This is a genomic window from Sorangium sp. So ce426 (assembly GCF_051475585.1).
Taxonomy (GTDB): Bacteria; Myxococcota_A; Polyangia; order Polyangiales; family Polyangiaceae; genus Sorangium; species Sorangium cellulosum_B.
Genome location: NZ_CP150341.1, coordinates 1441787 through 1499457, shown reverse-complemented (window position 1 = coordinate 1499457; position 57671 = coordinate 1441787). Strand labels below are relative to the sequence as shown.

Here is a 57671-nt window from a genome sequence, read left to right as displayed (position 1 = left end):
CGAGCGCTGGTCATGCGGCGGCCGTGGCCTGGGACGGCGCGAGCTACCAGGTGGTGTGGGAAGAGGCGGAGACGCACCGGCTCTGGATCCGCGCCGTGGCCCCCGATGGAACGCCGGGTGTGGAGGCGCTGCTCGTGGATGACGCGTGCAATGCGCCGACGCTGGCCCGGGGCGACGATGGCCGCTTCCTCCTGAGCTATGACAAGCTCGGCCCTGCCGCGCGCACGCGGCGCGTCGTCTCGCGGCTGCTCAACTGGGAGCCCTCGCCCGGGCCCGGCGCAGGCGGCGGCGCGGGTGGAACCGGCGGCGCAGGGCTCGGTACGGGCGGAGGCGGCAGTGTGGAGCCCGGCGCGGGCGGGAGCGGCGGTGCAGTGCCGGGGTTGGGCGGAAACGGCGAGGCGGAGCCGGCCGCGGGCGGCCGTGCAGGGAACGGCGGGGGCGATGGCACCTCCGGCGTTGCCGCCGGCAGCAGCAAAAATGACGGGACGGACGACACCAGCAACGACGCACAATGCAGCGCTCACGGCGCTGGCAGCAGGTCCGCGTACCTCGGGCTCACCGTCGCCCTGTTCGGCATCACCCTCGTCGCGCGACGCCGCGGCGCCAGGAGTGGCGCTATCACGTCAGGTTCGTGAGCGGCCCGGTGCAATGCTCCGGGGTGCCGAACGTTGTCCGGGTGTCGCCGAACAGGTTCAAGATCGACACGAGCAGGTTGTTGTGCGGGAGGTTCTTGTACCGGAGCCAGCGCCCGGTGCGCAGCCCTCCGCCGCCGCCGGCCAGGAGGAACGGCATGTTCGTCTTCTTGTGGCTCGGCGGATCCGAGATCTCGGAGCCGAAGAAGACGACGCTCTCGTCGAGCAGCGAGTGTCCGCCCATGTCGACCTTCTCCATCTCCTGCAGGAGATAGAGGTGTTGCTTCGAGTACCAGTTGCAGATGAGCTCGCACTCGGCCGCCCTGAAGCCGCCGTCGTGCTGGTAGTAATGGTGGTGCTCGCTCAGGTTCAGCCAGGGGAAGGTGTGCTTCGCCTCGGTGTCGCTCCACTGGAGGGTGCCGACCGCGGTGATGTCGCAGGCGAGCGCCATCACCAGCATGTCCGTCATGAGCTTGCCGACCTTGGGGATCGCTGCGTCGGTCGACGTGTCCTTGATCGAGCCGTTGTCGGCGGAGTTGCGCCCCGTGCGCGGGTTGTAATCGGACGTGTCGACCTTCGCCGGCGCCTGGCAGGCGCCCGCAGCGGTCGGCGCCTTGCTGAGGCTCTCCTCGATCTCGCGGATCTTCGTCAGGTGCTGATCGATCTTCTGCCTGTCAGCGGCGCCGAGCCGCGAGGACAGGGCAGAGTAGCGCCGGTCGAGGAAGTCGAGGATCGACTGCTTCCGCGCGAGGCGACGGGCGGCGTCATTGTCGGCGCCGGGGTTCAACGTGCCAAAGAGATCGGTGAAGATCTCCACCGGATCGATGCGCGGCGGGATCGGGCTGTAGGGCGCGTCGTTCTCGAAATTCGCGATGTTCATCGGAGACAGCAGACCGTGCGATTTTCCCGTCGCCCAGCGCACCGCGATCTCGAGGCTCGCCTTCGCCTTTTGCCCGCCGGAGATCCGGGAGGCGATCACCTGATCGATCGACGGCCCGCTCCCGTAGGCGCGGCCCGCGGCGCCGTCCTGCGGCGTGCCCGTGAGCCAGGCGATGATCCCCGCCTGGTGCTGCTCGCCGAGCCCGCTCTTCATGTCGAGGCCGTCGACGACGAGCAGCCGGCTCTGCACTGGCGCGAGTGGCGAGAGGATGGGGCTCAGCGTGAAGCTCGTCTCGGAGCCCGTCGGCCGCCAGCGGTCCATCACGGTCCCGCCGGGCGTGTAGACGGCGAGGAAGCGCTTCGCGGGGGCGGCTTGCGCGCGCGCCGTGGGCTCGGCGCCCATGATCTCCAGCCACGGGAGCGCGATGGCGATGCCGCCAGCACCTCGCAGCAAGGCACGCCGGTTCAAGCGAAATGTCGACATCGCCGTCACTCCTCCCGGGGAGCCATGGTGTGGAAGGCGTCCGTCTGCGTGAGCTCGATGAGGAGCTGCTTCACGTTGTATCCGGACGTCTTGAAGGCGGCCGTGACGGCCTCTCGTGTGCACTTGTCCTCGGCGCGCAGCGTGAGGCCGTAGGCGTATTCGATCCAGTGCGTCGCGAAGCAGCTCTGCACGTCCTCCGCCTCGGCGAGCTTGCGCACCAGCTCGATCGGCCCGCTCACGGTCCCCTCCGTGCCCGGCACCGAGCCGCTCGCGTCGATCGCGACGTCGTTCTCGGTCGTGCGGAACAGCCCGACAGCGTCGTAGTTCTCGAACGAGAAGCCGACCGGATCCATGAACTGGTGGCACGTCGCGCAGACCTTGTCCTCGCTGTGCTGACTGAAGCGCTCCCGCGCCGTCTTGCCGGTGTACGGGTCCGGCGGCTTCACCTTCTCCAGGATGTCGCCCGTGGGGAGCGGGATCACGTGGCACATCAGCTTCTGGACCACGAAGGAGCCGCGGACAACGGGGTTCGTCATGTTCGAGTGCGTCGTCCCGGCCATCACCCCCGCCTGGGTGAGGAGCCCGAGGCGCTGGGTCGTATCGAGCTCCACGCGCCGGAACGCGTCACCCGTCACGCCGGGGACGCCGTAGAACGCCGCGAGCGGGCCGTTCATGTACGTGTACGGGGCAGTCAGGATGGACGGCCAGGAGCCGCCTTCCTCGAAGATCTCGTGCTCGAGGAACCGCTGCGTCTCCTCACGCATCAGCGCGCCGAGCGAGCGAGAGAAGGTCGGAAAGGCCTCCGCGTCCCGCTCGAGATCCGCGAGGCTGCTGATGGGGAGCAGGCTGTCGAAGAAGAACCGCACGACGGGCCGGGCCTGAGGGTCGTCGAGCATGCGCTCGGCGTGCGAGCGCACGCCTTCCTTCGTCGCGAGCTCCCCCGCCCGCGCGGCCGAGCGCAGCTGCTCGTCGGGCATCGTGCCCCAGAACAGGTACGAGAGCCGCGTCGCCATCTCGTCGCCCGTCGGCCGGCGGAGCGCCGGGCGCGCGGGATCGGGCGCGCCCCACTCGACGCGGTAGAGGAAATCGGGCGACTGGAGCACCGCCTCGATCACCGTCGCGATGCCGGCGGCGAACGTCGCGTCCTCTCGCCCGACGCTGTACAGCGCGAGGAGCTCGTCCGCCTCGCCGACCTGGAGCGGCCGGCGATAGGCGCGCGCCGCGAGGTCCTCGACGATCGTGCGCGCGCACGCTTCCTCGCTCGCCGCCGTCACGTCGCCCGCGCACGGGGCGAGCCTCCCGAGCGCCTCCGGCGTCGCTGTCGCGCGCCGGGCGATGCCCTCCGCGATGGTGCCCAGCTGCTCGGCGAGCAGGCTCGAGACAGACAGCGTGTCCGCGTCGTTGCCGAAGCCGTTCCCGATATCCTCGCTCGGCAGCGAGAAGGCGGGCTCCGTCGTGTCCCCCAGGAGATCGCGAACCGTGTTGTTGTACTCGAAGCGCGTCAACCGCCGGAGCGGCGCTCGCCCGGGGTACACCGTGTCGTCCCGGCAAACACCGATGGGATCGTCGGTACCAGGTTTGCCGGAGCCCGAGCTGGAGCCGGAATCCGCGCCCGGCTCGCCCACGGATCCCGTACAGCCGCCGGCGAGGGCCAGCGCGATCGGCGCGGCCCACCGAGCGCCTCCGCGACGGCGCGCAGGCTGGTGACGCGAGGGTCTGGACATCGTTGTCGCTCCTCACCAGCGCTGGGAGCGCTGAAGTCTCGCGATTAGACAACGAGCGCTCTTCAATCGCCAGGAAATTGAGAGCGGATCCCTCCCCTTCGACCGCACAGGAGCCGTCGGGACCGTCCCGGCGGCCCCGTGATTCCAGTGACGGCGACATGATTTGATTCTTCAGGACGTGTTGCCGCCCGGCGCGCACACGTTCCGTTCGTTCCGCTCGTTCCGTTGAGCAGCAAAAATCACACGAACAAGGCGCTTCTCGCTGGCTGCAATTTTCCCGCGATGGGCGTTCGCGCCGGACCGGATGGGTACATTCGCGAAGCCCCGCCCCGGTCACGAAGAGGAATTGGGCTCCTGAACCGCGATGCGCGTCGCCGCGTTTACCGGGCGAGCGCGATGGCGAAGGGCGCGAGCCCTCGCCTTCGCAGCACGGAGGGGACGAGCAAGGCGACCGCCTCGGGGCCGCGAGCGGTCTCGATGTCTCCGAGATCTTCGATCCAGTCGGCCGGCCAGCCCAGATCGCCGAGCAACCGCCCGACGATCGCCTTCGCGCCCTCGTCGTTGCCGGAGAGGAACGCGGTCGGGGCGGCGCGCAGGCTCGTTGGATCGGCCATGACGGTGAACAGCATGGTGTTCAGCGTCTTGACAACGGCCGTCTCGGGCAGCGCGGCCTGCAGGCGCTCGGCGACGCTGCCGTTCGGGTAAAGCAGGCTGCCGGGGAGGCCGTCGCGGCCGCGCAGCGTCGCGTTGGAGACGTCGACGAGGATCTTTCCCTTCAGCGCGTCGCGCAGGGCGCCGAGCCGCTCCACGCTCGTGTCCCCGGGGGTGGCGTTGATGACGATCGCGGAAAGGCGCGCTGTCTCCGCGTGATCCCTGAGCTCGACGCGCGCTCCCGACCATTTCAGCGCCGCTTGCGCCGGGTCCCTGGTGCCGATCGTGACGGCGTGCCCGGCGCCCGCGAGCTTGTTGGCGAGGACCGTGGCGACGCGGCCCGACCCGAGGATTCCAATGTTTCCCATGCGTTGATCCATGTTCAGCCTCCTCCTCTCATCGGATGGTCGACAGGACGCCGATCGCGCCGGCGTGGAGCCCGGGCGCTGCGGCCAGGAAGTCCTCGCTGGCGAGGCTCCAGCGCTCCCCGCGTGTGTCCGTGACCGTGCCCCCGGCCTCCGCGACGAGCAGCGCCCCCGCGACGAGCCCGGAGCGGATCTGGCTGTACTGCCAGAAGACGTCCATCCGGCCGGCCGCGACCTGAACGAGCTGGAGGGTGGCCGGGACCGAGACGCGCAGGACGAGCGCGCTTCCGAGCATCGCGGTGACGGACATGCCAATCCGCCGGTACGTCTCGTCGTCCTCGTCCGGCTTCGCCTGGCCGGTCCCGACGAAGGCAGCGCCGAGCGCCGTCTTCGGCGACGCGCGGATCCTCCTGGTCCCGAGGTACGCGCCCGCGCCCTTCCGGGCGGTGTACGTGTCGCCGGTCAAGGGCAGGTGCACCGCTGTAAGGACCGGCTCGTTGTCGCGGACGAGGGTCGCCGTGACGCACCAGTCCGCCATCCCGTGCACGTGGTTGATGTTCCCCTCGACCGTGTCGGTGACCCACCACTCCCCCGGCGGGAGGGGCCCGCACTCGAGCTCGTCCTCGACCCACCGGGCCTCCGGGCGAGCGCGCGACAAGGGCTCGCGGAGCGCCTCGAGGGAGACAGCATCGTTTTCGCCGAGCGCGGCGAAGATGTCCTCTCGGCTCCTCGGGCGCGGCTCTGTCGAGAAGCGACCGACGAGCCGCTCGCCCGCCGCGGAGAGCGCCGCGACGACCGCGGGCAGCAGGGGCTCGTCCTCCGCGCGGCCCGCGCTCCGGTCTCGCCACATCGCATCGTTGTTCATCTGCTCGGAATGAATCGACATGAATCCTCCTCGGACGAGCGGCCCGCGCGTGCGCGTGCGCGTGCGCGTGCGCGTGCGCGTGCGCGTGCGCGTGCGCGTGCGCGTGCGCGTGTTCGTGTTCGTGCGCGTGTTCGTGCGCGTGCGCGTGCGCGTGCTCGTGAACCGTTGGCCCACCGCGCGGATGAATAAACCCTGGACGACTCATACCGTCCAATGCATAGTTGATATGAGGAAGAATTACCGCCATGCATGTGGACCTGAACCTGTTGCCGGCCCTGGACGCGTTGCTCGAGGAGCGGAGCGTCAGCGCCGCGGCGGCCCGCTTGCACCTGTCCCAGCCCGCGATGAGCCGAACGCTGGCGCGCATCCGGGACGCCACGGGCGACCCGATCCTCGTGCGCGCCGGCCGGACGATGGCGCTCACGCCCCGCGCGCTGGCCCTGCGGCAGGAGGTCCAGGCCATCGTCCAGCGAGCGCGCGCGGTGTTCGCGCCCGAGCGGGAGCTCGACCTGGCGAGGCTCGATCGGACCTTCACCGTCCGCTGCCACGACGCCCTGACGACGGCGCTCGGCACGCGGCTCTTGCGAGCGGTGCAGGAGCAGGCGCCTCTCGTGAAGGTCCGGCTCCTGGCCGAGCCCGCGGGAGATACGGACGACCTGCGCCACGGGCGCGTGGATCTCGAGATCGGCTCGACGGAGCCCGCGCTCCCCGAGATCCGTGGGGAGCAGGTCGGCGAAGATCGCGTCGTCGTCGCCCTCCGCCGGGCCCACCCGCTCGCGCGCGGCCGGCTCACCGCCAGGCGCTACGCCGAGGCGCTCCACGTCATCGTCTCGCGCCGTGGCCGCCTGCGCGATCCGATCGACGAGGCGCTCGAGGCGCTGGGGCTGCGGCGGCGCGTCGTCGCGGCGGCTCCCACGTGCGCGGCGGCCATCCATTTCGCCCGCGAGAGCGACCTCCTCGTCGCGCTGCCGGCGCGCGTCTGCGGTCCCATCGTGCGGGCGCTGGGCCTCAGCAGCCGTCCGCTGCCGCTCGACGCGCCGGAGATCAGGATCATCCAGCTGTGGCACCAGCGCTGCGAGGGCGACAAGGCGCACGCATGGCTGCGCGGACACACGCGCGAGATCATCCGAGCGATCTGCCGTGGAGAGGCGTGACCCGGCGGCAGCGTGCCAGTCGGCTCGGCCGGCGCTGACGGACATGGCGTCGACCCGCCTGGCGAGCGCGCTCCGCCGCCGGAGGTCCGGCCGGCGCGGCCCTCAACCGCTCTCAACCCCTCTTCCGGCGGCGCGGGGCCTTCCCGGCCGCCGCGGGCGCCTCGGCGCCGTGACCGCAGCGCCCGAGCGCCTCCCAGAGCGCCTGCGCGACGACGCCGTGCGGGCGATCGCGGCGGCGGATCACGAACAGCTCCATGGTGTCGGCCTCGAACTCGGGGACCTGCAGCGCCACGAGCTCGCCCGCCGCCAGCGCGCCCGCGGCCACGTGCTCGGGCAGCCCGCCCCAGCCCATGCCCGCGAGGAGGACCTCCTTCTTCGCCGCGACGTCGGTGACCGTCCAGCGCAGGCCGCCCTCCAGCACGTTCAGGGACGGCGAGGCGCTCGCCCTCGCGCTGTCGCGCAGGATGATCTGCGCGTGCGCCCGCAGCAGCGCGGGCGGGATCGGCGCGCCGCAGGTCGCGAGGGGGTGATCGAAGCGCGCCACCGGGATCACCCGCACATCGCAGAAGCGCGCCGCCTCCACGGCTGAGCCGTCGATCCCGAGCTTCGTGGCGACGGCGAGATCGGCGCGGTCCTCGCGGAGCGCGTCGGCGGTGCCCGCGAGCCGCTCGGTGCCGAGCTCGATGCGCACCAGGGGATGACGCGCCTGCAGCCCCCGGAAGATGTCCATGATGGGGCCGAGCGGCGTCACCGCGTCGACGGCGAGCCGCACGATCGGCTCCGCCTTCCCCGAGAGGCGCATGCCGAAGCTGCGCAGCGCCTCGGTGCCCTCGATGACGGCCGCGGCGCGCTCGTGGAACAGGCGGCCGGCGTCGGTGAGCGTGGCGCGGTACTCCCGGCGATCGAACAGCTCGATCCCCAGCTCGCGCTCGAGGTTGCGCACCAGCTTGCTCACGGCCGGCTGGGACTTGTGCAGCCGCGCGGACGCGGCGCTGAACGTGCCCTCGCCCGCGACGGCGAGGAAGGCGACGAGCTGATCGTAGGTCATGGCGGGGCCCGCGGGATCAGAACCTGTAGTTATGGTGTCGATAGAAACATACCACTTTCTTGGTTCGAGGGGCGGTCCTAGGTTGTCTGCGCGAAAGGAACGACACTCCATGTCCACCAGGATCGATCGTGTCATCATCACAGGCGCCAGCAGCGGTATCGGCCTCGACCTCGCCAGGAGCTTCCTTGCCGAGGGATCGAGCGTCGTCATGAACGGCCGCGACCCGGAGAAGCTCGAGCAGGCGCGGCGGAGCCTCGACGGCGGGGCGCGCGTCGTCGCCGTGCCGGGCCACGTGGGGGATCGGGCCACGGCGCGGGCCGTCGCCGCGGCCGCGCGCGAGCGCTTCGGCGGCGTCGACGTGCTGATCAACAACGCCGGGATCTTCGGCGTGAAGCCGTTCCTCGAGAGCACCGAGGAGGACCTGGAGCGGTTCTTCACCACCAACGTGAAGGGGACGTTCCTGATGACGCAGGCGGCGGTTCCGCTGATGATCGAGGGCGGCGGGGGCTCGATCATCAATATCGGCACGGTGCTCGTCCAGCAGGCCATGGCGCGGATGCCGGCCTCGGCCGCCATGGCCAGCAAGGGCGGCGTCCACGCGCTCACCGTCTCGCTGGCCGCCGAGCTCGCCGCCCACAACATCCGCGTGAACACGCTGGCGCCCGGCATCATCCGCACGCCGCTCATCGGCGAAGGCGCCGATTCGCTGGCCTCGATCCACCCGCTGCAGCGCGTCGGCGAGGTGCGGGACACGACGGAAGCGGCGCTGTTCCTGGCCAGGGCCGGCTTCGTGACGGGCACGACGCTCGACGTGGATGGAGGTTATTCCCATGGGCGCTGAGGGCCGGCAGCACGTGCTCCTGGTGGGGCTCCAGCTGGCGGACGAGACGTCCTACGCCCGCTACCGCGCCGGGATGATGCCGATCCTGTTGTCCCATGGCGGCGCGTTCGGCCACGATTTCGTCGTGGCGCGCGTGCTGAAGGGGGATGAGCGGATCAACCGCGTCTTCACCCTGCTGTTCCCCGACCGCGCGGCGCAGGAGCGGTTCTTCGCCGACCCGCAGTACCGCGCCGTGCGCGCCGAGCTCTTCGAGCCCGCCGTCGCGGCGACCTTCATCCTCGGCGAGTTCGAGGCGACGGCGGTGTGAGCCGCGTGCCGCGCGGCGAGGGAGCAGAGCGTCGCGCCGCCGGCGCGGCGCTCGGGATGATACCGATCGCGCGACCGACACAGCGGCGCGAGCGCCGGCGCGGCGTGACACGCCCGCTGGATTGCGGATGGCATCAAGGGGTATAGACGATGTCGCCGTCATCGAAGAAGCCGCCGGGGATCGCGACGCCGACCGCGCCGTAGTAGTTCACGTCGACGGCGTCGACGCCCGCGCCTGGGCTGCCCAGGTCGGAGAAGGTGAAGCGGTTCGCCGCGGCGAACGAGCCGCCCGAGGTCCAGCACGTGCCATGGCCATCGAAGCTCCAGCTTCCGCCGCTCACGGTATGAGGACGGAAGCGCAGGTAGCGGCAGGTGACGGGGGCTTCGCCGGGATTGTGGATGATGATCGTGAAATGCCCCCTGAGCGAGCCATCGACCTGCTGGCTCACCGAGCCCATGAAGCTGGCATGGCCGCGCACGCCCCATCCGGAGAGCGTCGGCAGCAGCGGCCCGGCCGCGGCAGGGGACGAGAACGCGGCGACGGCCAGGCCGGCGGCCATCGTGAGGGACAGGACGAGGGAGCGGGTCTTGTGGGTCGTGTTCGTGGGCAGCATCGTATCTCCTTGGTCGTTGCAGCGAGCGTCGCGCGGCTTCTTTCGTGCCGGTACCAGGCGGACACTCGCATGAGCCGTACCAGGGCCGACGAGGGGAGCGGGGCGGGCGGGAAAGGCTGCTTCAGCCGAGATCCTGGCCGCGGCGCGGCGCGAGGGACGCGGGGCTGGAGGGGCGCGCCTCCATGTCTGGTGGTGGCTCGCGGCACCACCGGGGGCGCGCGAGCCGCCGTGCCTCGTTGAGAGGACGTCACAAGCAGGCTTCGCTTGGACAAGCAGGCTTCGTTATGTTCTCGCTGCACGACACGTGCGGTGCTCCTCGCGACCTCAATGACGAAGGATCCCAGGAGACCGTGCGCCTCGTCGCCACCGCCCCCTCAAGCTCATGGGGCGCGAGGGGCTCCAGGCCGACTACGTGGCGTGGCGCGCGCTCAGGGCCTCGCGCTGCGCCGCGGTGAGCCGGTCGAGCCTGGCGTTGATGGTGAAGCTGCCAGGCTCGACGCGCTGGAGGGCGACCGGATCGGTCACGTCCGGGTGTTGTTCGGCGTCGCGCAGGGCGCTCGCGACGCGGTCCGTGGACCAGCCCAGCGCGGTGGCCAGTTGCTGGACGGTGAGCGGCGCGCTCGCGTGCACGAGCGCGGCCAGCACCGTCAGCGCGTCACCGACGGCGGCTCCCGTAGGGCCGCCGGCCATGTCGTCGCTGAGGCGCGCGAAGAATCGGCCCATCTGGCCCAACCGGGCGCCGGCGGGGGTGGCGGCCCCGAAGATCTCGACTCCCTCACGGGCGGCATCCGCCCACATCGCGTTCGCGCGAGCGCTCGACATCCACGACCGGACCCAGACATCGTCGTCGAAGACGTAGCGCTCGCCCCGCCGCGCGCCGCGCTCGCGCCGGACCAGCTCGATCCCTTCCAGATAACCGATGGCCTTGGACACCGACGCGGGGCTGACCCGCAATCGCGCGACCAGCTCGACGGCGGTCAGGGCGCCCGCGTCGGTGGTGAACAGGGAGGCGAGCACCCGGGCCGCCATCCGTGGAAGCCCTGTCTGGACCATCAGCGTCGAGAAGCGCTCGATATAGCCGCGCACCGCCTCGGGGTCCCGCCCGTCGGCGCCGGCGGCGCCCCGCTGCTCCGGGGGCGGGGCCGGCCTGCGCCGGCGGGCGCGCCGCCCGGTGGCCTCATGGGCGTGCTCCGCCCGGTAGCCGGCGGGCCCGCCGTTGCGGGCCACCTCCCGGCTGATGGTCGACGTCGGCCTGCCCAGCCGCCTGGCGATCTCGGCGTACCCGAGCCCCTCGGCCAGCCCTGACGCGATGTCCCGGCGGTCCTGGTCGCTCAACCTGCCTCCCGGCATCCTCGCCCGCCCTCCTGTGGGTCGCTGGTCCAGCCCAGTGTGCGTTCACCCTCAGCACATTGCAACGCCGATTGCCCGATCGTTGCATTCATCGACAAGACCATTGCAATATTCACCATAAATTCGCCGCACAGCGCACCAAATCCATGGATCGTCCATTGACGATCCATGAGACGCAACGTAGCGTTCGCGACTGTTCAAAGGGCCACGGCGAGGGGCCGGCGTGCTCCGCCCGCTTCCCGAGGCGGCGCAGCCGGGCTCCGGCCTGTGGGTGACGTTCATGGACCTTGCCATCAACACCCAAGCTCCCACGGACGTGACCAGTCGGTCGCTGGCGCCGGACATCGCCCGTGGCTTCATGCTGCTGCTGGTCGCCGTGTCCCACGCGCCGGCGTTCGTCAGCCGCTGGGATCTCGGGCCGGAAGCGCTCAACACGATCGCCGTGTTCATCCGATCCCTCGTCGCCGAGAACCAGGCGCGCGTCATGTTCGTGTTCCTCTTCGGCTACGCGCTGGGACAGCTGACCGAGCGGCAGCGCGCGCGGGGCAGCGACTGGGCCTCGATCCGCAAGCTGCTGCGGCGCCGGAGTCTCTGGCTGATCGTCGTCGGCTTCGCGCACTCGACCCTGCTCGTGCCGTTCGACATCATTGCGGTCTACGGCCTGACGCTGCTCCTGCTCGCGCCGCTGGTCCGGACCCGGGACTCGGTCCTGTGGTGGACCAGCGCCCTCATGCTCGTCCCCGCGACACTGCTGCTCTCGTGGCAGAGCGTGACAGCGCAGACCGCCGCAGCCATGGGCGCGCCCATGACCATGGCGCACCTCATGGCCCCCGATTACGGTGCTCACGTCCTCGCCGGCCTCCCGCTCTGGCCGCTGAAGACGGCTGTCTCCCCCATCGTGGTGGTGCCGGACATGCTGCTGGGCATCTGGGCCGCCAGGCGCCGGATGCTCGACGAACCGGAGCGCCATGCGAGGTTCCTGCTGCGTGTCACCGCGATCTTGATGGCCGTGTCCGTCATCGGCAGGTCTCCCATGGCCCTGCAGCTGGCGGGTGTGTGGACGACATCGAACCGCTGGACGGTCGCCGGCGCGCACGCCCTGACCGGATACGCCGGCGGTCTCGGCATGGCCGCCGCCTCAGGGCTCGTCGCGATCAGGCTCGGACGCGACCATGGACGCCTCACCGCGGCCCTCGCCGCGCTGGGCCAGCGGTCGATGACGTTCTACCTGTTCCAGTCGGTGGTGTGGGTGGCGCTGTTCTACCCGTTCACGCTCGACCTGAGGGACGACATGGGCTTCGCCGCGAGCTGCGTGGTCGCCGTCGCCCTGTGGATCGCCTCGATCCTGCTGGCCGACTGGATGCGCCGCACAGGCTACCGCGGCCCGGCGGAGGCGCTGCTGCGAAGGCTGTCCCATGGCCGCACCGGGCCTGTCAGCGCGTGATCGAGCCCACGACGGCGCATGCCGTCTCTTCCTCTTGTTCGTCGGCTTCACCAGGACGAAATCGTCCGCGTACCGGATGAGAAACGCGCGGCCTTGCAGTCGCGGCTTCACCTCCTGCTCGAACCACACGTCCAGTACCCCGTGCAGGTAGACGTTCGACAGCAGTGGCGAGACCACGCCGCCTTGAGGCGAGCCAGACTCCGGGAAGGACACGGCCCCGGATTCCAGCACGCCCGCATGCAACCACTTGCCGATGAGCCGCATCTGCGTCCCGTCGCCCTTCGGGATGAGGACCCGCCTCACGGGCGGCGCGCGGTACGTGTCGGACTTCGCGCGTTCAAGCAGCGACCGGAGGTCGTCCTCCAGATGCGCCGCGTACTCGTCCGCGGTCTGCCCGTCCACGCCCACGGCGCCGTCCTTGCGCGTGCGACGGTACGCCTCGCGCAGCCACTCGACGTCGATGTGGTGCGCGAGCGTCGTGAACGCCACGCCAGGCGCTTCCCTCGCCAGCTTCGCTATCCGCTCGAGTTTCGTGGAGATGTTTTGGGAGCCCGGTGTCTCCTTCATCTTTCCCTCCAGCAGCTCCATGTCCCGGCACCCCCTTCGCTCCACGGGGTCCCTCGGGACGGTTCCCCCGCTTCATCCGCTACTACGAGGTGCTCGGACGCCTCGTCACCCTTCCCGCCTCGCTTCGTTCCCTTCGCTCGGCGGTACCGCACCCGCCGCTGCGGCGGGCTTTTCTTGGCGGAGGCGACGGGGCCTCCCGGGTTCCTGGGGAACCCTTGCGTGCACGCCCTGGTCTCCGACCCCGGGGGGTCCAGCGCGCCGAGCCCTTCGCCGCACGCGGCGTTCCAGCGCGTCGGTGTTGCCTTCCGCTTCTTGGACAGCTTGGGCACCCACCAGACATGGCATTTCGAGGCTCAATACAAGGCTTTCACGCTCGCTGTCTACGCTTCGCAGCCCGGGGTCTACCCTCCGAGCCACGCAAGACTCGCTTCCGGCTGGGGGCTAGCCTTGGCCGGAGAGGTCCGCAGGACCTCCATGGGTTCCATCGCAAGGTTTCAGCTTTCTACATGAGCATCCTCCTCGCCCAGGCTTTGCCTGGCGCACCCAAGACGCCAAGAAGAAAAAAAATTAAACATAAAAACTTTGGCGTCTTATGGTGTCTTATGGCGTCTTGACAGTTCGAAGTTCTGCACTTTCAGGCGATTTCAACCCGTTTGTCGCTCCAAGGCGGCGATCCGCCGTCGCCGGAGCGCTGTTGGCTGTAGAGGGGGTTGACCACGGAACCGCCGGAACGGCCCTGGTGGTCGAGGCGAGCCCAAAGAGAGGGGGAGGGGCCAGCGCAGGTCGCGCTTGAGGTGGTTCGCTCGGGGCGGGCGCTGGCCTCGGGGAGCTCTCGTCGTGCCGGCCGATCACCGGTTATCGGTCGAGCATCGGTCAGCCACGGTGCGGCGCGCAGAGGAGGCCGTTGTTGTACGCGTCGAGCGTCTCGGCCAGGGGCTTGCCGGTCGCCCAGGGCGAGTTCTTGCCCCCCTCCTTCACGTTGCTGCCGAGCGGGTTCTTCTTGAGCCACGCGTCGGCCGCGGCGATGGTGTCCTCGATGCAGCTCGACTGGTTGCCGATACCGACGTTGAGCTTGGCGACGATGAGGTGCTTCGCGATGATGTACGTGACGTCACCCTTGGTGGGACGGCTGATGATGTCGAGGAGCTGAGCCTTCGTGTAGGTCTTGCCGCCGATGGTCAGCTGCGAGACCTTCCAGGCGCTCTCGTGGTTCTTCCAGTAGCCGGGGGTGCCGGTGCCGGGGGAGGCGCACTGGCAGGCGCCGCAGTCGGCCGCGCAGCTCGAGCAGTCCTCGGAGCCGGCCTTGCAGACGCCATCGCCGCAGACCGGCGGGCACTCGCCGCAGTCGGCCGCGCAGCTCGAGCAGGTCTCACCGGCCTCGCAGACGCCGCTGCCGCAGACCGGCGGGCAGATGCCGCAGTCGCTCGGCACCTCGAAGCAGTTCTCGCCGGCCTCGCAGACGCCGTTGCCGGGGACCGCGGGGCAAGCACCGCAGTCGCCGGTGCAGGTCGAGCAGTCCTCGCCGTTCTCGCAGACGTTGTTGCCGCAGACCGCGGGGCAGGCGCCGCAGTCGTCCGAGCAGCTGCCGCAGTCCTCGCCAGCCTCGCAGGTGCCGTTACCGCAGACCGGCGGGCAGGCGCCGCAGTCGTCCGCGCAGGTGCCGCAGCTCTCGCTGCCGTTGCAGGTGCCGTCGCCGCAGGCGGGCGGGCAGACGTCGCAGTCGGCGCTGCAGCTCCCGCAGTCCTCGCCGGCCTCGCAGGTGCCGTTGCCGCACTGGGGCGGGCAGACGCCGCAGTCGACGGCGCAGGTGGAACAGCTCTCGTCGCCGCCGCAGACGCCATTGCCGCAGGAGAGCTGGTAGCCGAAGTCCGCGTCGAGCAGGTCCTGCGCCCAGCCGAGCGAGACGACGCCCACGTTGTCGAGCCCGCCGTCGGGGTCGGCCGTCGGCTCCTGTCCAGCGAGCGGGCCGCTCGCCATGAAGTTGTCGGGCGTGATGACCACCGAGTAGGTGCCCGCCGGGAGCGTGTCGAAGAGGTAGAAGCCGGGCTGGCCGGTGTAGGGGCTCGTGCCGGTGATCGTGAAGTCGATGAGCTGGGCGCCCTGGAACAGCTCGACACGGACGCCGTTGACGCCGAGCTCGCCCGTCTCCGGCTCGTAGAGCCCGTCGGCGTCGCTGTCGAGCCACACCGTGTCGCCGATCGACGAGTACGTCACGTAGCCGAAGTCGGCGTCGGCCACGTTCTCACCCGCGTCGAGGGACACGCCGAGCGGCTCGTCGTCGCTGGTCAGGATATGGCCGAGCGGGAGCGTCGCGTCGTCGACGTCGACGACGTAACAGCCCGCCTCGAGCTCGGTGAAGCGGTAGACGCCGTTCGCGCCGGTCACGGCCGTCTGGAGCAGGGCGCCGTCGGCGACGCCGTCGCAGTTCGCGTCGCCGAAGAGGTCGACGACGACGCCGGAGATGCCGAGCTCGGAGGCGTCCTCGATGCCGTCAGCGTTCGCGTCGAACCACACCTTGTCGCCGATCGAGCCCTTCGGCGCCGTGTAACAGACCTCGAGGAGAGGGCGGTAACCCATGTCGGTGTGGGCGCTGCCCTTGTACGACGTCTTGCCGCTGGCGCCCTCCTCGAGGAGGATCCCGTGGCTCGGCGCCGTCCCGTTCACCCAGCTCTGCACGATCCCGGTGAGGTCGACCGAGCTCCACCCGGTGACGTTGGGCACGAACGAGGTGAACGCGGCGGGGTCCATGCCGCCGAAGTTGTTCCACGTGACGAGCTCCTCGCTCCAGGGGGCGAGCACCTGGTGGACGTACACGGTCTTCGCGGTGCTCGTGTACGTCAGGGCGTAGAACGTGGCCGACGTGACGAGAGAGCCGGCGGGGATGGGGCTGAGATCGAAGCGGAACAGGGCGCGCTTCTCTCCGACCGAGCTGGAGTACCCGGTGTTGACCTCGAAGGGGGACGGGACATGGTAGCTCGGGGCGAGGCTCCAGATCTCCGCGTTGTAGATGTCGCCCAGGACACCCCGCTTGATCACGGTGCAGGTGGGAGACGGAGCGGACGTGTTGGCGAGGCTGGTGGCGGCGATGAACAGCGTGGCGAGCGCGGCAGAAGATGCGATTGCGATCTGCTTCATTGGTAGCTCCTCGAGGTCCTCACGGGTGAACCATTGCTGGAGCGTCATCCGAATAGCAGGCGCCATGACTCACGGGTCAGGCGAGGTCGGTTTCGCGGGCTCCGGTCGGAATGAGCCCCCGCGGGCTGATCAGGATCGGATCAAATACGCGGGTGCTCTGGCTTCGATCAGAGGGCGGATGCGCGAGGTGACAGTGTTCAAGATAGCAACTCGACGACGAAGGTGTCCAGATCTTTTTGAAGACAAACCAGAAAAATACATCGAGTTGCGCAGTGACAATTCTGGGTCGTGCGGTGACGTTTTTGGGCTTCTCACGTCGTCTCGCGTCGTCTCACGATCTGTGGGGAGGAACGCAGAGACGAGCTTGGTCTGTCGCATCGATGTCTCATCGATATCGCTGGCCAGCGCGCAGCTCGCGGTCCGCGGGTTGCGGCGTGCCCCGCGCGGCGCGCGCGGCGGCGGCGCGCCGCGACGCTCAGCCGGATCAGCAGCCCTCGCCGACCCTTCGCGGAGGCCGAGGGACGAACACGATCGGATCAGGTACGCGGGAGTGTCTGACGAGATTTGATGCAGAGTGCGCACGGGACCATTTTTCAAGATAACGAGTCTTCGCTTCGCCTGTCTAGATCCTTTTTTGCCGCGTGAGCTTTTTATGTGGCTCTTGGTCTCGCGTGCAGCCTCGCGTGCAGCCTCGCGTGCGGGCTCGCGTGCGGGTGGGTGTCAGGCGCCCGGCGCAGCTCATCGCGCACCGCTCATCACATCCTGTTCATCGCTCGCCCCCGGCGCGGCGCCGGAGGTCCGCCGCCGCTGGTACGCCGCACACCAAAGCCGGCTCACCAAGGCGCCCGGCCCAGGATGGTGAGCCCGGCCACGCGCTTCCCGCTGCTCGAGACGCTGAGCGGGACCGCGGCCGAGCGAGCGCTGCTGGCGGCCGATTGGCGCGACGCCGGGCGGCCATCGAGTGTGGCTGGAGCGGCTGGAGCGGCTGGACAGGGACGGGCTCCCGGCGTAACCGCGTCCGCCGGGCCCGGCGAGCGCCGAATAATCGGCATGGGCTTGACGACCATCCCCCCGGCGGAACGACAATACGCCACAATGATAACGGTCCGTCCTCCTCCGATGACGGCCGAGCTACTCGAGCGCACGGACAGGTACGTGGTGGCGGTGTGGCGGCGGCTCATGCTGCTGGTCTGGCGGGGCGAGGCCACCGCGACCGGCATCGATCGCTCGCGAGAGCTCTTCGCTCGCTGGTCGGCGGACCAGCCGTACGGCGCGGTCTTCGTCGTCGTCCTCCCCCTTGAGCACACCCTGCCGCCGGACGAGGCGAGCCGGGCCGCGATGCGGCGGGCGGCGAGCTCCCCTTCCCGGAACCTCAGGGGCACGGCCACGCTCGTCGAGTCGGAGGGGTTCATCGCCGCCTCGGTCCGCTCCATCATGATGCTGCTGCAGACGGGGCGGGCGCCGAACGTCTTCCGGACGACCGGCGAGCTCGCGACCTGGGCGGCGACGCTCCTGAAGGACCCCGAGCTCACCTCCGCCGGCATCGCGGAGGCGATCCGCGTGGCGCGCGAGGGGTGACACAGCCCCGAAGCCCCAGCGAGGCGCTCACCCCGCGGGCCCTGCCTCGGGGATCGGCACGCGGCCAATCGCGTAAGGCAGGATACGTGCGATGTTGCGCGCGTCGTCGATCCCGCGGTGGTGTGTCCCGTGGAGCGGGAGCCCGAGCCGCTCGAGCGCGCTCGCCATGCCGTAGCGCTGGGTCACCCCGAGCGCCGCGGAGAAGCGCTTCTTGAGGTTCATGTGCCCCTGCAGCGGCAGGGGCACGCCCCAGCGGGCCGCGTCGATCTCGAACTGCTTGCGGTCGTAATCGCCCCACGAGCAGAAGAGCGCCTCCCGCTGGCCGACGAAGCGCCCGAGCGCCGCGATGGCCTCGGGGAACGTGGGCGCGGCGTCGACGTCTGCTTGCGTGATCGTGGTGAGCTTCGTGCAGAACTCCGTGAGCCTCGGCCGGATGACCGGGCGCACGAAGGTGGCGAGCTCGCTCACGGGCTCGAGCGTCGCGCCGTCCACGAGGACCGCGCCGATCTCGATGATCTCCATGATGCGCTCGGGGATGCGGCCCTCCTCGTCGCACGTCGCCTCCAGATCGATCACCAGGAAAAACGCGGGGTCCTTTCCCATGTCCGTCCTCCTCTCTGCTGGACCTTGATAGGATCCGTGCGAAGAAAATGCCCGGACACGAAACCGGACAGGCCGCTCCCGCGGGCTTTTCCTGGGAGGATTACGTCGCCTGGCTCGTCGCGCAGCACGGCTCCTTGACGGCGGTCGCCGAGCGGCTCTCCTCCCTGCGTGGCTACGAGGACGACGTGACCTCGATCGAGCGCGCCCTGCGCCGGCTGCGGGCGCGCGGCCAGCGGGACGGCGGGACGTGGGGGGCGCGCGCGCTCGCGGCCTTCGGCTTGCCGGACGCGCTCACCGAGCGCGCCCGCTGGATGGGCGCCTATCACTCGCGGTTCACCGACTTGCCCCTGCCCCTCGCCCAGGACCTCTTGCGCCTCTGGGATCGACCGCCGGTGAGCGAGGATCCGACCTCCCGCGTCTTCCTCGCCCTCGCCCACGCCACCTGCGTGCTGCGCGGCGACGACCGCGAGGCCGGAAAGACGCACCTCGCCCGCATCCGGCCGCTGCTCGGAAAGGCCCCGCCCGAGGCGCGGGTCGAGGCCCTGCTCACGGAGGCCTTCGTGGCGAGCCGCGATGACGTCGCGCGTGTGCCTGGCCTGCTCGACGAGATCGAGCCGCTCTTCGAGCTGCCGATGCCCGCCAGCGACCGAGCCTGCCTGTTCGCCCGGTGGATCGATCAACGCGCCTTCGAGCGGAACCGCGCCTGGGGCGGCAAGCAGCCGGATCCGGCGGCCGCGGAGGCGCTTTACCGGCGCATCCCGGAGGACGGTCCGGCCTTCGCCCGGGCGCGGCGCGCGAACGGCCTGGCGTATGCGCGGTGGAAGCAGGGTTTCCCCGAGGAAGGCGCCGCGCTCGCGCGCGAGGCGTGCCGGCACGCGGGGGACGGCGGGCACCTGCGGATGCGCGCGATGGCGCTGAACATGCTGGCGCGCATCGTGGGCGGCGACGAGGGCGCGGAGGCGAGGCGGCGGGCGATGGCGATCGCGAACGAGCTCGAGGACGAGGTGCTCAGGCTGCGGTTCGAGCGGCGAGCGGAAGCGGGAAACAAGCGCTGAGGCCGGTCAAGCCGCCTGCAAGGCCTCCTCCTTTTCCTTCCGGGAGACGGGCCGCACCCCGGCGAGAGCAGCGTCGGAATCGTGCCAGATGGCCCGTGACGCCCGGACGGCGCGCTCGTGCTCTCCGAGAGGCCTTTACGCAGGGCGCGACTTCGCCGATCCTGGTGGAATGAATTTACGTCTTGTTTCAGCTTGGGCTTTTGCTGTCGCGCTTCATGCATCCGGGTGTTCGGACGTCGGCACCGATCCTGGCGATTCCGGCGCCGGCGGCGGCGGCGGTAACGGGGGCGCGGGCGGGGAGGACGAGAACGGTCTCGGTGAGATCGCCGGCGTCGGCGGAGGGACCGGGCTCTCGACCGCGGTGAGCGTGATCATCACGGCCGACAATGCGTACGGCTTCGGCTATGGAACCGGCGACGGGCTCCTGAGCTATTTCGGGGGCATCGAGAACAACCTCGCCGAGAGGATATTCAACTGTCCCATCGGCAACGGGCCCGAGTCGTACACCGTGCCGGCCGCGTCCGCGAACGCCGGGCATTATCTCTACATCATCACGTACGCCGACAAGTCCACGACACAGGGCGTGATCGGCCAGTTCTTCCGCGAGGGGGCCGCCCCCGTCTTCACCGGCCACGGCGCGTGGGAGGTCTGCGCGACGGGCGAGGACTACGACCTCGGCTCGAACGGGCCGACGCTGGAGACCATCAACCAGCATATCGCGCGCTGCAACAGCGGTGATCTCGACCCGCAGACGACCAGCGCCGGCTGGGTGACCACCGAGGCGTCCGCGCACGGCCACGTCGCATTCGGAGAACGGAACGACACGGCGCGCTCGGTCCCGGAGCCTGGCAATGAGTTCTCCATCGTCTGCGACATCGACGAGGAGGCCCGGTGGATGTGGTACGAGTGGGATCCGGACCGCAGCGCCGGCAGCCCCTTCATGTGGCCCGGCGGCAGCGGCGGCAACGTCACCAAGGACTTCCTGATCTTCCGCCTGGGCGCCGAGTTCATCCCCGAGGTCCCGCTCTAGAACAACGGCGTGAGTCAGCGAATCGTCCGCGCCGTCGCGCGATTGGAACTCATGACGCGGTGAACGCGTCCTCGCCGAGGTGCCTCGCGCGCGCGTCAGCACCGCGAGGAGGTCACGCCGGGTACGCGGGGAGCACGAGGTCGCTGGCGGCGCTCGTGACCATCTTCTCGAACCAGCGGGAGAGCGGGCGCGAGGTGAGCGCCCGGTACATCGTGTTGCGCAGCGCGAGCTGCACGCGGGTCGGCGGCGCGAAGAACGAGCCGACGCGCTTCGCCCCCTGCTGGCAGCGCCGGGCATATCGACGGATCCGCGCTTCGTAGCGCTGGAACGCGGCGCGATGGTCTCCCTGCGCGACGGCGAGCTCGCCCGCGAGCACGTACGCGCAGACCACGGCGAGGCCGGTCCCCTGTCCGCCGAGGGTGCCGCCGTAACCGGCGTCGCCCAGGAGCACGACGCGACCCCGCGAAGTGCGATCCATGTCGATGCGCCCCACCGCGTCGAAATACAGGTTCGGACTCTGCCTCATCGCCTCGAGCAGACGCGGCACCTCCCACCCCATCCCCGCAAACCGCTCGGCGAGGATCGCCTTGTGCTGCGCGACGTCGCGTGGATCGTGGTCGAGCGGCCTGGAGGCGAACATCAGGAGCGCCGTCGCCTCCTCGGGGCGGCGGGCGCTCGCGACGCTGGCGGCCCGCCCCGGCTCGCTGAAGATGAGGCCCTGGTGATCGAGGCCGAGGTGGTTCGGCGCGGCGAACGTCGCCACGTAGTAGCCGTGGAAGCGCAGGAACCTCGACTCGTCGCCGAACGCGAGCGCGCGCACGCGGGAGTGCAGCCCGTCGGCGCCCACGACAAGGTCGAAGCGCCTCGGCCGGCCGCGCTCGAACGTGACGTCGACGCCGCCGGGCGTGTCGGTGAGCGAGGCGATGCTGTCGCCGAACACGAACTCGGCCGCGTCCTTCGCGGCCTCGTGGAGGATGCGGCTGAGATCGCCGCGCTCGATCTCCACGTCGCCGCTCGCGAACGCCGCGGGGAGCGTGACGAGGCGCCGGCCGGTCTCGTCCACCATCGCGAGATCCCGCATGTGGGTCTGATGCTGTCGAATCGCGTCGAGCACCCCCATCTCGCCGAGGACGCGCAGGTGCGTCGGCCCGCGGAAGTCCACGGCGTTGCCGCCTGCCCGCAGGGCGGGGGCGCGCTCGACCACGGTGGGGGTGAACCCGCGGCGCGAGAGCCAGTAGGCGAGCGCGGGGCCTGCGATGCCTGCGCCGGAGACGAGGACGGTGCCGTTCGACATGGGGACCTCGGGAGGAAGGTTGCGTACGCCGTACGCAACCGAGCGCGTACGACGTACGCACGAGCCTGGCGACGACGGCGGCGTCCGTCACCCCACGAACGGCGCCATGGCCGAATATTCTAGGCTATAACAGCCGCGGTCGCGCGCCGCGCCCCGGCAGGATTGCGCGCTCTTTCAACCGGCCATCTGTGCTAGTACAGTCACCATGCCTCCGGTGAAGCGCGGCGCGCCGGCGAACCGCCGCAAGTCGGCCGACGGACCGCCCTACCTGCAGATCGCGAGCGACCTGCGCGCGCGCATCGCCTCCGGGCGCCTCCGCGCGGGCGATCGCGTCCCTTCGACGCGCCAGATCGTTCGCTCCTTCGGCGTCGCGCTCGCCACCGCCACCAAGGCGCTGTCGACCCTGCGCCACGAGGGGCTCATCCGATCGGTCCCGCGCTCGGGCCACGTGGTGGCCGAGGGCGATCGCGCGGAATGTGAGCCGTCAGAGCGAGGCGGCGCGTTGACGCGCGAGCGGATCGTGCAGGTCGCCATCCGGCTCGCCGACGACGAGGGGCTCGACGCGCTCTCCATGCGCGGCGTCGCCGCGAAGCTCGGCGTGCCGACGATGTCGCTCTACCGGTACGTGGAGGGCAAAGACGCGCTCGTGCTCCTCATGATCGACGCGGTGTTCGGCGAGGACCCGCTGCCGAGGCCGCCTCCTTGCGATCTACGCGAGGCGCTGATCCGCGCGGCCGGCGCGCAGTGGGCGCTGTACCGGCGGCACGGGTGGCTCGCGCACGTGCTGCCGCTCGCGCGGCCGGTCGCGCTGCGCAACGTGATCGCGCACGCCGAGTGGATCCTGCGCGCCATGGAGGCCCCCGGGATCGACGCGGCGACCCGGCTCGAGGCGCACATGACGCTCTACAGCTACGTTCGCGGCGTCGCCGTGAACCTCGAGTCGGAGCGCGAGGCCGAGGCCACCACGGGGATGACCGAGGCGCAGTGGAACGAATCGCAGGGGGCCGCGTTCCTGGCGATCGCGACGTCGGGGCCGTATCCGAGCTTCGCCAGGCTGCTGGACGAGCTCTCGGGCGGGTACGATTTCAACCTCGATCGCGTGTTCGAGTTCGGCCTCCAGCCGATGATCGACGGCCTCATGAAGACGTTGCGGCCGCGCGAATGAGCGGGCCCGCAGCGCAAAGCCGAGCTCACGCGCGCGTCAGCACCTCGAGGATGTGCCCGTCGAGATCGCGGAAGTAGAAGCCGCGGCCGCCCTTCCGGTGGTTGATCCGGCCCACCTCCTTCGCGTGCGGATCGGCGCTGAAGGGGATGCCGGCGCTCTGGATGCGCTCGAAGATCCGGTCGAACTCCGCGTCGTCCACGAAGAACGCGTAGTGGTGCGGCTCGAACGTCTCGCGGTCGGCGAAGTCGAGCGTGAGCCCGCCGTTGACGCGCACGGGGGAGAACGGCCCGAACGGCGCGTCCACCGCGAGTCCGAACATGTGCGCGAAGAACCGCGCGGCAGCCTCCTTGTCGTGCGCCGGGACGATGGTGTGGTTGAGCTCGATCGACATCGGTGATCCCCTCCCCTTTTGCCATTCGATCCGAGCGCGGATCGTCAAGGGCGCGCGCGTCCTCTTCCAGGGTCGCTCCGGTTTCGCGGAGTTCTTCCCGTCGCACCTTCCAGGGTTGATGTGCTCCGCGAGCCCGTGCAAAGGGCGCCTGACAGCGGATGAGCTGATGCGGGCAGGAGGCGCCACGCAGGCGGAGGAGCGAACCGGCATTTCTGGCGGGACTGTTCCGCGGGGGCGAACCGTCGCGATCCCTCGCATCCCTGGGGATCTGGGGAGGGCGTGACGACGTATCGCCCCCCGCGGGAGGCCTGGGCCCAACCCGGGCCCAGTTGTCGAGCGACGGGCCTGGGGAGCTTGCGGCGCAGAGCCGATCCGTGAGACCTTTCGTGCGGGAGGTCACAAGAGGCGACGAGCTAGCAGTGCCTTCCGTGTCCCGCTAGCAAATCGGTGTTTGTACTTAGTACTCGATGGATTCATAGCCGATGGACAAGCAAGTAGATGTCGTGGTCGTAGGCGCCGGGCCGGTCGGGCTCCTGCTCGCGATCGAGCTCAAGCTGGGCGGCGCCGGTGTGATGGTGCTCGAGCGGCTCACTGAGCCAAGCGTCGCCCTGAAGGGGACTGCAGTCGGACCGCTCGGCGTGGAGGCGCTCCAGCGCCGGAGCATGGGCCCTGCGCTCGCCGAGGCGGAGGATCGCCACTTCGCGGCCATGGGACGGGTGGGCGTGGAGAGGCGGGCGCAGGCACACAGGTCCAGGGGGCATTTCGCCCTTCTCCCTCTCCGATCAGAAGCAGTGGGCGAACCGGAACGGCGCATGCTCTGGGTGAACCAGCAGGGCGTGGAGGCGATCCTGGGCGCGCGGGCGGCCGCGCTCGACATAGAGGTACGGCGCGGGTGCGAGGTCACGGGCTTGGACCAGCATGACGATGGCGTCGCGCTCCACTGGGCTTCCCCGAACGGGCCGGAGCATGCGCGCTGCGGCTGGCTGGTCGGATGTGACGGAGGGCGCAGCTCGATCCGCAAGATGGCCGGGTTTGCCTTCCCCGGTACGCCGCCGAGCCAATTCATGTACCAGGCCGTGCTCGACCTCGACCACCCCGAGCGCCTGCCGCGCGGGTCGACCCGCACGCCGGAGGGCGTCGTCATGAACGGACCTCGGCCTCGCTGGCTTGTGATGCACGACTTCAGCGGTCCCCCGGCCGATCGCAATGCGCCCGTCACGCGCGAGGAGATCGAAGGCGTGCTGCGCCGAATCAGCGGCGCGGATGTCCGCGTGACGGCGATGGAGCAGGCGAATCGCTTCACGGACAGCGCACGTCTGGTCGACACGTACCGCCGGGATCGCGTCCTGCTCGCGGGCGACGCGGCACACATCCATTCGCCTTTGGGCGGCCAGGGGCTGAGCCTTGGGCTGGTCGATGCGGCCAACCTCGGCTGGAAGCTCGCCGCCGTCGTTCGCGGCGACAAGCCGGACATCCTGCTCGACAGCTACACGTCCGAGCGGCGGCCCGTGGCCGAGGCCGTGCTGGCCAACACGCTCGCCCAGGTCGCGCTCACGCGGTCCGACCCGCAGTCGAGCGCAATGCGGCAGATCTTCGCGAAGCTGATGGAGATCGACGCCGTGAATGGCCATCTCGACGGGCTGACGAGCGGTCTGGCCACGCGCTACGACCTCGGCGCGGAGCGAGACCTGGTCGGACGCCTCACCGGCGATCGCGCGGTCGGCCGCCCCGATGCTCGAACATCGCTGTTCGCGGAGATGGCGGAGGGCGAAGGCCTATTGCTCGACGCGTCTCCTGACGGGCACGCCGCCGGTCTCGCCGCCGGGTTCACGCGGGTGCGCTGCTTACCGGCCGACGCAGGCCCGTCGATGCTGATCCGGCCCGACGGATGCATTGCTTGGGCCGGCGACGTGGGAGACGTCGAGGGGTTGGTGGACGCGCTTGAGCGCTGGTTCGCGTCCGCCGCTCCCCGGCCAGGCGGCTTCCAGGAACGGTCATGGTCGGCCGGGCCATCGTCCTCCGCGCCGTCGCGATCGGAGCAGCGAACGTAACCGTTGGGCCACACCGGAGCCGCCCTCGGCGGCGAGACAGGCGGAAGCTATCACAATTGCTACTGTTTCCGGCGACGGCTCGTCATCGACCGGTGTTTCTGGCGGGACGATTTCGCGGGGGCGAACCGTCGCGATCCGTCGCCTGCCCCGGGGATCTGGGGAGGGCGTGACGACGGATCGCACCCGCTCGGGAGGCGTGGGCCCAACCCGGGCCCAGTGAATAGGCGTTTGCGGGACGGCGCCCGAGCAGCAGCGGCGGCGAGGTCCCGGCGCAGTCCCGTAAACGCCTATCATTGGCCCAACCCGGGCCCAAGGGTCAAGCCCCAGGCCTGGGAGCTCGCCGTGATCGATCCGTCGCCTCGGGCGGCCGTGGTCGCCTCACTCGCCAGCACCCTGAGCGGCGCCATCGCCCTCGGGGACGAGGTGGCGGCGCGGGCCGTTCACGAGGCGATCGGTCGGCTACTCGGGCTGCCGGTGGCACCGGAGGGGTGAGTAAGCTTGGACCGAACGTCGAGCTCGCCGCTCGCGTCGACTCGCTGTCGGAGCCTTGCCGCTCGCCAGTGCCCGCAGGCTCTACTGGGATCGCCCGGGCGCGGCGGTTGCGTGCCGAGCGCGATGAAGTCGGCGCACATCGCGAGGATCATGCCGCCCGCGATCGCGTGGCCGCGCACGGCGGCGGCGAACGGATTCGGTAAGCGGAACGCCGCGCCGAAGGCGGAGTCGAAATCGTCGAGGAAGCTTGAGAGCCTCTCCCGATCGAGCGATGCGAGCTCGTGCAAATCGAGCCCCGCGGACAGGCACTGTCCGGTGCCGCGGACGAGAACGCCGCTCACGGCGTCGTCCTGCGCGAGCCGCCCGAAGACGTCGGTCATCTCACGGAGCAACGCCTGGTTCATGGCGTTGACCTTGGGTCGGTTCAGCGTGATCTCGGCCATGCCGTCACGGGTGAGCACCTCGACGCATTGCATCGCGAGATGCATCGCGCAGCGCCGCTCATGGCGCAAGATCGCGTGTCAGGCGGCTCCGCGGAGGCGGCCGGACGTGCTAGACACTCGCCTCATGGTACGGAAACACACAAACATCCTCGTTCGTGCACGCAGCATGCTCTCGGTGATGGCGTTGGCGCTGGCCCTCGGCGCGTCCGCGTGCGGCTCCGACCCGCCGCAGACGCCCGGCGAAACCCCCGACGCCTCCTCCGGCGGTGGCCCCCCCGGCGACGGCGGCGGCCCCTCCGGCGGCGGCGGCCCGCCCGGCGAGGGCGGCGGCCCCGACACACCCGATCCTGACCCGAGCGACGCCATGTTCGATCCCGACCACGTCATCGAGGTGGGAATCACCCTGGCGCCCGAGGACTGGGAGACGCTCCGCCGCCAGTCCCGCGACGTCTCGGAGGTGATCGGCGAGGGCTGTATGGAGGGCCCCAAGAGGAGCCCTTACACCCAGTTCCCCGCGACCGTCACCGTCGACGGCGCCACGCTCGAGATGTCGTCCGTCCGCAAGAAGGGCCTCCTCGGTTCCGCCAGCGTGTCGAAGCCGTCGCTCAAGGTGAGCTTCGACGAATACGTGGACGGGCGCGAGTACGCCGGCCTCAAAGGGATGACCCTCAACAACGCCCGTCAGGATCCCTCGCTGATCAAGACGTGCCTCGCGTTCAAGGTCTTCCGCGACGCCGGCCTGCCCGCCTCGCGCTGCAACTTCGCCCACGTGACCGTCAACGGGCAGGACCTCGGCATCTACGCGCACGTGGAGCCGGTCGGGAAGCGCCTCCTCAAGCGCCATTTCACGGACGCGAGCGGCGACCTCTACGAGGGCCAGCTCAGCGACTTCCGCGACGGATGGACCGTCACGTACGAAAAGAAGACCAACGAGGACGACCCCGACCTGAGCGAGCTCGACGCGGTATCCGCCGCGCTCCTGGCCAGCGACGCCGAGCTCGACGCGACGCTCGGCGCGGTCCTGGATATCGAGATCTTCCAGCGGTACTGGGCCACCGAGTCGCTGATCGGCGCGTGGGACGGCTACGCGGGCAACACGAACAACCACTTCGTGTATTTCGACCCGGCGTCCGGGAAGATGTCCTTCTTGCCGTGGGGCCCCGACATGTCATTCGACGCGGAAGACCCGCTCGGCCCGCTAGGGCGGCCGCAGTCGGTCTCGGCAAAGGGCGCCATCGCGAACCGGCTCTACCAGACCCCGGAGCTCCGCGCTGCCTATGCCGAGGCGATGATGGACCTCCTCGAGACGGCCTGGAATGAGGACGCGCTGCTCCTCGAGATCGACCGGATGGAGGAGCTCCTCGCGCCGTACGTGCGCGCGGACGCGGGGGCCGTGAGGGAGGCGACCGACGCGATACGGAGCTTCGTGAGCGGGCGCCGCGCCACGATCACCGCCGAGATCGCGCCGACGCCCCCCGCGTGGACGTTCCCGCAGCCCGCCACCGCGTGCCTGACGACGGTCGGGACCGTGAAGGGCACGTTCTCGACGACGTGGGGGTCGCTCACCGAGCCGGATCCCTTCGCCGCGGGGACGGGGACGTTCGACGCCGCGTTCCCTGCGGATGACCCGCAATCGGCCGGGACCGTCGGCTCCGCGGCGGGCTATGAAGGCTCCGAGCCAGGGGTCGAGTCCATCACGAGCGGCCGCGCCCAGGTGACGGTCGTCGGGAGCTTCCCCGACGGGACGGTGCGCGCCCTCGTGTTTTTCGTGGACCCGGAATTCTTCGCCGCCGGAAAAGAGCGCCCGTACGACTGGCAATCGGTCCTGGCGTTCGCGCTTGATTACACGCAGTCGGAGCCGGTGCTCACGGGCTTTTTCGGCGACGGCAAGATCCACTTCGACGAGGCCTCGACGGAGTCGGGAGCGCCGGTCACGGGCTCCTTCGAGGCGACCGTCCTCGGAGGCGGTCTATTCTGACGTGATGCCGATTCTGCTCCGCCCGGCAGGACGGCGCTGGTCGTCGCGCTCGGCCTCGGGGTCGTGATGGTGAGCGCCCGGCGCTATGCGGAGTACGGGCATGTGGTGGTCTCGCGTCGCGGGAGCGCGAGGGGCCCGGTGGACGAGGCGCTGGCCGCGCGTGGCCTCACCCGCACCGTGATCGCGGTGCTGCGCCGCCAGGCCAGTCGCCGACTCCGATCGGTGATGCGGCGGGCCCTTCACCGCAGGCGACGCGACGGAGGAGGGCGCCCCGTTGGGCCACACCGGAGCCGCCCTCTGCGCGCAACAGGCGAAAACGATGAAATATCTACTATTTCCGGTGGCCGCTCGTCATCGACCGATTTTGCTGGCGGATCCCCTGGGATCTCGGAGGGGCATGACCTGCTCCGTGAATGATAACGAGGGTTGTCGGCATGTCCCCGGCCGGAGGCGACCAAGGCGCCGGGGACATTTCGACACACAGGCCGGCGTTCGGATCCGTCGATTCCGAGAGATCGCCGGCGCGCGTCCAGGCGAGCGGCGCGCTCCGCCGCGCCACCCCGACGACGGCCTCGGAGGGTAGCCGCGGGGGGCGGAGCGTGCGTGCTGTGGCGCGCGGCGCCCCGGCCGCGGCTGCTTGACTGCACGACCGAGGTTCGAAAGAATCTCAACAGGTATGTATTCAGCCCTCTTTCGGAACGTGCTCCTCGAACCGCCCGGGCCGGACCCGCACGCCGGGTGGTGTGGCAGGGGACGCCAGGGATCGCCTCGGGCCCCTGTGCCGATTCTGGGGTCCCTTCGATCGGCGGGTTTGGAGGATCAATATGGCTGACGATCGAGCTCTCGCGTCATTCTTGGACACTTCTCCTGCGCCCGTGGCCGAGCCAGAGCCGAGCGAGGCCCTGCGCGGCGCGCTCACGTTCGGCACCTACCGAGTCGGTGGCGAGACGGCCGCGCGCTTGGTGACGAGCGCGCTCGAAGCGGGGGTGCGCAGCGTCGACACGGCCCACCTGTACAAGAACGAGCCGGCCGTATTCGCTGCGGTGCGCGCCTTCGAAGCCGCGCATCCCGAGCTGCCGCAGATTCGTGTTTGTACGAAGATCTTCAAGCATCTGCTGTTCGATCAAACGTTGCGGGCGGTCGAAGGCTCTGTCGTGCGGCTCGGTCGCGCGCTCGATTTGGTGCTGCTGCATCGCCCGCTGCCCGCCGCGATGTGGCGCGCGCTCGATGCCGCGGTCGCGCGCGGATTGGTGAATGAAATCGGGGTTTCGAACTATTCCGCTGCGCGTTTGAAGGAGCTGCTGATGCTCTGCGACGGCGTGACAGGCGAGCCTTGCCGTCGCCCCGCGGTGAATCAAGTGGAGCTCCACCCCTTTGTCGGACCCGTGCAGCCACTCCTGGCGCTGTGCCGCGCGGAGGGGATCCGCGTGCAAGGACACACGGTGCTTGCGCGCGGGCAATTCCTCGAGTTTCCGCCGCTCGTGCGCCTCGCGCGGTCGCTCGGGGTTTCGACCGCGGTGGTCATGCTGCGTTGGGCACAACAGCTCGGTGCCGAAGTCGTGTTTCACACGACCCAGGCGCAACATCTGCGTGAGGCGATCGACGCGACGCGCGCCGCCGAGCCGGTGCTCAGCGCGCTTCAGCTGGCCGAGATCAGCGGCTACTATGGTCTCGAAACGCGGCGCTTCTTTCCGGAGGCGGCCACACCCTCGCTCGACGCCGAGCTCGGCGAGGTGACCGACACCGGGACCTACGTCGAACGGGTGGCTGCGCGCTTGGCCGAAGATCGCCGTGCCCTCGAAGCCGGGCTGCCCGTGTCCGACCTGGCGCTGAACCTGCCCGCGAACTCCAATCGCCAGCTCTCGACGGACCCCGTGGCCAACCAGCTCGCGCTGCGTCTCTTCCCAGTCGAGGGCGACAAGACCGCGGTATCCAGCTATGGGCGTTTTCGCGATCTCGTGCGCAAGCTGCGTTCGCGCGCGCAAGCACAAAAAGAAGCACAACTCAAAAGCAGGACACCGATCTGCTCGCTCAAGCCGGGTCACCCGGCACTTCGTCCGCTGCGTTTCGTCGACGGCGAGCCGGTGTCCATGGCCGTGGCCTATCCCGAAGCCATGCCGGTAGAGGTCGCGCCCGCGCACGAGCTCGCCCCCTTCTTCGACTTTCTGCGGGATCCGGAGCGCCTCGGCTCCTCGCCGCCGGATCTCGGCGAGGCGCCGCTCATCTTCCAGCGCGGCGCTTACTACGCGGACGAACGCATGGACCTGTGCAAGCAGGTCGTGGGGCCCGCTCACATCGCCGCGCTGTGCGAAGCCGTGGAGCGACCGTTCGGCGCGGCGCACGCGCCGCGCTGGGGCCGGGTGCGGCACTTCCTGCTCGGAAATAACATCGCGTGCCAGGGCGCGGGCGATGAAGGGGCGCGTGCGTTCGCGCGTCTGATGTCCAATCCCGAGGTGACGATCGAGACCTGGTACCTCGCAGGCAATTGCATCGACGCGGAGGACATGGGCATCATTGCCCAAGCGCTCGAAGACAATCGCCATGCGCGCGCGTTGTGGTTGAAGCGCAATCCGCTCGGCGCGGGCGGCGCAGCGCATCTCGGCCGTTTGTTGGCCAAGAACAGCACCCTGTCGCTCCTCGACGTGCACAACACGGGTCTATTCGACGAGGGCATCGAAGCCTTGGCGGACGCCTTCGAAGCCGCAGGTGGCGTCCTGCATCTCCGCCACCTGTACGCTGCTGCCAATGCGTTCTCACCGCGCAGCATCGCCGCGCTGCGCCGTCTGTTCACCAGACAGCTGCCAGAACCGAGCTCGCTCGTGTCGCTGTCATTGTCGCTCAATCGCTTGGGCAACCCGGGCTGCGATGCGTTCGTCGACCTGCTCGAGGCCGGTGCGCTCGCCCGCCTCGAACGCCTGGATCTCGGCTCGATCGGCCTCGATCGACCGGATTTGACGCGGCTCGTGGACGGACTCATCGCCCACTGTCCGAAGCTTCGCAGCCTGAACCTGGGCACGTACCTGAGCACGCGCGACCTGGGCGAAAAGACCAATCTGCTTCGGCCGGAGGTCAGCGCGCTCGTTCGCTTGCTTCGCGAGCACCCGGCGCTCGAGCTGCTCGACGTCTCGATCTGCGGCTTATCCCAGGCCTCCATCGACGAGCTCGTCGCTGCCTGCGGCGCTCACCAATCGCTCCACGGCGTTGGCGGCCATGCGCTTCATCATACGGAGCTCGAACGGCGCTTCTTGAAGCACCCCGAGCGCGTGCTGCACATCGACTCGATCTATCGGGGACGGGCGTAAGCCTGGCGGCCGCGGCGGTGCGCGTCGCGGGATCCACGAGCCACGGGCGCCTCGTGCTACGATCCCCTCGTGACGAAGGAGAAGGCCAGGCCGGGCGAGACCCTCATCGCGCGCAACAAGCGCGCGGTGCACCGGCGGTCGTCTGAGGCGGCGCGCGGGCGCGGGTCGGCCGGGACGCGGTGCCCTGGGTCGGCGCGCGGCGGCTCCACGTGCTTCGGAACTCATGCCACGCCGGAGGCGTGCGGAGCTGCCGGCCGGGCGGTGCCAGGGCGCGGTGGTGTCGTACCCGTGACGGTAGAAGACGTCGCTCACGGATCCCGCGCGCACCGGACCCCGATGCCGGCTGCGCGGGTGGTCGGAACCCGATGGTCGCGGGTGGAGAGGAGCAGCGCCTCCGGGACGCTGCGCCAGCCGCCGCCGCGCATCACCCGCTCCGTCCCGCCCGTCGTGACGGAGCAGTCCACGCAGTCGGGCGTATAATCCGCGTGCCAGTCCAGCGCCCACTCCCACACGCCCCCCGCCAGATCCGCTTGCTTGAACAGCCCGTCTCCCTGCGGTGACCTCGATCCGACCGGAAGGACGTCCTCGATCACGCACCCCGCCGCATCGCTACCATTGCAGGCATACACGGCGTGGTCCGGATCGATGGCCACATCGTCCGGCGAGGCGGACCACGGATAGGGACGCTGCTCGGCGCCGCCGGCCGCCGCGTAGCCCAGCTCCGCGTCTGTCGGCAGCCGGCCGCCGTCCCACGCGCAGAACGCAAACGCCAGGTGCCAGCTCACGCAGTTCATCGCCAGGCGCTCGTTCGCGCCGGGCTCATCCGTCCACACCCACGTCGTGCCCTCCGAATCGCAGAGCAGCCCTTCCAGGAGCTTCGCTCTGTCCGCCGGCAGATGTTCGTCCCACGTCGCGTACCACCCGCTGCCCGCGATCCTCGGGTGAGCGCCCGCGTCCACGGCTGGCCGGCTCCCGGGATACGCGTCCACGAACGCGCGGAACCGCCCCAGCGTGACCTCGAACCGATCCAGCAGGAAGTCGCTCACGGTGGCCGGGAAAGCCGGGTCGTTGCTCCGGTTGAACGTGCCGCCGGTCACCAGCTCGCTCGCGCAGCAGCTCTCGTCTTCCGCCGGCCCGCACGTCGCAGGCAGCCCGACGCAGCGACTGCCGGTTTCCACCCTGCCGCCACCACCACCACGGCCGCCGCCGCCGTCGGCGCCGCCGCCGCCACCGCTGCCGCCGTGCTCATCAACTGGATGGTAGGGCTTGTCCAGCCCGACGACCGTCGTGCACCCGACGCCCGGCAGGCACAGCGCCACCCAGGACCACCGCGCAGATCGCTTCCTCATGCTCGTATCTCTGTTATCGAGGCGAGAGCCAGGAATCAATAGAGCGCTGCTGGATGGTCGGAGGAGGGGCATCCTCGTGTGACCCGCGCGGGCGCGGCTCGGCCGCAGGACGCGCGAGGTGGATCAAGGGCCGACATCCACGGCCTCGAGGCCGTAGCGCCCGAATGAGCAGAGCGCGCGGTCGCCGGAGAGATGCCCTGAGGGGTGTTCCACGAACGAGTTGACGATGCGCGCCGAGGACCGTAGCTTTCGCCGCCCAAATGGCACCCAGCGGTTATCTCGAGCGAATCCTGCGCGCCCGCGTGTACGACGTGGCCCAGGAAAGCCCCCTGGAGGATGCGCCGCGGCTCTCCGCGCGCCTGGGCAACCGCGTGCTGATCAAGCGCGAGGACCTGCAGCCCGTCTTCTCCTTCAAGCTGCGCGGCGCTTACAACAAGATCTCCTCGCTGAGCGCGGCCGAGAAGGCGCGCGGCGTGATCGCCGCCTCGGCGGGCAACCACGCGCAGGGGGTGGCCCTCGCCGCCCAGCGGCTCGGCATCCGCGCCTGCATTGTGATGCCGACCACGACTCCCCGGATCAAGGTCGACGCCGTGCGCGCGCTCGGCGCGGAGATCGAGCTGATCGGGGATTCTTACGATGAAGCCTACGCCCATGCCAAGACGCTCGAAGCGAGCGAGGGGCTGACCTTCGTGCACCCGTACGACGACCCGGACGTGATTTCGGGTCAGGGCACCATCGCCCTGGAGATCATGCGCCAGCATCGCGGGTCGCTGGACGCCATCTTCGTGCCCGTGGGCGGCGGCGGGCTGATCGCCGGTATCGGCGCGTATATCAAGCATCTGTACCCCGAGATCAAGCTCATCGGCGTGGAGCCGGACGACGCCGCGTGTCTGCGCGCGGCGCTCGACGCGGGCGAGCGCGTACGGCTGAGTCAGGTCGGGCTGTTCGCCGACGGCGTGGCGGTCCGTCAGGTGGGCGAGGAGCCGTTTCGCATCGCCCAGCGGTGCGTGGATGACGTGATCGTGGTGGACACCGACGCCATCTGTGCCGCCATCAAGGATATCTTCGACGACACGCGCTCGATCGCCGAGCCGTCAGGCGCGCTGGCGGTCGCGGGCCTCAAAGCGTACGTCGAACGCGAGGGCCTGGGCGGAAAGACGCTGGTGGCGATCCTCAGCGGTGCGAACATGAACTTCGACCGCCTGCGGCACGTGGTCGAGCGGGCAGAGCTCGGCGAACAGCGCGAGGCGCTGTTCGCGGTCACCATTCCGGAACGACCGGGCGCGTTCCGCGAGTTCTGCCAGCTTCTCGGGCGCGCGACCATCACGGAGTTCAATTATCGTTTTGGGCGTGTGGACGAGGCACAGATCTTCGTCGGCGTGGGCCTGTCCCACGGGCGCAAGCAGCGCGACGAAATTCTGGAGCGCCTCCACGACGCCAGGCTGCCGGTCATCGACCTCAGCATGGACGAGATGGCCAAGTTGCACGTGCGCTACATGGTCGGCGGGCGCGCCCCGACAGCGAACGAGCGGCTCCTACGTTTCGAGTTCCCGGAGCGCCCCGGGGCGCTGATGCAGTTCCTCACGCACATCGGCGGGCGCTGGAACATCAGCCTGTTCCACTACCGCAACCACGGCGCCGCGTTCGGGCGAGTCCTCGCCGCCTTGCAGGTCCCGGAGCCGGAATACGACGAGTTCGACCGTTTTCTCACCGACCTCGGTTATCCATTCATCGAAGAGACGAAGAATGCGGCCTATCATCTCTTCTTGAGATGATGAAACACCAGCACTCGCCGGTGGGGATGTACGTCACGTCCGTCACCCAGACTTGGTTGGGCGCTTGGTGGGCGTGCTCAGGTGAGCGTCGACTCTTGCCCGCGCGGACTCCGAGCGCTTGACCCACGCGTGCGCGTGTCGGAGATCCTGTCGGACGCTCCGAGGGCATGTCGGACGATCCGGACGGCCACGTAGGTCTCGAGCGGCACCCACCGCCCGCCGTCGGGTCGGACCACCTCGATCGCCCGTAGCAGGTGGCTGAGCAGCGACACGTCACCGTGGCATCGCGCCGGTCGACCCGCATCGGAGGAGGTTCTGCGGCTTGATGTCGCGGTGGACGATGGGCTGGCTGAAGGCCTGGAGATAAAGCAACGTCCGCAGGACGTGCCGCGCGATGGTCGACGCCTCGGCCTCGTCGGCGCGCCATCCGTCCTTGACCCAGGCCGAGAGCGGTCGCCCCGGCGCGAGCTCCTGCACCAGATAGAAGCAAGTCCCCTGCGCGCCTTCGAGCTTGAGGTAATCGATATAGCGAGGAATGCTGGGGTGCGTGAGGCTCGAGAGGACCCTCGCCTCGCGCTCGAACAGATCGAGGGCCTTCCACTCCGCGCGCTTCCAGATCAGGAGCTGTTGACCCGATTCGTTCAACAATGCCTCGCTCGAGAGGCGCTGTCGCTCACGTGAGCAGCGCCGGCGTCGCGCAGCGGGATCGGCGGTCCGAGCGCGCGCCGGCCGCGAGGCGTCTGGCAGGCGCGCCGGGCGATCGCCGCGCCGTGGAGCAATCCGCGCCCGCCGCCGGAGCCGGACGGGCAAGCGCCCCCGAACGCCGGGGCCTTTCTGCCTGGGACGCCGGGTACACCCCGGATCGCCCGGCGTGTGGCGGCGCCCGCTGAGCCGTTGTAAACGCGGGGCGTGACCCAGGTGCGCTCGATCTTCGCCCCAGGACTCTTCGAACGCCAGGTGGCGATCGTCACCGGCGGGGGCAGCGGCATCGGCCTCGCGTGCGCGCGTGAGCTCGCTTACCTCGGCGCGAAGGTCGCCCTCTGCGGCCGCCGGGCCGACAAGCTCGAGGCCGCGGCGACGACGCTCGCGGGCGACGGCGTCCCCGGCGACGACGTGCTCGCCGCGCCGTGTGACATCCGCGAGCCGGAGCAGATCGCCGCCTTCGTGGGCCAGGTCCTCGAGAAATTCGGCCGCGTCGACGTCCTCGTGAACAATGCCGGCGGCCAGTTCCCGAGCCCGGCCATGGACATGACGCCGAAGGGGTGGGAGGCGGTCGTGCGCAACAACCTGAACGGCACCTTCTTCATGACGCGCGAGGTCGCGAGGCGCGCGATGCTCCCGGCGCGCCGCGGCCGGATCGTGAACGTCACCGCGTCGGTGAGCCGCGGCTTCCCGGGCATGGCGCACACGGGCGCCGCGCGCGCCGGCGTGGAGAACCTGACCCGCTCGCTCGCCGTCGAGTGGGCGGCGCTCGGCATCCGCGTCAACGCGGTCGCGCCCGGAAGCAACATCCGGTCGAGCGGCACGTCGCAGTACGGCGACGAGCTGCTCGAGCTCGCGCGGCGCGCCACGCCGCTCAAGCGCCTCGCCACCCCCGAGGAGGTCTCGCGGCTCATCGTCTTCCTCGCGAGCGACCAGAACGACTTCATCACGGGCGCGGTCTACGGCGTCGACGGCGGCCAGCCGCTCTGGGGCGACATCTGGTCCATCCCCGAGCCGGACGGCGCGCCGGGCGCTCCACCTGACGTGAAGGGCTGAGAGGGCGCGGCGTGACCTATCCGCCCCCGTCCCCTGCCGCCGCGCGCGACCCCATGTCCAGCGCGCTCGACGACGACACGACGACGCCGTACGGGCCGCCGTCCTCCGGGCCGCCGCCGTCCTTCGGCCCGCCGCCGTCCTCCGGGGCGCCGCCGTCGGCGGGGCCGCCCGCCGCGCCGTCTTTCCTCGGGGACGCCGCGCGGCGCGTGCGCGACTACTTCCTCGCGCTCGACCCGACCTTCCTTTCCGCGATCGCCCCGCTCGCGCTTGTCGCCGTCATCCTCTTCACGCGCGCCCCGTCGACGAACTACATCTTCGACGAGCAGGAGGCGCTGCTCGCCAACCCGTACGTGAACGCGAAGGGCGGGATCGGCTTCCTCGACGCGATCCACCGCGATTTCTGGGGGCTGCCGCCCGACCGGAGCGTCGGCTCCTACCGCCCGCTGCCGAACTTCCTCTGGCGCACGATCTGGGCGGTCACGAAGCAGCCGTTCTTCCACCACTTCTACAACGTCCTCTTCCACGCGGTGAACGGCGCGCTGCTCACGTGCGTCACGTTCTGGCTCACGCGGCGGCGCGGGCTCGCCTACCTCAGCGGGCTGCTCTTCGTCGGCTGCGCGGTGCTCACCGAGGCGGTGAGCGGCATCGTGGGCATCGCCGACGTGCTCGGGGGCATGGGGGCGATCGCCGCCCTCGCCGCCCTCGCGCTGCCGGGGTGGGCGATGCCGTTCGGCGTGTTCGCGGCCGTGCTCTTCGGCCTCTTCTCCAAGGAGAGCGCGCTCGTCTGCGTGCCGCTCGTCCCGTTCGCCGCGCTGATCGCCGCGCCGCTCACCCACCCCACGCGGCCGGCGCGGTTCGTCCGGGCGCTGCTCGCGCTGCTCGCCGCGGCCGCGGCGTTCGTGCTCTACGTCGAGCTCCGGCGGCGCTGGTTCCCCGCGCCCATGCCGGCCGAGCTCGCCGCGCCGCTCCCCGAGGGCGCGCCGCTCGTGAAGCGCGCGCTCCACGAGGCGCTCGTCTGGTTCCACCAGGCGCCCCTGCCGCGCGATCCGCTCAACAACCCGCTCGGCGCCGCGGACATGCCGCACCGGATCGCCGGCGCGCTGCGCGTCTACTGGCGGGGCCTCACCCAGATCGTGTTCCCGTGGACGCTGAGCGGCGACTACTCGTACCCGCAGGAGCCGGTGCCGGACAGGCTTGTCTTCTTCGGCAGCGTCGCCGGCGCCGCGATGATGGTGCTGCCCCCGCTCGGCTCGCTCGCGCTCTGGATCGCGGCCCTCCGCCGCGAGCACCTGGAGCGGCGCGAGCGGCGCTCGGTGCGCGCCGCCTTCCTCGTGGACGGCGGCCAGGCGACGTCGCGGAGGTGGCCGCTGCTCCTCGCGGGGGCGCTGCTCGCAGTCGCGGCGGCGGGGCTCGCGGCGTACGACTGGCACGTGCTCCGCCCCGCGGGGCGCGTTCCGCTGCTCCGGGCGCTGCCGCTCGTGCTCTGGCCGCTGCCGTTCCTGCCCGCGTTCCTCCTCGGGCTCGGGCTGCTCGTCGAGGGCGCGCGCCCCCTGCCCTGCCCGGCGACGGCGGACCGGAGCGCCTGGGTGCCGCTGCGCCGCGGCTACGCGGGGCTGTGCATCGCGGCGATCGGGCTGACCTGGGTCGTGGTCAGCTACTTCCCGCACTCGAACATCCCGGTCGTCCTGCCGACGGTGCGCGCCGAGCGCTTCTGGTACTTCCCGGCCATCGGCTCGTCGCTCGTGCTCGCCGTCGCCTTCTCGTGGCTCCACGAGGCGCTCGCGGGCTCGACCCTCACGCCGCGCGCGCGCTGGTCGTGGCGGGCGTGGGTGACGCCGGCGCTGTTCGTGCTCTTCTTCGGCTTCCAGTGCGCGCAGGCCTACCGGCACGCGATGGACTACCGCAACGACCTCGATTTCTGGGCGGCGACGAAGGAGGCGGTCCCGAACAGCGCCAAGGCGCACCTCAACTACTCGGTGATGAAGGGCGCCCGCGGCGACCTGGAGGCCCGCCTCGCCGAGAGCAAGATCGCGATGGAGCTCGCCCCGACGTGGCCGATGGCGCACGTGTACACGGGCGACACGCTCTGCCGGATGCACCGCCCCGACGAGGCGTTCCCGCACTACCAGCGCGGCATGGAGCTCGGCCCGAACGAGCTGAGCCTGATCGCGCTCGCGCTGCAGTGCCTGCACGACGAGCAGCGGCTCGCGGCGCACGACGCGGAGCTCCGGCGGCTCGCGGAGGAGCACCCCGGGACGTGGCTCGCGTACCTCGCGACCGACACGCTTGACAACGGCGCGACGCACGGCGGAGTGGACCCGAAGTACCGGCCGCGCGGCTACAACGAGGGGCCGAAGGAGTGACGGCGGGCTGGCACGTCTACATCCTGCGCTGCGGAGACGGGTCGTTCTACACGGGGATCGCCCGCGACGTGGAGGCGCGCTTCGCGCAGCACGCGGCGGGGCGCGGGGCGCGGTACACGCGCGGACGGGGGCCGCTCGCGGTGGTCCACGTCGAGGCGGCGGCCGACAGGGGGGCGGCCCTGCGGAGGGAGGCCGCGATCCGGCGGCTGGGGCGCGCGGGCAAGGCGGCGCTCGCCGCCGGGGGCCGCGGGGCAACGTGAACGTTTACGACCACGTAAATGTTCGGATGTAGGACAACGCGGCGCGAAGCTTGGTGGTTGCCGTGGATCTCACGCCCGGGATGTCGACTAGAATCGCCGGCGTGAAACCGTGCCCCTTCTGCGCGGAGCAGATCCAGGACGCCGCGATCAAGTGCCGATTCTGCGGCAGCATGCTCGACGAGCGAGCGCCGGTGGCCGCGGCCCCCGCCGCGCCGCTCGCCCCTGCCACCCCCGCCGGCGGCGCGCTCGCCCCCGCAGGCGGCGCGCTCGCCCCCACCCCCCACGCCGGCGGCGCGCTCGCCCCCGCGCCGGGCGCGGCGCGCGTCCTGTTCGAGGGGACTCCGAGCTGGAAGGCGTGGTTCTGGTCCTACGTGGCGGCGAGCGTGCTCTCGCTCGTCCTGGTGGGCCTCGTCTGGCTCGGCATCCTGCACTGGAAGCGCAAGAGCCTCCGCTACAAGATCACCGATCGCACGATCGACTACGAGGCCGGCCTGCTCACGCGCCGGATCGAGACCCTGCAGCTCTGGCGGGTGCTCGACATCGACCTCCGCCAGACGTTCATGCAGCGGCTGCTCGACGTCGCGGAGATCCGCGTGTTCACGAAGGACGCGAGCGATCCCGAGCTCGTCATCCGGGGGCTGCCGGCGTCGCGCGAGCTGTTCGAGGCGCTCAAGAACGCGGCGGAGCTCGCGCGCCAGCAGCGCGTGCTCGGCGTCGTGCAGTGAGCGCGGCCCACGAAGCCTAGATCGGAGCCCGACCATGCCCCCGAGGCGATCCCCGCTCGATGAGCTCCCGGACGTGCGCGACGGCCTGACCCGCGCCGAGCGCATCATCCTGTGGAAGCTCTCCGAGCTCGAGAAGGAGTTCAACGGCCGCAACGTGCCCACGGCCACGCTCTACGGCCGCGTCGTCGAGCACATCGACCTCTCGGTCCCCGAGTTCCAGCGCCTGATGCAGCGCCTCGTCGGCGTGCGCTGAGGGCGCCCCGGCGCGGCGCGCCCCGGCGCGCGGCTCCTCCCTGCGCCTCGCGAAGCCCTCGTCTCGTCGGGCTTCGCGCGCATCCGCAGGGTCTCGTGGCCCGACGGCGTCTCCGGCGACCCGCGGGAAAGCTCGCGACGCCTCCAGAGCCAGGCTGCTCCGCGCCGCCCGCCCCACCTGAGGCCGAGGGCGACGCGCAGCGGCGCCGGATCATCGGAGGCTGCATGGCCACGCACGATCCGAGCACGCGGCGAGCAGCACCGAGCGGCCGTTGCCACCTCCTCCCGGACCTGTTCCTCGCAGCGACGGACACCCGAGCGCACGAGAAGACGAGTAGACCTCCGACGGTTCGAGCGTGACGAGCGACCCAATGGCAGATCGCGAGAGGAGCACCGCAATCGAGCCTCCGTTAGACCGGGACGTGCGGCCGGTCAGCCCTTCCATCTATGGCACCTATGCGGAGAAGTGGGCGGTGGTCGTGGGGATCTCCAGGTACAAGGACGCGAGCCTCAACCTGAACTACGCAGCTCGCGACGCCGAAGACCTGGACAAGATCCTCACGGAGAGCTGCGGCTTCAAGAGGGACAACGTCCAGCTTTTGCTCAACGAGCAAGCGACGACAGCCAAGGTCACCTGGGCGCTCCGGAGCTTCCTTAAAAAAGCTGCCAGGGACGATATCATCCTCCTCTACTTCGCGTGCCACGGCCAGCCGGACGTGGGAGCTCGGGGCAACATCTTCTATCTGATCACATGGGACACCGACCCCAAAGACATCGGGTCCACGGCCCTGCCGATGCGAGAGGTGCAGAACGCCCTGAACGACTATGTACTGGCCGAACGAGGGGTCATCCTGGTCGATGTCTGCCACGGTTCGCCGATCGGTGGTTCGACACGAGCGCGGAGCCTCAGCGCGGGCGAGGTGATGAACCAGCAAGCCGAGGCGCTCAGCAAGGCACAGGCCGGGATCGCGACGATCTCGTCCACGCGGGCGAACGAGGCAGCGCAAGAAGGCGCACAGTGGGACGGCGGCCACGGCGTCTTCACGCACTTCCTGCTCAAAGGGCTCGGCGGCGATGCCGCCGAGGAGGACACCGGTAAGGTGACGGTGAGCAGCCTCTACGATTATGTGAGCAAGAATGTGATAGCCGCCACGGAGCCCACACCGCAACACCCATGGATCAGCGGAAACGGCTTCGATAACAACCTGCCCCTCGCCTGGCGGGCGACGCTCGACAACGAGGAACGGCAGGCGCTCGGCCGCGATCTCGCTGACATCGCGCGGTACCTGGGCGATCGAGTCAGCCTGGACGTGGCCAGCGAGCTCTTCGTCGACAACACGGTGGACCTGGGTCTCGCGCGCCTCGACGCCGGCGACTGCGACCGCGCCATCCCGGCGTTTCAGGCCGTGGTGAGCCGGGGCGAAACCGGAGCGGTCGAGTCGGCTTACTACCTGGGCGTCGCGCTCGCGAGGGCTCACGGCGCGGGCGCCGCGAAGCAATCTATCGAGTCCTTCCTCGCCAAGAACCCCGGCGATCCGCGGGCGGCCTTCGCGCGCGATCTCCTGGAGGCCCCGGCGCGCCGCACGACCGCGGGAACCCGGCGCGCGCTGTTGATCGGCGTCGGCCACGCTGGCCAGGGAACGGACGACGACGAGGTGGAGGCGAACGACGCGCGCTCGCTTCGCGAGGTCTTGCTCGACCGGTGGCGCTTCGCCGACGACGACGTGATCTTGCTCTGCGGGCCTGATGCCACCCGAGACGGCATCCTGGGCGCGCTGGAGAAGCTCGTCCGTTCCGCGACCGGGGACGACGCGGTGGTCGTCTTCTACAGCGGCTGCCGAGGCTTCTCGCCCCTCCTGGACGACGCGATCCGCTCCTACCGCGTCGGCAGCCTCGACCCAGCAGCGGGCGCCGGGGACGCCGAACCGTCGATCACGCCGGACGAGATTCACAGGGCGCTCCAACGCATCCGCTCGCGGCGCAAGACGCTCATCATGGACACCGACGCGCCGCCGAAGCTGCTCGACCTCGCCCGCGATGCATCCTACGCGGCCCTGTTCGGGGCCTGCGCCGGAAGGCAGGCTTCGACGGTGCACATCGATGAGCGCTACGGCCGCCGCGGGCTCTTCTCATGGGCGCTGGTCGAACAGCTCAAGACGGCGACGCCGAGCACCACGCTCGAAGAGCTCAGGGACGAGATCGCGAGGCGCATGCAGACCCACCTGGACGCGCGGGAGCAAGCGCCGCACCTGAGCGGGACGGGATCGATGTCCGAGCGCCTCGAGCCGGTGAGCATCGGGCACCTCACGCTCTTCGAGCTGAGCCGGCGGCGGCGCTTCGACGGGTTCGCGCGCCAGGATCTCGAGGTGCGCTACGACGCGATCCTCCGCGCGTTCCCCGCGGCGCCGCCCGACCTGCACTACGCGGCCGGGCGCGCCTTCCTCGAACAAGGAGCGTACGTCCGGGCGGCCGAGGCGCTGGCCTTGTCCGTGCGCGCGCGCGCGCCGTCCGCGCCGGAGGCGTTCATGGCGGTCGCCGTCGCCCAGATCGGCGCTGGACAGCGGGAGGCCGCGGCGGGCTCGCTCCGTGGGTATCTCAGCGCCTTTACCCCACCAGCCCACGCGCCGCTGGCGGACGACGTGACATCGCTGGTCGCGCGGCTCGAGCGCGGCAATCGCTTCGCGCTCCTCGTCGGAATCGACGCGTACGGCGATCCGGGGGTACCCCGTCCGCGGGGCGCGGTCAACGACGCGCGCGCGCTGTTTCAGGTGCTCATCGATGGGTACGGGTTTCTGCCAGAGAACGTGCGCTTGCTCCTCGACGGCGCCGCGAGCCGCGCCGCGATCCTCGCGGCGTTCAAGGAGCTCGCCGCGAAGCCAGAGGAGTCGGCCACGCTCTTCTACTTCGCCGGCAACGGCTCCTTCAACGCGAGCGGTCATCCCACGATCGTGAGCGCGGACGGGCGGAGCGACGGCGTGGTCGACATCGCGCTTCGCGAGCTCGACGAGCTCGCCGGTCGGGGCTCGACACCCCTCGTCACCATCGTGGACGCCGGCTGGACGAGCAGGGCGTCCCCGGAAGGGGCGAGGTACGTCGAGGCGGATCCGCCGCCGGTCCCGCTCGGACGCGCCCGGAGCGCTCGCCGGTACTTCGACTCCCCCCCTCGGGTCGGCAGGTTGACCGCGCTCAACGGCTCCATCAACATGGCGAGGGTCAGCGAGGAGCGGCCGAAGGTCGAGGAGGCGATGGCGCTGTCGTCGCCCGGCTCGGGCGATGCGGTGCACGGTCTATTGACCCATGAGATCGTCAAGGCGCTCAAGACGGCCCAGCCGGCCGCGCTGACGTGGCGGGGGTTGTTCGGGGCGATTCCGACGACGATGAACGTGCACGTCACCGGGGAGGGGATGGACGAGCTCGCGTTCGACGACCGGCTCTTGGACAGCGCCCGCGCGTGCCTCGTGAACCTCGATCGCGAGCCTGCCCGCCGCGCGCTCGCCGTGCTCGAGCGCGCTGACATACCCAACAACCTGCTATGGCGCGGGATCGCGTACGCCGCGCTCGAAAAACACAAGGAGAGCATCGAGGCGCTCGAGGCGTTCATCCGGGAGAATGAGGGGGCGCAGTCGACGGCGGCGCACTATCACCTTGGCCGCGTGCTCTTCAAGAGCCGGCGTGACCTGGACCGCGCCGTGAGCGAGCTGCGCTGGGTAACGCAGCGCGATTCCGCGCACTCCGCTGCGTTTCTTTATCTGGGCAGGGCGCTCCGCGCCCGCGCCGAGAGCGACATCCGGGGGGAGGCGGCGATGGCCTACACCAGGTACCTCCACTCTGGCGCTCCTCCCGGCTATGAGAACGAGGCATGGAGCTTCTTGGCAGCGAACAAATAGCAATATTCCCAGATCTGGCGAGCCGAGGGTCCATTATTTATCGACCTTCGGCAGCGACAACAGATTGCGGCGAAGCTCCACTGAACTATGGTGTACGCGGTGCGGCGTGATGAGCCGGAGGGTATCGCGCCGTACGGCCGCCACGCGCCCGCCCTCCGAGAAGGACAGAGGAACGCCCATGGACACGACAGAAGAATCCATCCATCTCTGCTTCGATCGGCCGCTGCCGCTCGCGCTGGAGGAGACGGCGAGGCGGATCGCCGTGCAGGAGAATCCGGCGAACGAGGTGGACCCGAACCTCGATCCGAACGATCCGAAGCTCCAGCCGACAGAGCGTATCGCGCTCATCGCGCAGAAGCGGTGGCGCCCCGGCAAGCGCCTGAGGATCCGTTTCCTCGACGGATCGGCCACGATGCGGCAAAAGGTCGCTCACTATGCCCGGGAGTGGACGCGCTACGCCAACATCACCTTCGACTTCGACGATTCGGATTACTCAGAGATCCGGATCTCATTCTACGCCGACCGGGGCTCGTGGTCGGCGCTCGGCACGGACGCGCTGGTACAGCAGTATTTTCCGCTCCACCAGCCCACGATGAACTTCGGGTGGCTGCGCGACAACACCGACGACGCGGAGTACTCGCGCGTCACGATCCACGAGTTCGGCCACGCGCTCGGCGCCATCCACGAGCACCAGAACCCGCAGGGCGGCATCCAGTGGAACGAGGAGGCGGTCTACAGATACTTCTCCGGTCCGCCGAACAACTGGCCCCGGGAGAGGACGTACCGCAACGTCATCGAGAAATATTCGGCGAATATCCTGATCGGGACACAGTTCGACCCGGACTCGATCATGCTCTACGGCTTCCCCGCGGCGCTCACGCGGAACGGAGTAGGGACCAAGTCGAACAACAAGCTATCAAGACGGGACATCGAATTCATCAAGGCCGCTTACCCCAGCTGACCTGCGGCCGCGCCTGCGCGGGGGCCCGGCCCTGATGGGCCCCCCATTCGAGGAGCCTCATGAACGACCGACGCAGCTCCGAATCCGACGACACGGGGTTCAGCGAACCGCGGGGGGCGAGCCCGACCTTCCGGGCGCTGCTCATCGGCATCGATTTCTATGCTCTGAACAAGCTCCCGAATGACGCGACGTACATGTCGCTGCACGGCTGCGTGAGCGACATCGACCGCGTCGAGAAGGTCCTGCGCGCCCGGATCACCATGCCGCACGACATCAAGACGCTCCTGGCGCCGAACGTCGGGGACGACAGGCCCGGTGGGCCGGAGAGCGCTTGGCCTACGTACAGGAACATCAAGGCCGCGCTGGATGGGCTGCTCGCCCGCACGCAGCCGGGCGACCACGTGTACATTCACTACTCCGGCCACGGAGGCCGCGTGCTCACGAAGTTCACCGACCTGAAGCCCGGTGGGTTCGACGAGACGCTCGTGCCGACGGACATCGGCGACGGCTCGCGTTACCTGCGCGATCTCGACATCGCCTATTACCTCGACGCGCTCACGAGGGACAGGCAGGCGACCGTGACCGTCGTGCTCGACAGCTGCCACTCCGGTGGCGCGACGCGTGGAGTCAACATCGCGCCGCGGTGCGCGACGGGCGCCCGCGGGGGCGCGGATCCCACGCTCGACACCACGGAGCGCCCGACGGACGGCGTGGCCTCCGACGAGGAGCTGTACGCCGCGTGGAAGCGGCTCGAAGCGACGGGCGCTGGCCGGCGCGCCGCGACCGCCACCACCTGGCTCCCCGAGGCCAGGGACTATGTGCTTCTTGCGGCGTGCCGCGACGTGGAGACCGCGCTGGAGGTGCGCCTGGACGGCGGCAGGTCGACTGGCGTGATGACCGCGGCCTTCCTCGAGGCGCTGGAAGGGCTCGGCAAAGACCAGACCTGGAAGGCGCTCTACGAGCGCGTGCTCGCGAGCGTGCACAGCAAGTATTCGTCGCAGACCCCCCAGCTCCTGGGCCAGGGGGAGCGCCAGGTCTTCGGGGCCGAGCTGCGGCCCGTCGTGAGCACCGTGATGGTCAACGAGATCGACGCTCCGAACCGGAGAGTGAAGCTGAGCGCAGGCCTAGCGACGGGGACCCACGTGGGCGCGAAGTTCGGGATTTTCTCCCCAGGGACGACAGACTTCACGCAGCCCAACCTGCGCGTGGGCGCGGCCGTCGTCGACACGATGATGGCCGTGGAGAGCTGGGCGTCGCTGGAGGAGGGCGCCGCGATCGATTCCGTCGAGCTGGGCGCCCCCACGCTCCTCGAGGACGTGGGATCCATCGAGCTACGGCGCGCAGTCAATCTCTTTCACCGGGACGACCTGCCGCCCGAGATCGATCAGGCGCAGGCGCTCGGCGCCGTGGGAGCGGCGATCGAGGCGAGAGGGCGAGGGTTCCTCGAGTTCCTCTCCGGCGGGACACCGCACTACCAGGTCGCTCTCAACAAGGATCGTCGCTACGAGCTCTGGGACCCGTCGGGAAAGCCCATTCCCAACGTGGGGACGGTGGCGATCGGCGCACCGGGCGCCGCCACGATCGTCGTCGATCGGCTGCTGCATCTCCTCCGGTGCCAGACCATCCTGGAGGTCGCCGAGCCGGTCTCGGGGCTCAAGGACGATCTCCACGTCGAGCTTCTCGCCCCGCCGCCGGGGTGGTCGGAGCGCACGCCGGCCGAGGGTGGGACCGTGATCAGGCCCGACGGCGATGCCTACGTCATCAAGCCCGATACCTGGGTGTTCGTCCACGTCGTGAACGGGAGCAACAGCCCGGTCAACGTCGCCGTCATCGATCTCGGCGATGACTGGGGGATCCGCGCCCTCGAACCACCGCCGCCGGAGGGGCGCATGATCCCCACGCGACGGTATTCCACCGTGGATGCGAGGGGGGAGGCCCATTTCGCGTTGCAGTTCTTCCTTTCCCAGGGACGTGGCTCGTCGCTCGACGTCATCAAGATCTTCGCGACCCTCGGTGATACCGATTTCTGGTGGCTCCTGCACCCGGCGCTCGACAAGCCCGTGACCCGTTCGCTGGCCACGAGGGACACGGCCGCGAACGACGCGCTCTTCCGGCTGCGCGAGGCGCTCGACGCGGAGGAGAACACGCTGCGCGAGGTGCGCCCCAGGTCCGCTCCGGGTGACGGATGGACCACAAGGCAGTTCCGCGTCGAGACGCGACGGACGTGACCCTCGACGGGGCCCCCTCGACAGGGCCTCTCCGACGTGTCACGCGGCGCGCCGCGGCTCCTCTCCTCAGGCGGCGCGCTGCTCGATCACGGCGCGCAGCGCCGAGACGGAGGCGCTGCGCAGGTACACGACGGGGGCGCCATCCGCCGCGAGGCTCTGCATCTGGTCGCGCAGCGCGTGCGAGACCATCGTCACCATGATCACGATGAGCGCGATCCTCCCCACGCCGTGGCGCGCGCCCGGCGGCACGCGGTTCTCGTAATGGCGCAGCGACCAGCCGTGCTTCTCGACCACATCGCGGTAGCGGCTCGACATGCCGCCGCTGCCCCCGATGACCAGCACCGTCTGCTCCTCGCGCTTGCTGTCGACCGCCTGGGAACGCCGCTCCGCCTTCATGCGATCTCCCTGGAGCAAGGCGTAAGCCACGCTGCTCCGGCGGCCATTTCCGCGCAAATGTCGCGGCTCCGGCCTATTCCCCGGCAAAATGTCGTCGAATCATTGAGGCCTCTGTCATCGTGACATCGCGAGCGCGAGGACCCGACGCTGCGCGGCGGTAGCCGCGAGGATCGGGGAATATTCTCCCCCTCGCGGCGGTTCCTGCCGGCGCGCGCGGCCCGGGCGAGGAGACGGATCGCAGGCGCTACCGCGAGCGTCCCGCCAAAGCCTCGAGAGCGCCGCGAGCGCGACCCCTCGGTGCGGAAGGCAATCCCACCGGCACCGAGAGAGCCCGACATGCCGTCCCCGCTGCCCGCGGCCGGGGTGCGCCCGGTGGGCGGGCGCCGGATGCGGCCACGAAGGCGGGAAGTCCTGAATAAAATTCAACAATAGTCCACATTTGACGCCTGCACGGGGGCGCTCTCCGGGCGGATGCCACGGCGTTCCGCCGGCGACGTCGAGCTGTGGTAGGGAGCGGCGTCCCCCCCTGCCCCGCCGTGCCATGATGTCTCCCGCCACGCCGCCCAGCGACCCGCCTCCGCCGCCGCCCGGCACCGTCGAGCGCTGGGCCTGGGATTACGTCCTCTCGACCGACCTCGAGCACAAGCTCTCTCCGCCGCCCGTGCCCTCCCTCTGGGAGTCGGATGCCACGCTGTCGGCGTCGGGCGCCGGGCCGGCCCCGCCGCGGCGCATCGAGCGGCCTGGGCGGCCCGCCGCGCTGCGCATCTCGGAGCGCGCGCAGAAGAGCCCGGGGCCCGAGGCGTTGCGCAACCCGGCGCGCCGCGCGCAGCTCTTCCACGCGTTCCTGCACCACGAGCTCCAGGCGGCGGAGCTCATGGCGTGGGCGCTGCTCGCCTTCCCCGAGACGCCGCGCGCCTTCCGCGGCGGCCTCGTCCGGATCGCGCTCGACGAGGCGCGCCACATGCGGCTCTACGCCGCGTACCTCGCCGCGATCGGCCACCGCTTCGGCGACTTCCCGGTGCGCGACTGGTTCTGGACGCGGGTGCCCGCCGCCGCGTCGCCCGCGCAGTTCGTGGCCGTGATGGGCATGGGCCTCGAGGGGGGCAACCTCGACCACACGGCGCGCTTCGCCGAGCGCTTCCGCGCCATCGGCGACGTCGAGGGCGCCGCGCTCACGGAGCGGGTCTGCGCGGAGGAGATCCCACACGTGCGCTTCGGGGTCCGCTGGTTCCGCCGCTTCACGCAGGCGAGCGGGAGCGCTGGCCAAACGGCGCCTTCCACGTCTGCCGCAGGCGATCCGGCCGCCGCGGGTGAAGCCGCGCCGCGCGGGCCGGATGGCGTCGCGCCGCCGCCCGGTGCGGGCGATTTCGAGGCGTGGGTGCGCCACATCCCGCCGCCCCTCTCGCCGCTGCTCATGCGGGGGGATCCGATGAACCGCCGCGACCGCAGCCGCTCCGGCCTCTCCGAGCCGTTCCTCGACGCGCTGGCCTCATGGACCGAGCGAGCGCCTGGATCCTGAACTTCGACGCCGACGAGGAGCTGGCGCGCCCCGCGGGGTACACCCCGCGCGCCGCGGTCGCCAGCCGGGCGCCCGAGCTCGCCGGCCGCGTCTCGGCCCTGCTGCGCCCCGGCGACGTCGTGCTGAGCCCCGAGCTCCCGTCGCCCCTCGTGCCCCCGGCGCCGCCTGGAACGCCGCTCGTCGGCCGCGCGTGGTGCCCCACGCCCCGCGCCCTTCGCCTCCTTGGCCGCGCCGGCGTCGCGCTCGCGGCGGCACCGCCGCTCGAGGTGCTCCGGCGCGTCAACCACCGGAGGTTCTGCGCGGACCTCGGCCAGACGCTGCCCGGCGCGCGCTACGTCGCCTCTCTGGCCGAGCTCGAGGCCGCGATCGCGGAGCCCACGCCGACGGGCCACTGGCTGCTCAAGCGGCCGTTCGGGTTCGCCGGGCGCGGCCGGCGCCGGGTCGCCCGCGGGGCGCTGCCGCCGGACGCGCGGCCCTGGGCCGTCGCGTCGCTCGATCCCGCGTCGCCGGACAGCGGCCTGCAGGTCGAACCCTGGGTCGAGCGCCGCGGCGACGTCTCGCTGCACGGGCACGTCGCCCGCGGCGGCGCGGTGCGCCTCGGCGATCCGTGCGTCCAGCGCTGCGACGCGAACGGGGCGTACCTCGGGGCCTCCCTGGCCGGCGAGGGCGACCTCGGCGACGGCGAGCGCCGGGGGCTCGTCGAGGCCGCGCTCGCGGCGGGGCAGGCGCTCGCCGGCGCGGGCTATTTCGGGCCGTTCGGGATCGACGCCTTCCGCTGGGAGGACGAGCGCGGCACGCTGCGCTGGAACCCGCGGTGCGAGATCAACGCGCGCTACACGATGGCGTGGGCCATCGGCATGGGCAGCGCGCGGCCTGATCTGGAGTGACCAAGGCCCTGAGGCGTCCGCTACCAAAGCAAGACGTCAGCCCTCACTGCTCGGCTCCCGAAGCGGCGGCATGCTCGCCAACATGCACCTGATGGCGGGCAGCGTCGGGGCATCGTTCAAGCGCAGCGCCCTCCAGAGCTGCTCTCTTCCGCGCGCCAGATGCTCCTGGATCGTGCTCGGGATCTGACCGAGCTCGGCCGCGATCTCCTCCGCGGTGAGCCCCAGAGCGACGTTCACCACGGCGTCGCACAGCGCAGGATCGATCCGTTCCAGGTGGCGGAGGCCGAGCCGCGCCGCCACCTGCCCAAACGGTGACGGCATAGGGTCATCGATCGCCGAATGTGCATACGAATCGCGGCCTTTCTCCCACCGATTCTGGAACTTCCTGTAGTGCGCCGTATGGTGCCACACGACCACATCCAGCCAGCGTCTCGTCGCCTGCTTCATCGACAGGTGCTCGCGCGCGGGGACCCCTCCCGCCTCGACTGTCCTCCATACGGAGAGCAGGATATCCTGCATCACGTCGTCTCGGTCACACGCTGGAACCTGGAGCCGGCGCAGCCTGTCCCTGATCATGGCACTTTGCTGCACGATGGCATCGAATGTAACGCGCGCCTCGGGACGCACGCCCACGTCCACCGCATCCGAAGCCCGGCGGCGCTCACCCATGGCTCCCTACTCCCGGAAGTGTCGTGTTCAGCGGAGAGCGCTCTGCTTCCTCCCAATCCGGCGCGTCGGTGGAGCTCGCCCCCGCTTCGTCACGCTGTAACGGGCACGGAGGCGGCGGCACCGAGCTCGGCGCCGGAGACGACGCCGGAAGCGCCGAGCTCTCGCGCCTGGTGATGGGCTCGACGACCTGGATGACCACGGTCTCCTCTGCGTCCGTCCGGTAGTCGTCGTGCAGCCGCCACAGGCGCTCCCAGTACCGAGCGGGCGTGCCTGTGAAGTGCTCCAGCTGCCGGGCAAGGCCGGGCGTCATGGGAAGGTCGTTCCTTAGCAACTGCTCCACCTCCCTCGGCGATAGCCCCGTGCTCTCGGCCAGCTTTCTCCTCCACGAAGGGTTCGTCGCGCAGAACGACTCGAGGACCCTGCCTGGCCCGGGGATGGGGCGCGCGCGGACGTTCGTCAGCTCTGCGAGCGCCGCATCGACGTGGCAGTCCAGCAGGCGCCGGTATCGGTCCCGCTCCCCTGCAGCCTGATCCCTCGCATCGGTGAGGGCTGCCACCTCGTCATCATGCGCGTGCTCGCGCGCCTCGCGGAGCCCGCGCTCGCGTCCCAGCGCTTCACGCGCGGTGACCGCGAAGCCGATCGCGACGCAGGCTATCATCGCGAGCCCGAGCGGCGAAATGAGCCACATCGCACTGAGCACATCCTCCATCGTAGTCATCGCGTTTCGTTTCCTGGACGTGACCGTTCTTGTCGGGAACAAGGCCGATCGTCGCCTTGTGCTGTCCGAAGACAGCACCAGCGTCACCGCCTGCTTGCCGTGAGAGGACAGCCGAGGGCTCAGCGCAGCTGTCGGAGAAGCGCCTCGCGCTCGGCGGCGAGCAGCCCATCGGGGAACTCCCGCGCGTGGGCGTTCAGCAGCCGGAGCGCCTCGACGTCGGCCATGGCGTCGCCGGCCTCGACAGCCCTCCGGGCCTGGTTGATCAGGCTCCTCTCATGCTCGCTGATGATCGGTCGACCCGCCCTCGCCGGAGACACGGGCCGGCCGTTGGTCCTTGTCGAGGGAGCGGGCGTGCTGCTCGCCGCCGCCTGCACCCGTGCGCTTCCTTGAGCCCTTGGCGACGAGATCTCGTGCGCGATCGACGCGGCGGGCGCCGCGGCGCCATGCGCGCCGTCTCGCGCAGGGGGCGCCACACCATCCTGCGCGGCGGGCGGGGTGACAGGCACGCGGACCGCCGCCGCCCCGAGCCATGATTCCACGTCGGCCAAGGGCGGCACGGAGGAGACGATCGCGCCGGTCAGAAGGACGATCGCGCACTGAACGAAGATCCTCACGCCCAGATGGCGCAGCGAGGCCACCCACGACGCGTGACGGCGGAAACCCAGCGCGAGCGACAGGAAGGCGCGATCGCCCCTTCCCTGCGAGCGCTCCTGCGCCTGCCACCGCTCCCGCTGCACCCGGAGCGCCTTGTGCGCCCGCCAGTGCCGCGTCCTCACCGTGGCCAGCGGGAGTCCCTGCTCGGCGGCGATCTCGGCGAGCGGGACCTCCTGGAGATCATGCTTGATCACCAGATCCCGGTACTTGGGATCGAGCTGGTCTATCAGCTCCCGCGCGAGCTCTTCCTGCTGCCGTCTCCGGAGCAGCTCTTCCGGCGTGGGGCACTCGTCGCGGATCTCGCCCTCATCGAACGACGTCAGCACCTCGCCGCGGCAGCGCGCGTCGCGGACGTGGTTGCGCGCCTGGTTGATGGCGATCGTGACGCGGTACGGGGCCGGGTCTCCCCCCGGTTCGAGCCGCTTGTCGGCCTCCAGCCCCCGCAGCAGCGCTTCCTGGGCGACATCCTCGGCGTTTCGCGCCGGCACCCCGTGGCGCCGCGCGAGGCGCCGGAAGAGCTCGAAGCCGGGGGAGACGGTCGCTGGCTTGTCCACGGTACGCAGCACACGTGAGCCGGTCGAAACGCTTCACGGAAATGATCTGGCGAGCAACTTTGGTCGGACAGTATGCCCCATTGTAGGACAATTGACCACATTCACCCAGACCTGACAGACGGCTAAGCTCATTCCACCAACCGACCGAAAATTCTCACAAAAACGGACCCAATCTGGCGATTTCTGTCGGTTGACGCCAAGAGGACGGCATCACTAGCGTGGCTGGATGCGTTGCATCGCGCATTCGCTCTCCATCTTCCTTGCGCTCGGGGTCGCGACAGGCCTCACGCGCTCGGCCAGCGCGGACGACATTCAGGCGAAGGCGAAACCGAGCGGCAGCTCATCGGTGAAGGACCATGGTCGCCGCGGTCAAAGAGCGCGCAATGCCGGGCTGTGGGTCGAGGCGCACGCCGCCTACAAGGCTGCTTTCGAGGCCGCGGACCCCGCGACAAGCACCGAGCGAGAGCGCGCGGAGCTCGCCGGTGAGCTCGGCCTTTGCGAGGTCGCGCTGCGCAGGTATCGCGACGCGGCCGAGCACCTCTCCAGGAGCCTGGAACAGCGCGAGACGCTGCCGGACGCGCTCCGGCGGCGTTTCGAGGCAGGACAGCGCGAGGCAGCGAAGCACATCGCGACGCTCGTGCTCGGGGTCGATCCGCCCGACGCCGAGGTGCTCATCGACGGCGAGCGCATCGGCGAGATTGCACGGACCTACACGCGCTTCTTCGAGCCGGGCAAACACATGGTGCGGGCCCGCGCGCCGGGCCGTGAGGACGCGCTCCATTCGTTCCTCGCCGTGGCAGGCGCGGAGCACGAGATCACGATGCAGCTGCCCCGCACGGCGGCGAGCAGCGCCAGGGAGACCGCGCCAGGATCACCGAAGGAAGCACCGCAGGCCCTGAGCTCTTCGCCCGCTGTGCGGAGCCGGCCGCACAGCCCCTCGGCATCCTGGCCTGGCCCCCTGCGCATCACCGGTATCGGGTTGACCGTGGCGACAGGCTCGCTCGGCGCGGTCTTCATGGTTCGCGCGATGACCGCCGACGGAGATCTGGACGAGCGGAACGCGAAGCTCGACGCCGCCGGCGTTTCTCAAGGGGTGTGTCGGGAAGCGACGAGACCCTCCGCGTGCTCCGACCTGAAGGGTCTCCGACAAGAGCGAGATCTCTTCGCCGGGCTCGGCACGGCGATGGTGGTGACGAGCGGTGTCGTGGGCGCTGCGACCCTGGCTTCGTTCTTCACGGACTTCTCTTTTCTACAGGCTGAACCGACCAGAGCTCGACTCGCGCTGGTGCCGACAGTCACGCCGACACAGGCCGGTCTCGTGGCGTACGGCGCGTGGTGATCAGGATCTACGAAATGCCTCTTCTCGAACGGCGACGAATGCGGCGGCTTTTCACCATGGGCATCCTCTCCACGGCCGGCGCGAGCGCCCTCTCCGGGTGCACTTACGACGATAGCTGCTACGACGAACGCCTCTGCCTCACACCACCGAAGGCGCTCTGTGACGGCGATCCCGCCAAGGCGACGGCGCTCGACGAATGCGGGGTGTTCGTCAGCGAGCAGGGTGACGACACCAGCGCCGGCACGAAGGATGCGCCGGTGAAGACCTTGCAGCATGCGATCGGCCTCGCCGCACACGGGCGAGGCCGCGGCGAGCCGCCGACCCGGCGCGTGTACGCGTGCGGCGGGTCGTTCGAGGAGAAGATCGCGCTGCCCTCGGGGGTCGACCTCTGGGGCGGGCGTCTCTGCGATGACGGCGACGATTGGTCGTACGAGGGGTCGTTCGGCGGGCCGGATCACCCGACGATCATCGCTCCGCCAGCGGGGATCCCGCTGCGGGTGATCACGGGAGAAGAAGACGACACGACGTCGATGGTCTTCGGCGTGCGCGTCAAGGCGGCGGATGCGTCCGCGGACGATGGCAAGTCGTCCATCGCGATGATCCTGAGCGCCGGGGCCAGGGCGATCGTGCGGGAGAGCGACATCCTCGCGGGCGACGGCAAGAACGGAGAGCCGGGCGAGGACGCGCCGAGCTTCCGTGCGAGCTCCGGCGTGGTGGGGAACAACGGCGCGGACGCCTGCACCGCGGACGCGGCGCCGGGCGCCCTTCCGGTCGTGACCGTGTGCGACGATGGCGTCGAGTCGAGGGGTGGCTACGGGGGCGACGGCGGCCTCGATACGGGCGGCGATGGTGTTTCAGGGCTGCCGGAGGCGGTCGGCAATCCGCCCAACCTCGGCCGGGGCGGCTCAGGCGCGTTCGACATGCCGTGCACGGCGGGGGAGGAAGGAGCCGTCGGCGCCGATGCACAGCGCGCTGCCGGAGCGACGAGCCCTGGCCTCCTGGGCGTCGACGGATGGGTCGGCGTCCGCGGGGAGGACGGGAAGAGGGGCGGCGTCGGTCAGGGCGGCGGCGGGGGTGGCGGCGGCAGAGGGCGCGACGACAACAACGCATGTCCGACCGGTCGGCCCCAGGGCGGTGCGGCCGGCGGATCGGGGGGCAGCGGCGGCTGTGGGGGCAAAGGGGGCCAGGGGGGCGACTACGGCGGCGCGAGCATCGCGATCGTGGCGCTGCAGGGGAGCGCCATCACGGTCGAGGCCGGCAGCAAGGTCCTCGGGGGCAAGGGCGGCGATGGCGGGGTCGGCGGAACGGGCCAGTGGGGAGGCTTGGGCGTTGCCGGCGGCAATGGTGGACGCGCCTTTCAGATCGAGGCGTCGCGAGGGTGCCGCGGCGGCTTTGGCGGACGCGGCGGACGCGGCGGCGATGCCGGCGGCGGTCTCGGGGGCCACTCGCTCGGCATCGGCTCCGTGGGCGCCTCCGTCGCCATCGTGGAGAAGGCGACGGTCTTGCCGGGAGAAGCCGGCAAGGGAGGGCTCGGCGGCAATGCAGCCCAGGAAAGCAACGCCGGCCAGGCGAACGATGGGACTGCGCTGTTCTGGTTCAGGTTCGACGAGCAGGATCCGGAACCGCCTCGATGAACCGCCCTGTGTTGGCGGCGCGACTCAGGACACACACATGAGAAAGATCACCGCTGCAATCTTCGTCTTCCTGTTGTCGCCGTGGGCCGCCGGCTGCGGAACCGTGCCCGACGTGAACGATCCTGGCGTGACGCCTTGCGAAGGCACCTCGTGCGAGGACGAGCCGCCCCCGGAGTCGGTCTGCGTCGAGCACGTCGCCGCTGATATCCTCGACGACGGCTGCGGCGTGTTCGTCGCCGGAGCCTACGGCTTTGGCGACGACGGGAACCCCGGCACGAAGGCAAAGCCGGTGTTCACCGTCGAGCACGCCGTCGAGCTCGCGCGCACGAGACGAGGGCGCGTGTTCATCTGCAACGACGGATTCGTGGTGAGTCAGATCAGGGTGCCCTCCGGCGTGGATCTCCTCGGGGGCTTCGACTGCCGGAAATGGGTCCGCAGCGATCTACCCAAACGGTCCTCGTTTTATCACGAGCGGATCCGCGGTCCCATGGTGATCGTCGAACCCTCGACCCCCGAGGACAAGGGGGCCGCTGACGGGGTATCGACGCTCGCCGACCTCTATGTCCAGAGCTGGGGACCGGTCGGCGTGCTCGCTCAGTCGAACACGGTGGTGGAGATCCTGCGGAGCGAGATCTTCGCCAACGGAGGAGAGGGAGGCATCGATGGCGAGCCGTGGCCGACCAAGCAACCGGCCGCACCGGATGGCAACTTCGGTGGGGACGCGTGCTCGGCGGCCGTCGTCGCAGGCGGCGCTGCGGCCGTGAACCGGTGCGAGAACGGGCTCACGAGCGTTGGCGGCAAGGGAGGAGATGGGCTGCCCGACAGCGCCGAGGATGGCGGCGGCGGGGAGCCCGTCTACACTTCGCCCTCGCACGGCGGTATCGGGGAGCGGGACAACATGCGTTGCTCCAACGGATCCGCTGGGGGCCCGGGGGCTCCGGGAACACAGGGCGCACCGGGCACGGGCCTCGGGCGCCTCACCGACACAGGATGGGAGGGTGACACGGGGGGCGAGGGCACCTGGGGCACGCCGGGCCAGGGCGGCGGGGGCGGTGGCGGTCGCTGGGGTGGGATCGCCCTGTGCGGCGTCGCCTCCAAGGGAGGCCCAGGCGGAGGCTCGGGCGGGGCGGGCGGTTGCGGAGGCCGCGGGGGCCGCGGGGGAGCGAACGGGCAGCCGTCCATCGGCGTCCTCGCTGTTCACGCCCGGGTGACGGTGCGCGACACCAAGATCACGACATCCCGCGCCGGCTCGGGCGGCGACGGCGGGCCTCCCCAGAAAGGCGGCTGGGGCGGCCGAGGCGTGCATGGCGGAGCGGTAGGGGATGGCTTCTACTCCTGTCTCGGCGGCCAGGGCGGCGATGGTGGGCCCGGCGGCTACGGCGGCCCGGGGCGCGGCGGCGACTCCATCGGCGTCGCCTACCTCGACGAGGACCAGCTCACGCTCGAGAACGTCACCATCGAGACTGGACCGCCGGGCCCAGGTGGCACCAGCTGGAACTACGATGCCACGACAACGATGGGGCAAAGTGGTGAGGCCCACCTGACGCTTCGCTTCCCCGAATAGCCGAAGGCACGTCCTGGGAGAACGGCACGGACCTCCACGAGGCCGCAGCCGCGTCGTGGCACGGCTCCGGCGCCACCACGCCGCGCACCACCGGCCGTCGTTGATGCGACAGTGGAACTTCAACGTCACCTTCCCGCTCTGGGATCTGGTTCGCGAAACCTATTACCGCGGCGACGCCACGGACGCGACGACCCGGGATGTGCGCTCCAGATCAGCGCTCGAGCGTCTCGAACGGTGATGTCAGCGCCCGGGAACCGCCGGGCGGATCCGGCGGCCGCGCAGCTCGAGCCCCCCGTTCGGCCAGCTCTTCTCGCTCGTTCCGAGAGAGAGCGATGACACCGTGGAGGCCTCCCTGGTCCGCGGTAGGGGCAAGGCCGCCGATCGGCTCAGCATCCAGGATGCTCTGATCGAAGCGCCGCGCCCCCGCCGACACAGACTTGTTGCACACTGGCCCGTCCAGCTCCTTTACGTTCCCGCCTGCCGAACGGCGCGGGCCATCGAGGATTGTCCGATGGCCACGTGAGAGGAGGGAGCGGCATGGATCTTCCACCGTGCATAGAGATGCGACGTGCCGTGAAGCATCGGGCGGTGCAACGGGGCACCAGCGCGACGACGAGCGTGGGCATCGGGGCGTTCGGCGCGCTCGTGGCGCTCGTGGCGGCGTGCGGGGACGGCGGCGACGACGGAACGGGCGCGGCCCGAGGGCCCTGCGGCGGCGCGTTCTGCGCCGCGGATCAG

At 70.2% G+C, this 57671-nt stretch carries 47 protein-coding genes and 2 pseudogenes (2 of these 49 running past the window's edge); 29 read left to right on the top strand and 20 right to left on the bottom strand.

Annotated features, from left to right (window positions below; translation table 11 throughout):
• Positions 1–635: the final stretch of a hypothetical protein gene (locus WMF44_RS05545; protein WP_437298074.1), read on the top strand. It extends 2680 nt beyond the left edge of the window; 635 of the gene's 3315 nt are visible here — the last part of the coding sequence; the start codon falls outside the window, past its left edge; the stop codon is at positions 633–635.
• On the opposite strand, the gene WMF44_RS05540 is transcribed toward WMF44_RS05545, so the two are convergent.
• The 4 genes from WMF44_RS05540 to WMF44_RS05525 form a co-directional block, all read right to left on the bottom strand.
• On the bottom strand, positions 619–1995 hold the full coding sequence (locus WMF44_RS05540) for a DUF1552 domain-containing protein (RefSeq protein WP_437298073.1): 1377 nt from the start codon (positions 1993–1995) through the stop codon (positions 619–621). The genes WMF44_RS05545 and WMF44_RS05540 overlap by 17 nt on opposite strands.
• Positions 1996–2000: 5 nt before the next feature.
• Complete coding sequence (locus WMF44_RS05535) at positions 2001–3719, bottom strand: DUF1592 domain-containing protein (RefSeq protein WP_437298072.1); 1719 nt, start codon at positions 3717–3719, stop codon at positions 2001–2003.
• Between the two features lie 380 nt (positions 3720–4099).
• Positions 4100–4738 carry an NADPH-dependent F420 reductase gene (locus WMF44_RS05530; RefSeq protein ID WP_437298071.1) on the bottom strand — a complete coding sequence of 213 codons (639 nt, stop codon included), beginning with the start codon at positions 4736–4738 and terminating at the stop codon, positions 4100–4102.
• A 28-nt stretch (positions 4739–4766) separates the two neighbouring features.
• A complete protein-coding gene (locus WMF44_RS05525) occupies positions 4767–5621 on the bottom strand; it encodes an inositol monophosphatase family protein (protein WP_437298070.1) in 855 nt (284 codons plus the stop codon).
• Positions 5622–5845: 224 nt separating this feature from the next.
• On the opposite strand from WMF44_RS05525, the gene WMF44_RS05520 reads away from it, so the two are divergent.
• Complete coding sequence (locus WMF44_RS05520) at positions 5846–6754, top strand: LysR family transcriptional regulator (RefSeq protein ID WP_437298069.1); 909 nt, start codon at positions 5846–5848, stop codon at positions 6752–6754.
• A gap of 112 nt (positions 6755–6866) precedes the next feature.
• On the opposite strand, the gene WMF44_RS05515 is transcribed toward WMF44_RS05520, so the two are convergent.
• Entirely contained in the window at positions 6867–7802 is a 936-nt protein-coding gene (locus WMF44_RS05515; protein ID WP_437298068.1) for a LysR family transcriptional regulator, read from the bottom strand.
• Between the two features lie 109 nt (positions 7803–7911).
• Between WMF44_RS05515 and WMF44_RS05510 the strand changes: the two genes are divergently transcribed.
• Both WMF44_RS05510 and WMF44_RS05505 read left to right on the top strand, forming a co-directional pair.
• The gene (locus WMF44_RS05510; protein WP_437298067.1) at positions 7912–8643 is read left to right on the top strand and encodes an SDR family NAD(P)-dependent oxidoreductase; all 732 of its coding nucleotides are present in this window, start codon (positions 7912–7914) and stop codon (positions 8641–8643) included.
• Positions 8633–8950 (top strand): DUF1330 domain-containing protein, encoded by a 318-nt coding sequence (locus WMF44_RS05505; RefSeq protein WP_437298066.1) that lies wholly within the window; start codon positions 8633–8635, stop codon positions 8948–8950. The genes WMF44_RS05510 and WMF44_RS05505 overlap by 11 nt, the downstream gene beginning before the upstream one ends.
• A gap of 133 nt (positions 8951–9083) precedes the next feature.
• Here WMF44_RS05505 and WMF44_RS05500 read toward each other — a convergent pair whose 3' ends face one another.
• From WMF44_RS05500 to WMF44_RS05490, 3 genes are all read right to left on the bottom strand, one after another.
• Positions 9084–9563, bottom strand: coding sequence for a hypothetical protein (locus WMF44_RS05500; protein WP_437298065.1), 480 nt, complete (start codon positions 9561–9563; stop codon positions 9084–9086).
• Between the two features lie 408 nt (positions 9564–9971).
• Complete coding sequence (locus tag WMF44_RS05495) at positions 9972–10913, bottom strand: helix-turn-helix domain-containing protein (protein WP_437298064.1); 942 nt, start codon at positions 10911–10913, stop codon at positions 9972–9974.
• On the bottom strand, positions 10895–11083 hold the full coding sequence (locus WMF44_RS05490; RefSeq protein WP_437298063.1) for a hypothetical protein: 189 nt from the start codon (positions 11081–11083) through the stop codon (positions 10895–10897). Before WMF44_RS05490 ends, WMF44_RS05495 begins: the two co-directional genes overlap by 19 nt.
• 110 nt (positions 11084–11193) lie before the next feature.
• Between WMF44_RS05490 and WMF44_RS05485 the strand changes: the two genes are divergently transcribed.
• On the top strand, positions 11194–12357 hold the full coding sequence (locus WMF44_RS05485; RefSeq protein ID WP_437298062.1) for a DUF418 domain-containing protein: 1164 nt from the start codon (positions 11194–11196) through the stop codon (positions 12355–12357).
• Positions 12358–12390: 33 nt separating this feature from the next.
• Here WMF44_RS05485 and WMF44_RS05480 read toward each other — a convergent pair.
• Together WMF44_RS05480 and WMF44_RS05475 are read right to left on the bottom strand one after the other, a co-directional pair.
• Positions 12391–12621 (bottom strand): annotated as a pseudogene (locus tag WMF44_RS05480) (reverse transcriptase domain-containing protein); the annotation flags it as partial.
• 1176 nt (positions 12622–13797) lie between these two features.
• Positions 13798–16059, bottom strand: coding sequence for an SdrD B-like domain-containing protein (locus WMF44_RS05475; protein WP_437298061.1), 2262 nt, complete (start codon positions 16057–16059; stop codon positions 13798–13800).
• A gap of 1119 nt (positions 16060–17178) precedes the next feature.
• Between WMF44_RS05475 and WMF44_RS05470 the strand changes: the two genes are divergently transcribed.
• On the top strand, positions 17179–17637 hold the full coding sequence (locus WMF44_RS05470; protein WP_437298060.1) for a hypothetical protein: 459 nt from the start codon (positions 17179–17181) through the stop codon (positions 17635–17637).
• 27 nt (positions 17638–17664) lie between these two features.
• Here WMF44_RS05470 and WMF44_RS05465 read toward each other — a convergent pair whose 3' ends face one another.
• A complete protein-coding gene (locus WMF44_RS05465) occupies positions 17665–18240 on the bottom strand; it encodes an exonuclease domain-containing protein (protein ID WP_437298059.1) in 576 nt (191 codons plus the stop codon).
• A 47-nt stretch (positions 18241–18287) separates the two neighbouring features.
• Here WMF44_RS05465 and WMF44_RS05460 point away from each other — a divergent pair, with 47 nt between their 5' ends.
• Together WMF44_RS05460 and WMF44_RS05455 are read left to right on the top strand one after the other, a co-directional pair.
• On the top strand, positions 18288–19295 hold the full coding sequence (locus tag WMF44_RS05460) for a hypothetical protein (RefSeq protein WP_437298058.1): 1008 nt from the start codon (positions 18288–18290) through the stop codon (positions 19293–19295).
• Between the two features lie 169 nt (positions 19296–19464).
• Positions 19465–20325, top strand: a complete 861-nt coding sequence (locus WMF44_RS05455) for a hypothetical protein (protein WP_437298057.1) — start codon at positions 19465–19467, stop codon at positions 20323–20325.
• A gap of 112 nt (positions 20326–20437) precedes the next feature.
• On the opposite strand, the gene WMF44_RS05450 is transcribed toward WMF44_RS05455, so the two are convergent.
• Positions 20438–21619, bottom strand: coding sequence for an FAD-dependent monooxygenase (locus WMF44_RS05450; protein WP_437298056.1), 1182 nt, complete (start codon positions 21617–21619; stop codon positions 20438–20440).
• Positions 21620–21824: 205 nt separating this feature from the next.
• Between WMF44_RS05450 and WMF44_RS05445 the strand changes: the two genes are divergently transcribed.
• Complete coding sequence (locus tag WMF44_RS05445) at positions 21825–22784, top strand: TetR/AcrR family transcriptional regulator C-terminal domain-containing protein (RefSeq protein WP_437298055.1); 960 nt, start codon at positions 21825–21827, stop codon at positions 22782–22784.
• 25 nt (positions 22785–22809) lie between these two features.
• Here the strand turns inward: WMF44_RS05445 and WMF44_RS05440 are convergent, their stop codons facing one another.
• Entirely contained in the window at positions 22810–23175 is a 366-nt protein-coding gene (locus WMF44_RS05440) for a VOC family protein (protein WP_437298054.1), read from the bottom strand.
• 482 nt (positions 23176–23657) lie between these two features.
• Between WMF44_RS05440 and WMF44_RS05435 the strand changes: the two genes are divergently transcribed.
• Positions 23658–25226 (top strand): FAD-dependent monooxygenase, encoded by a 1569-nt coding sequence (locus WMF44_RS05435; protein WP_437298053.1) that lies wholly within the window; start codon positions 23658–23660, stop codon positions 25224–25226.
• A 440-nt stretch (positions 25227–25666) separates the two neighbouring features.
• Here the strand turns inward: WMF44_RS05435 and WMF44_RS05430 are convergent, their stop codons facing one another.
• Positions 25667–26206 carry an enoyl-CoA hydratase/isomerase family protein gene (locus WMF44_RS05430; protein WP_437298052.1) on the bottom strand — a complete coding sequence of 180 codons (540 nt, stop codon included), beginning with the start codon at positions 26204–26206 and terminating at the stop codon, positions 25667–25669.
• 79 nt (positions 26207–26285) lie between these two features.
• Here WMF44_RS05430 and WMF44_RS05425 point away from each other — a divergent pair, with 79 nt between their 5' ends.
• Together WMF44_RS05425 and WMF44_RS05420 are read left to right on the top strand one after the other, a co-directional pair.
• Positions 26286–28139, top strand: a complete 1854-nt coding sequence (locus WMF44_RS05425; protein WP_437298051.1) for a CotH kinase family protein — start codon at positions 26286–26288, stop codon at positions 28137–28139.
• A gap of 875 nt (positions 28140–29014) precedes the next feature.
• Positions 29015–31441 carry an aldo/keto reductase gene (locus tag WMF44_RS05420; RefSeq protein ID WP_437298050.1) on the top strand — a complete coding sequence of 809 codons (2427 nt, stop codon included), beginning with the start codon at positions 29015–29017 and terminating at the stop codon, positions 31439–31441.
• Positions 31442–31749: 308 nt separating this feature from the next.
• On the opposite strand, the gene WMF44_RS05415 is transcribed toward WMF44_RS05420, so the two are convergent.
• Positions 31750–32790, bottom strand: coding sequence for a formylglycine-generating enzyme family protein (locus WMF44_RS05415; RefSeq protein WP_437298049.1), 1041 nt, complete (start codon positions 32788–32790; stop codon positions 31750–31752).
• A 257-nt stretch (positions 32791–33047) separates the two neighbouring features.
• Here WMF44_RS05415 and ilvA point away from each other — a divergent pair.
• Positions 33048–34565, top strand: a pseudogene (gene ilvA / locus WMF44_RS05410) (threonine ammonia-lyase, biosynthetic); the annotation flags it as partial.
• 273 nt (positions 34566–34838) lie between these two features.
• Here ilvA and WMF44_RS05405 read toward each other — a convergent pair.
• Positions 34839–35210 carry a protein kinase domain-containing protein gene (locus WMF44_RS05405; RefSeq protein ID WP_437298048.1) on the bottom strand — a complete coding sequence of 124 codons (372 nt, stop codon included), beginning with the start codon at positions 35208–35210 and terminating at the stop codon, positions 34839–34841.
• Between the two features lie 264 nt (positions 35211–35474).
• Between WMF44_RS05405 and WMF44_RS05400 the strand changes: the two genes are divergently transcribed.
• From WMF44_RS05400 to WMF44_RS05365, 8 genes are all read left to right on the top strand, one after another.
• Positions 35475–36323 carry an SDR family oxidoreductase gene (locus WMF44_RS05400; protein ID WP_437298047.1) on the top strand — a complete coding sequence of 283 codons (849 nt, stop codon included), beginning with the start codon at positions 35475–35477 and terminating at the stop codon, positions 36321–36323.
• A gap of 11 nt (positions 36324–36334) precedes the next feature.
• A complete protein-coding gene (locus WMF44_RS05395) occupies positions 36335–38686 on the top strand; it encodes a tetratricopeptide repeat protein (RefSeq protein ID WP_437298046.1) in 2352 nt (783 codons plus the stop codon).
• Positions 38683–38946 carry a GIY-YIG nuclease family protein gene (locus WMF44_RS05390; protein ID WP_437298045.1) on the top strand — a complete coding sequence of 88 codons (264 nt, stop codon included), beginning with the start codon at positions 38683–38685 and terminating at the stop codon, positions 38944–38946. The genes WMF44_RS05395 and WMF44_RS05390 overlap by 4 nt, the downstream gene beginning before the upstream one ends.
• A gap of 101 nt (positions 38947–39047) precedes the next feature.
• Positions 39048–39671 carry a PH domain-containing protein gene (locus tag WMF44_RS05385; protein ID WP_437298044.1) on the top strand — a complete coding sequence of 208 codons (624 nt, stop codon included), beginning with the start codon at positions 39048–39050 and terminating at the stop codon, positions 39669–39671.
• Between the two features lie 34 nt (positions 39672–39705).
• Positions 39706–39924, top strand: coding sequence for a hypothetical protein (locus WMF44_RS05380; RefSeq protein WP_012233609.1), 219 nt, complete (start codon positions 39706–39708; stop codon positions 39922–39924).
• 370 nt (positions 39925–40294) lie between these two features.
• Entirely contained in the window at positions 40295–43810 is a 3516-nt protein-coding gene (locus WMF44_RS05375) for a caspase family protein (protein WP_437298043.1), read from the top strand.
• Positions 43811–43988: 178 nt separating this feature from the next.
• On the top strand, positions 43989–44771 hold the full coding sequence (locus tag WMF44_RS05370; protein ID WP_437298042.1) for a M12 family metallopeptidase: 783 nt from the start codon (positions 43989–43991) through the stop codon (positions 44769–44771).
• A gap of 59 nt (positions 44772–44830) precedes the next feature.
• A complete protein-coding gene (locus WMF44_RS05365) occupies positions 44831–46999 on the top strand; it encodes a caspase family protein (RefSeq protein WP_437298041.1) in 2169 nt (722 codons plus the stop codon).
• Positions 47000–47065: 66 nt separating this feature from the next.
• Here the strand turns inward: WMF44_RS05365 and WMF44_RS05360 are convergent, their stop codons facing one another.
• A complete protein-coding gene (locus WMF44_RS05360) occupies positions 47066–47395 on the bottom strand; it encodes a DUF2325 domain-containing protein (RefSeq protein WP_437298040.1) in 330 nt (109 codons plus the stop codon).
• 541 nt (positions 47396–47936) lie between these two features.
• On the opposite strand from WMF44_RS05360, the gene WMF44_RS05355 reads away from it, so the two are divergent.
• Both WMF44_RS05355 and WMF44_RS05350 read left to right on the top strand, forming a co-directional pair.
• Entirely contained in the window at positions 47937–48914 is a 978-nt protein-coding gene (locus WMF44_RS05355; RefSeq protein WP_437298039.1) for a ferritin-like domain-containing protein, read from the top strand.
• Positions 48887–49801: a hypothetical protein gene (locus WMF44_RS05350; protein WP_437298038.1), complete on the top strand. Its 915-nt coding sequence runs from the start codon at positions 48887–48889 to the stop codon at positions 49799–49801. The genes WMF44_RS05355 and WMF44_RS05350 overlap by 28 nt, the downstream gene beginning before the upstream one ends.
• A 36-nt stretch (positions 49802–49837) precedes the next feature.
• Here the strand turns inward: WMF44_RS05350 and WMF44_RS05345 are convergent, their stop codons facing one another.
• Positions 49838–50470: an RNA polymerase sigma factor gene (locus WMF44_RS05345; RefSeq protein WP_437298037.1), complete on the bottom strand. Its 633-nt coding sequence runs from the start codon at positions 50468–50470 to the stop codon at positions 49838–49840.
• A complete protein-coding gene (locus WMF44_RS05340) occupies positions 50463–51158 on the bottom strand; it encodes a helix-turn-helix transcriptional regulator (protein ID WP_437298036.1) in 696 nt (231 codons plus the stop codon). The genes WMF44_RS05345 and WMF44_RS05340 overlap by 8 nt, the downstream gene beginning before the upstream one ends.
• Here WMF44_RS05340 and WMF44_RS05335 point away from each other — a divergent pair.
• The gene (locus WMF44_RS05335) at positions 51148–51291 is read left to right on the top strand and encodes a hypothetical protein (protein WP_437298035.1); all 144 of its coding nucleotides are present in this window, start codon (positions 51148–51150) and stop codon (positions 51289–51291) included. The genes WMF44_RS05340 and WMF44_RS05335 overlap by 11 nt on opposite strands.
• Positions 51292–51307: 16 nt before the next feature.
• Here the strand turns inward: WMF44_RS05335 and WMF44_RS05330 are convergent, their stop codons facing one another.
• Complete coding sequence (locus WMF44_RS05330; RefSeq protein ID WP_437298034.1) at positions 51308–52396, bottom strand: RNA polymerase sigma factor; 1089 nt, start codon at positions 52394–52396, stop codon at positions 51308–51310.
• A 226-nt stretch (positions 52397–52622) separates the two neighbouring features.
• On the opposite strand from WMF44_RS05330, the gene WMF44_RS05325 reads away from it, so the two are divergent.
• From WMF44_RS05325 to WMF44_RS05305, 5 genes are all read left to right on the top strand, one after another.
• A complete protein-coding gene (locus WMF44_RS05325; RefSeq protein WP_437298033.1) occupies positions 52623–53735 on the top strand; it encodes a hypothetical protein in 1113 nt (370 codons plus the stop codon).
• A 56-nt stretch (positions 53736–53791) separates the two neighbouring features.
• Entirely contained in the window at positions 53792–55369 is a 1578-nt protein-coding gene (locus tag WMF44_RS05320) for a hypothetical protein (protein ID WP_437298032.1), read from the top strand.
• A gap of 37 nt (positions 55370–55406) precedes the next feature.
• Positions 55407–56933 (top strand): hypothetical protein, encoded by a 1527-nt coding sequence (locus WMF44_RS05315; protein ID WP_437298031.1) that lies wholly within the window; start codon positions 55407–55409, stop codon positions 56931–56933.
• A gap of 55 nt (positions 56934–56988) precedes the next feature.
• On the top strand, positions 56989–57171 hold the full coding sequence (locus tag WMF44_RS05310) for a hypothetical protein (RefSeq protein WP_437298030.1): 183 nt from the start codon (positions 56989–56991) through the stop codon (positions 57169–57171).
• 350 nt (positions 57172–57521) lie between these two features.
• Positions 57522–57671: the 5' end (the start) of a hypothetical protein gene (locus WMF44_RS05305; protein WP_437298029.1), read on the top strand. It continues 483 nt past the right edge of the window; the window shows 150 of its 633 coding nt (coding positions 1–150); its start codon is at positions 57522–57524; its stop codon lies beyond the right edge, outside the window.

Coding starts and splice junctions, on each gene's coding strand:
- WMF44_RS05415 (WP_437298049.1), bottom strand. CDS start 32,790: ATGAGGAAGCGATCTGCGCGGTGGTCCTGGGTGGCGCTGTGCCTGCCG.
- WMF44_RS05440 (WP_437298054.1), bottom strand. CDS start 23,175: ATGTCGATCGAGCTCAACCACACCATCGTCCCGGCGCACGACAAGGAG.
- WMF44_RS05465 (WP_437298059.1), bottom strand. CDS start 18,240: ATGGGAAAGGACCCCGCGTTTTTCCTGGTGATCGATCTGGAGGCGACG.
- WMF44_RS05355 (WP_437298039.1), top strand. CDS start 47,937: ATGATGTCTCCCGCCACGCCGCCCAGCGACCCGCCTCCGCCGCCGCCC.
- WMF44_RS05505 (WP_437298066.1), top strand. CDS start 8,633: ATGGGCGCTGAGGGCCGGCAGCACGTGCTCCTGGTGGGGCTCCAGCTG.
- WMF44_RS05485 (WP_437298062.1), top strand. CDS start 11,194: ATGGACCTTGCCATCAACACCCAAGCTCCCACGGACGTGACCAGTCGG.
- WMF44_RS05445 (WP_437298055.1), top strand. CDS start 21,825: ATGCCTCCGGTGAAGCGCGGCGCGCCGGCGAACCGCCGCAAGTCGGCC.
- WMF44_RS05430 (WP_437298052.1), bottom strand. CDS start 26,206: ATGCATCTCGCGATGCAATGCGTCGAGGTGCTCACCCGTGACGGCATG.
- WMF44_RS05530 (WP_437298071.1), bottom strand. CDS start 4,738: ATGGGAAACATTGGAATCCTCGGGTCGGGCCGCGTCGCCACGGTCCTC.
- WMF44_RS05460 (WP_437298058.1), top strand. CDS start 18,288: ATGCCCGGACACGAAACCGGACAGGCCGCTCCCGCGGGCTTTTCCTGG.
- WMF44_RS05335 (WP_437298035.1), top strand. CDS start 51,148: ATGAGCCACATCGCACTGAGCACATCCTCCATCGTAGTCATCGCGTTT.
- WMF44_RS05325 (WP_437298033.1), top strand. CDS start 52,623: ATGCGTTGCATCGCGCATTCGCTCTCCATCTTCCTTGCGCTCGGGGTC.
- WMF44_RS05520 (WP_437298069.1), top strand. CDS start 5,846: ATGCATGTGGACCTGAACCTGTTGCCGGCCCTGGACGCGTTGCTCGAG.
- WMF44_RS05475 (WP_437298061.1), bottom strand. CDS start 16,059: ATGAAGCAGATCGCAATCGCATCTTCTGCCGCGCTCGCCACGCTGTTC.
- WMF44_RS05315 (WP_437298031.1), top strand. CDS start 55,407: ATGAGAAAGATCACCGCTGCAATCTTCGTCTTCCTGTTGTCGCCGTGG.
- WMF44_RS05340 (WP_437298036.1), bottom strand. CDS start 51,158: ATGTGGCTCATTTCGCCGCTCGGGCTCGCGATGATAGCCTGCGTCGCG.
- WMF44_RS05515 (WP_437298068.1), bottom strand. CDS start 7,802: ATGACCTACGATCAGCTCGTCGCCTTCCTCGCCGTCGCGGGCGAGGGC.
- WMF44_RS05495 (WP_437298064.1), bottom strand. CDS start 10,913: ATGCCGGGAGGCAGGTTGAGCGACCAGGACCGCCGGGACATCGCGTCA.
- WMF44_RS05350 (WP_437298038.1), top strand. CDS start 48,887: ATGGACCGAGCGAGCGCCTGGATCCTGAACTTCGACGCCGACGAGGAG.
- WMF44_RS05375 (WP_437298043.1), top strand. CDS start 40,295: ATGGCAGATCGCGAGAGGAGCACCGCAATCGAGCCTCCGTTAGACCGG.
- WMF44_RS05540 (WP_437298073.1), bottom strand. CDS start 1,995: ATGTCGACATTTCGCTTGAACCGGCGTGCCTTGCTGCGAGGTGCTGGC.
- WMF44_RS05455 (WP_437298057.1), top strand. CDS start 19,465: ATGAATTTACGTCTTGTTTCAGCTTGGGCTTTTGCTGTCGCGCTTCAT.
- WMF44_RS05525 (WP_437298070.1), bottom strand. CDS start 5,621: ATGTCGATTCATTCCGAGCAGATGAACAACGATGCGATGTGGCGAGAC.
- WMF44_RS05535 (WP_437298072.1), bottom strand. CDS start 3,719: ATGTCCAGACCCTCGCGTCACCAGCCTGCGCGCCGTCGCGGAGGCGCT.
- WMF44_RS05450 (WP_437298056.1), bottom strand. CDS start 21,619: ATGTCGAACGGCACCGTCCTCGTCTCCGGCGCAGGCATCGCAGGCCCC.
- WMF44_RS05370 (WP_437298042.1), top strand. CDS start 43,989: ATGGACACGACAGAAGAATCCATCCATCTCTGCTTCGATCGGCCGCTG.
- WMF44_RS05510 (WP_437298067.1), top strand. CDS start 7,912: ATGTCCACCAGGATCGATCGTGTCATCATCACAGGCGCCAGCAGCGGT.
- WMF44_RS05380 (WP_012233609.1), top strand. CDS start 39,706: ATGCCCCCGAGGCGATCCCCGCTCGATGAGCTCCCGGACGTGCGCGAC.
- WMF44_RS05360 (WP_437298040.1), bottom strand. CDS start 47,395: ATGAAGGCGGAGCGGCGTTCCCAGGCGGTCGACAGCAAGCGCGAGGAG.
- WMF44_RS05470 (WP_437298060.1), top strand. CDS start 17,179: ATGACGGCCGAGCTACTCGAGCGCACGGACAGGTACGTGGTGGCGGTG.
- WMF44_RS05320 (WP_437298032.1), top strand. CDS start 53,792: ATGGGCATCCTCTCCACGGCCGGCGCGAGCGCCCTCTCCGGGTGCACT.
- WMF44_RS05345 (WP_437298037.1), bottom strand. CDS start 50,470: ATGGGTGAGCGCCGCCGGGCTTCGGATGCGGTGGACGTGGGCGTGCGT.
- WMF44_RS05490 (WP_437298063.1), bottom strand. CDS start 11,083: ATGGATCGTCAATGGACGATCCATGGATTTGGTGCGCTGTGCGGCGAA.
- WMF44_RS05425 (WP_437298051.1), top strand. CDS start 26,286: ATGGTACGGAAACACACAAACATCCTCGTTCGTGCACGCAGCATGCTC.
- WMF44_RS05435 (WP_437298053.1), top strand. CDS start 23,658: ATGGACAAGCAAGTAGATGTCGTGGTCGTAGGCGCCGGGCCGGTCGGG.
- WMF44_RS05500 (WP_437298065.1), bottom strand. CDS start 9,563: ATGCTGCCCACGAACACGACCCACAAGACCCGCTCCCTCGTCCTGTCC.
- WMF44_RS05365 (WP_437298041.1), top strand. CDS start 44,831: ATGAACGACCGACGCAGCTCCGAATCCGACGACACGGGGTTCAGCGAA.